Raw genomic sequence first — 56,155 nt, 5'->3', positions numbered from 1 at the left:
GTCGCCCTTGGTCTCCACCCGGTCGAGCGAGCCGAGCATTCCGACGGGGCCGCCCTTGACCGCGATCGACCTGATCCGGTCGATGGAGTACTTCACGGCCTCCGCGTCGAGCGTGTCCCCGTTGGAGAACTTCAGTCCCTTGCGGAGCTCGCACCGGTAGGCGGTGCTGGTGTTGTCGGAGAACCTGCAGTTGTCCGCGGCGTCGGGCTCGGGGCTCGTGCTGCCGGTGGGGAAGCTCACCAGGGTCTGGAACACATTGCGCATCAGCTCCCAGGAGCCGTCCCAGGCCGCCGCGGGGTCGAGTGTGGACGGTGAGCTGGTGGTCCCGACCGCCAGCTTCTGTTCCACGTCCGAACCACCGCCGGGAAGCAGACCGCAGCCGGCCAGCAAAGACAGGGAAGCAAGGGCTGCAGCAGCCTGCAGACTGGCCCGGTAGAACACGTGCACGCTCCTCGATCAGCCATGGGTCGGCAGACCATACCGCAGCGCCCCGCCAGGTCAATCCGCTGGCCCGGCGGGGCACTTGAGGCAATCAGGGCCAAACCGGCCCAGGCCGTTCTCAGCTCACGCCGGCATTCAGGAAAATACCGCCGTCGACCACGAGGGTCTGTCCGGTGATCCAGTCCGACTGGCTCGACGTGAGGAAGGCCGCGGCCCCCCCGATGTCCGCCGGGACACCGAGCCGGCCCAGCGGGTAGGCCGCGGCCGCCTCCGCCTCACGGCCCTCGTACAGCGCCTGCGCGAACCTGGTCTTCACGACCGCCGGAGCGATCGAGTTGACCCGGACGACCGGCGCGAACTCGTGCGCGAGCTGCAGGGTCAGATTGACCATGGCCGCCTTGCTCATGCCGTACGCGCCGATGAACGGCGAGGCGGAGACACCCGCGACGGAGGCGATGTTCACGATCGCCCCGCCGTTCTCCTTCTGCCAGGCCTTCCAGGTCTGCTGGGCGAAGCCGAGGGCCGAGATCACGTTCGTCTCGAAGACCTTGCGGGCCACATTGAGGTCGAGCTCGGCGATCGGCCCGAAGACCGGGTTCGTACCGGCGTTGTTGACCAGGAAGTCGACCCGGCCGAACGCCTCCATCGTGCGCTCGACGGCCGCTGCCTGGTGCGCCTCGTCGTGCGCCTTGCCCGCGACGGCGATGACCCGGTCGGAACCGAGCGCCTCGACGGCCTCCTTCAGCGCGTCCTCGCCGCGCCCGGTGATGCACACCCGGTCGCCGCGGGCGACGAGCGCCTCGGCGATGCCGTAGCCGATGCCCCGGCTCGCACCGGTGATCAGCGCGACCTTGCCACTGTCCTGCACAGTCATGATGTCCGTAACCCTTCGGGTCAGTTGAGCGGTCCGCCGGCGACGTACATGACCTGACCCGAGACGAAGCCCGCGTCATCGCCCGAGAAGAAGGCGATGGCGTTGGCGATGTCCTCCGGGAAGCCGACGCGCTGGACCGGGATCTGGGTGGCGGCGGCGGCCTGGAACTCCTCGAAGCCCATGCCGACGCGCTCCGCGGTCTGCGCGGTCATCTCGGTGACGATGAAGCCCGGCGCGACGGCGTTGGCGGTGATGCCGAACTTGCCGAGCTCCTTGGCGAGCGTCTTGGTGAATCCCTGCAGGCCCGCCTTGACGGCGGCGTAGTTGGCCTGGCCGCGGTTGCCGAGGGCCGAGGAGGAGGACAGCGAGACGATCCGGCCGAACTTGGCGTCCACCATGTGTTTCTGAACGGCCTTGGCCATCAGGAACGCGCCCTTGAGGTGCACGTTCATCACGATGTCCCAGTCGGACTCGCTCATCTTGAAGAGCAGGTTGTCGCGGAGCACGCCCGCGTTGTTGACGAGGATCGTCGGGGCGCCGAGCTCCGCGGCGACCCGCGCGACGGCGGCTTCCACCTGAGCGCTGTCCGACACGTCACAGCCGACGGCGAGGGCCTTGCCCCCGGCGGCGGTGATCTTCTCGACGGTGTCCTTGCAGGCCGCCTCGTCCAGGTCGAGTACGGCGACGGCGCGGCCCTCGGCCGCCAGGCGTACCGCGGTGGCGGCACCGATGCCCCGTGCGGCTCCCGTCACGATGGCTACGCGCTGCTCGGTGGTGGACATGCTTGGCTCTCCTCGCCCTTGGATCGCGGCTCAGCGGACGTCGGGAACGAATCCGCGGGACAGGCCCGCGAGAACGTTCCCGATAACTGAGCAACCGCTTAGTACCTTCAGCAGACGAGACGCTAGAAGCCCTGGCACCCGGTGTCAACGGCCCACGGACGCAGCGGCGCATGTCACACCGGACGGCGCCGCCCCCGCGGCGGGCGGGGGCGGCGCCGCAGGGGCTGCGATCAGCGCACCAGCAGGTCGAGGAGCCGTTCGACCTCGGCGGCGGGGTCGGTGGTGAGGCCGCTGTGCACCGGGCTCGGCTGGATGACGGTCGAGCGCGGCGCGATGAGCCAGCGGAAGCGCCGCCCGGCGTCGTCGCCGGCCGCCTGGCCCGCGTCCGTACCGCCCCGGCAGACGCCCTCGACGGCGTGCAGCGCCGCTCGCACCCCGGTCACGTCGGCGCCGGGATCCAGGGCCATGAGCTTGCCCTCGTCGAGTGCGGTGCGGGCGGCGACGAATCCCTTGGCGCGGCAGTAGACCACGACCCCGGCGTTGAAGAACTCGCCGCGCTGGACGCGTGGCACCACGCGCAGGAGGGCGTACTCGAAGACATCGCGCTTGCTCACGGCCGGCCGCCCTTGTCGCTGTTCTCGTCGTCGTGCCGCGGGGCGAGGCGTTCGCTGAGCCAGCCCGGAGCCTGTGAGGGCTTGGACGCGGTCGGCGCGTCCAGGATGATCCGCTCGTGGATGGTGGCGGCACGCGGCAGCAGCGCCTCCACATAGGCGCGGCGCAGCCGATCCGTCGACTCGAAGCCCGGCTCGTCCACCAGCCACTCGTCGGGGACGTCGGCCGCGACCTCGGTGAGGAGCTCCTCCGTGACCAGCGGGGCGAGCTCGGCGGCCGCTGCCGCGATGTCGGGACCGAACGGCGCCAGCGCGTGGTCGGACGCGTTGTACGGCTTGGCGGCGGACGCCTGGGCGCCCGGCCAGTTGTGATGCCAGATCATGGTGGCGCCGTGGTCGATGAGCCACAGGTCGCCGTGCCAGATCAGCATGTTCGGATTCCGCCAGGAGCGGTCGACGTTGTTGATCAGCGCGTCGAACCAGACGACACGTCCGGCCTCGCCCGGGTCCACCTGGTAGGCGAGCGAGTCGAATCCGAGGGAGCCGGGAAGAAAGTCCATCCCGAGGTTCAGCCCGCCGCTCGCCTTGAGCAGTTCCTGCACCTCCTGGTCGGGTTCGGCGAGGCCGATCACCGGGTCCAGCTGGATCTGCACGAGATCGGGAACGCGCAGCCCGAGCCGCCGCCCGAGCTGCCCGCAGATCACCTCGGCGACCAGCGTCTTGCGGCCCTGTCCCGCTCCGGTGAATTTCATGACGTACGTACCCAGGTCGTCGGCCTCGACGATTCCGGGGAGCGAGCCGCCCTCACGCAGGGGCGTGACGTAGCGGGTCGCGGTGACTTCAGAAAGCATTCGGCCAGGCTATACGGGGAGGCAGCCTTTGATCGGTCCGCTGCTTCACACCGTGCGCCGTAAGGACGACGTGTCTGGACGTCACGGGAGGGACCGGGTTTCCGGTGGGGGTGGGCCCCGAGGGGTCTGTCCCGGACGTTGTGGTCACCCGGGGTTCGGCGGTCAGTTGGGGGTGGGTCGCTAGCAGCCAGGCTGTCGTGTACTCGGTGCCCGCAGTGGTGCCGAGGACGAGGAAGACGACCGCGCCGAAGATCAGGGCGAGGCTCACCCACACGCCGCTCCAGGCGGCTGCCTCCTTAAAACGGATGACATGCGCGGTGCGATGGGAAGAAGGTCCACCGCCAACGACACGACCACCGTCGCGGCGAACGCCACCCACAGCCAGAGCGGGACCTCAAGCACGCCGAACACCTCACTATGACCCGCACGGAATACACCCGCCCTTCCGAGTGTCGGGCATCGCACCCGCGGGAGCATGCCGAGCAGGTGGGGCCGGGCTGAGACATGATGTGGGCAGAGCCGGTAGCTCATCGGGAGACGCGTGGTGGCACGACCACTCGATGCCAGAGGCCACTCGGTGACCCCAGTCAGACCGCGTCCCGCATGGTGAGGCGGAGGAACTGCAGATGACCGCCCGCGAAGACCGCCTCATCATCGATGTTCACGACCCCGCCCCCCTGCGGGCGCACCCGAGCCGGCAGCCACCGTCCGCTCCCTCGCCGGGTCGGGGGCCGGCGGGTCAGGCTGTTCCCACTTGATCCAGCAGTTCCTGGATGCGCAGGCCCCTGGCCGCGTCGATGCCGGTGCCTGTTCCGGTCCGGACCGCGGTGGCGAACTCTCGCCGGAGCACTGGCCAGCACTCCTCGTGGTCGATGCCCGCCGTGTCGTAGACGAGTTCCTCGCCGGGGCCGAAGAGCTCGATACGGGTCCGGGCGCGGGGCAGACCGACGCTGCCCGAGAGCGAGGCCTGGCTGACCGCGCCGTTCTCGTGTTCGCAGGTCAGCTCGATCCAGCGGCGCGGGTCGCCGGTGCCGCGTACCGAGACGATCGGTGCGACGGCGCTGTCCAGCAGGTCCAGCAGATGGGGTCCGAGGTCGAGCAGCGCACCGTGCTCCAGTCGCCAGCCCGTCGCGAACTCGCCGCCGAGGAAGGCGCCGTGCAGATAGCAGGACCGGGCACCGATGACCTGACGGGTCGCCGCCTCGGCAAGGAAGGCCCGGGTGGCCGGGTGGTAGCGCTTGGTGAGGACGAGCTGGGAGATGACGCCGTGTTCGGCGACGGCCTCCGCGACGGCGCGCGCCGCTGCGAGGTCCGCGCCCAGGGGTTTCTCCAGCAGCAGCGCCCGCCCGGCGGCGGCCGCCCGTACGGCGAGGCCTGCCTGGACGGCGGGCGGCACGGCGAAGGCGACCGCCTCGCAGTGGTCGAGGAGTTCCTCGAACGAACCGGCGGTGCGGGCTCCGTGCGTCTGCGCGAGTTCGGCGGCCGACTCCGTGCGTCGGGCCCAGACCGCGGTCAGGGCGGTCTCGGGCCCGGCCGCCAGCATCCGGGCGTGCATGGCGCGGGCCCACGGACCGGCGCCGACCAGCCCGACACGGACCGGCGGGTGGGGCCAGTCGTTCTGGGCCGGGTCAGGGGCGTGGGGCATGGCGCTTCTCCGTGGGTGGTGCGGGGGCGGTGGGCAGGGGCCGGCAGGCCTACGGGTCAGCCGGTCCCGGTGTCTCGGGTGAGTGCGGCGAGCCGGATGTCGGCCCGGTCGGGCGCGTAGAGGTGGTCGACGACCATGGCGGCTGCCCCGAGCAGGGCGGCCCGGTCGCCGAGGGTGGAGGTGGTCACCTGGAGGTTGGCGGTGGTGCGTGGCAGGGCCCGCTGGTAGAGAAGCTCGCGTACGCCGGTGAGGAAGGGTGTTCCCGCCAGGTCGCCGCCGAGCATGAGGACGCCCGGGTTGAGGAGGGTCACGACCGTGACGAGCACCTCGCCGATGCGCTGTCCCGCCTCGCGGGCGAGCCGGACCGCGTCGGGGTTCCCCGCCGCGAGGTGTTCGCGCACGTCGGATCCGGACGCGGTGGGGACACCGGCGGCGGTCAGTTGTTCGGCGATGGCCCGTCCGCTGGCGACGGACGCCAGACAGCCGTAGGAACCGCACATGCACAGGGCGTCGGGGCGGTCGTGGAGCCGGATGTGGCCGATGTCGCCCGCCCCTCCGTCGATGCCCCGGTAGACCTCGCCGCCCACGACCACTCCGGCGCCGATTCCGGTGGATGCCTTGATCAGCACGAAGGCGGCGCAGTCGGGGTGGTTCTCGCGCTGCTCGGCGAGGGCCATCAGGTTGGCGTCGTTGTCGACGAACACGGGGAGCGAGTCACCGCCCGCCCACGCCCCGACGTGCTCGGCGAAGGCGTCCCGCAGCCGCTCGCGTACCGGGAAACCGTCCCAGCCGGGCATGATCGGCGGCTGTACGATCCGGGCGGACTCCCAGTCGACGGGTCCGGGCACGGACAGGCCGATCCCGCAGACTCGGTCCGGTGTGGTGCCGGCCCGGTCCAGGAGCGGGCCGAACCAGCGGGCGAGCCGGTCCAGGACCGGCTCGGGGCCATCAGCGATGACCAGTTCACCGGTGTGCTCGGCGAGGACCGTACCGGACAGGTCCAGGACGGCGGCGCGGCCGTGCCGGGTTTCGAGGTCGGCGACGAGTACCACGGCATGGGTGGGGTCGAACTCCAGCCGTGCGGAGGGGCGTCCGCCGGTGGACGTGCCGGTGGCACCACGCAGCCAGCCGGCTCCGAAGAGCTGGTCGAGGCGGTGGCCGACGGTCGACCTCGACAGCCCTGTGGCCTGCTGCAGCTCGCCCCGTGTGGTGGCTTCGCCACTGCGGATGAGCTGCAGCAGATGTCCCGCACTCGCCTGATTTCCTGCCATCCCCGCCGTCCTCGTCCTGTTTCGCCCCGTGTCGGGGCCCGCCGTACCGCCCACGCGGTCGGCCCCGTACCGTCCCTGACCTGTTCTCAGCCCTTGTCGGCGCCGCTGGTCAGTCCTTCGGTCAGGAGCCGCTCGGCGGCGAAGAACAGCAGTACCACGGGGATGGTGAGGACCACCGACCCGGCCATGAGTACGGTCTTGGACACCTCGATGCCGTTGGCCAGTTGCTGGAGTCCCAGGGAGACGGTCCACTTGTCCGGATCGGCCGCCAGGAAGAGCAGTGCGAAAAGGAATTCGTTCCAGGCGATCATGAAGACGTAGAGCCCGGTCGCCATGAGCGTCGGCAGGGCGAGCGGAAGGATGATCCTGCGTACGGTCTGGAGGCGGGAGGCGCCGTCGATCGCGGCGGCTTCCTCGATGCTGAAGGGGATGGTCACGAAGTAGTTCTTCAGCATGTAGATCGAGACCGGCACGGTCTGGGCGATGTAGACGACGGCCAGTCCGACCAGGCTGCCGGAGAGGCCCATCTTCGCGAACATCACGAAGAGCGGCACCGCGAGCAAGGTGGCCGGGAAGAGGTAGACGGCGAGGAAGAGCGCGCTGACGTGCCTGTTGCCGAAGAACTTCAGCCGGCTGACGGCGTACGCGCCGGGAACGGCGGCGGCCAGGGTCAGCAGGACCGTGGCCACGGCGACGAGCGCCGAGTTGAGCAGCATGCCGAGGAAGCCCTGGCCGCCCTCGGAGGTCGGCTTGAGGACGCTCTCGTACGTGGCGAGGGTGAAGTCCTTCGCGGAGACCCAGAGGTTGCCGGGGTCCAGGAGGAGGGCGTCGATGGGTTTCACCGACAGCATGAGCATGTAGTAGAAGGGCACGATCGTGATCGCCGCGAGGAAGGCGATCACGATCCAGCGGAGGACTCCGAAGAACCGGTCCTCGAACTGGGCGCGGCTCAAGGTCCGGCGGGGAGGTGCGGCCGGAGCGGTCGGGGCGGGCTCGGCCGTCCGCTCACGGGTCATCGACGGGGTGGGTGTCATGCCGACTCCTCCTGGACCTTCTTGCCGAAGAACTTGAAGTAGATGCCCAGCAGGGCCATGAGGACGACGGCGAGTACCAGGGCCTGCGCCGATGCCGCTCCGACGTCGAAGCGTGAGGTGAGGAAGTCGTAGACGCGGACGGCGACGACGTCCGTGCCCGATCCGCCTCCGGTGAGGAGATAGATGTCGTCGAACTTGTTGAACGTCATGATGAAGCGCAGGACGGACAGCAGGGCGATGACGGGCATCATCTGCGGCAGCAGGATGTGCCGGAAACGCTGCGAGATGGTGGCTCCGTCGACCTCGGCGGCCTCTTCGAGGCTGCCCGGGACGGCCTGGAGACGGGCCAGCATGAAGAGGAACGCGAACGGGAAGTAGCGCCAGGTCTCGAAGGCGACGACGGTCAGCAACGCCAGGGGGATGTCGAAGTGGAGCCCGAACAGTCCGACTTCGTAGGACCGGGTGGACAGGAAGGCGATCGGGTCGTCCCAGCCGAAGAGCTTCTGGCCCCATTCGTTGACGATTCCGTACTGCGGGCTGAGCGCGACCTCCCAGACGAACGAGACTGCCACGACGGGCGCGACGTACGGAAGGAGCATCGCGGCCCGCAGGACGCCCCGGCCCCGGAAGGGCCTGCGCAGGGCGAGGGCGGCAATCAGTCCGAGGATCACGGAGCCCGCGGTGGCTCCGATCGTGTAGAGCAGCGTGGTGCCGAGGCTACTCCAGAATCCGGGCGAGCCGAAGACCTGCTCGAAGTTGTCCAGGGTCCAGCGGCCGAAGAGGCCGTTCTCCTGGATGTCGACGAGCTTGGCGTTCTGGAAGGCGAGCAGGACGGTCCACAGGATCGGCAGGATCACCACGACCAGGACGACCAGGAAGGTGGGGGTCACGAAGGCGAGGCCCGCGCGGTTCTCCCGCCTGCTGGCGGTCTGTGGCCGGCTGCGGCGCTTCGTCGCACCGCTCTGGTTTGTGCTCATGGGATCGGTTACCTCGGGGAGGGATCGGCCGGTGCGGCTACTGGAGGGACTTCTGGAGGGCGGCCACTTCGTCGTTGGCCTCCTTGGCGGCCTCGTCCGGGGAGAGCTGTCCGCTCGTCATCGCCCCGATGGCCTTGGCGACGGGCAGTTCGCCGTTGGTGGCGCCGACGAGGGCGCCCTGCCCCTGGGTCAGGCCCCATCGCTTCATGTCGCTCACGCCCCTGACGAGCTGGTCCAGGAGCGCGGACGGGTAGGCCTTCTGCAGGGACTCGCGATGGTCGACGCCCATGACGCCGGCGCGCCAGGCCCGCTGGAAGGAGCCGGGGGCCTGCGGGGTACCGGTGCGGACCGGGATCTTGCCCTCGGGGGCCATGCCGAACCAGTCCTTGTATCCCTTGCCCATCATGTACTCGATGAACTTCTGGGAGGCCCCGGTCTCGGCGGTGCGGGTGACGGCCCAGGAGGTGATCTCTCCGAACTGGGCGGGTTCCTTGCCGTCGGGGCCCTGCAGGGAGGTGACGACGCCCGTGTTGCGGGCGAGGAACTTCGGGTCCTTCTTGCACTCCGGGCAGCTCGGCAGCGCGTCGGAACGCAGCCCGGCCAGCTCGTCGAGGAGGAAGGAGGACCAGACCATCATCGAGGACCTGCCCGAGAAGTAGGTCGCCCGGGTGGTGTCCACGCTCTGGGTGCCCGGGGCCCCGTGCTTCCGTGCCAGGTCGTCGTACGCGGCGAAGGCCGCGCGGCAGGCCGGTGAGTCGAGGGCCGGCTCGCCCGCGTCGTCGACGAGCTGGCAGTTGTTGGCCAGGGCGAGGTCCTCGAAGCTCTGCTGGGTGAAGACGTCCGAGGGGTCCGTGGCGAGCGAGATGCCGTCGCGGCCGTCCTTGTCCAGCGCGGCCGCGGCCTTCTGGGCGCTCCGGTAGCTGTCCGGCGCCGGCAGCCCGGCCTTCGCGAACAGGTCCTTGCGGTAGACGAGGAGCTGGAGCCAGGCGTCGGAGGGGACGGCGAGCCGGGTCCCCCGGTCCTGGGTGAGGGACAGTGCGTTGGCGTTGAACGTGCCGGGGTGCAGGTCCTTCACGATCTTGTCGGCGACCTTCGTGTTGAGCAGGCCGTTGCCGTACATCTGCCAGACCTGTCCCATGGGGACGGCGCCGATGACGTCCGGAAGCTTGCCGGCCGCCGCGGCGGACATGATCAGCTGCGGCAGCTGTGTCTCGTCCACGCCGACCAGGTCGACCTTGACGCCGGTCTCCCGCTCGAAGCGGCCGATGACCTTCTCGGTCGCCGCCACGCGTGGCGGCAGGTTCTCCTGCGACCACACCGTGATCCGGTTGTCGGGCTTCTGCTCGGCACCGGAGCTGCCGCAGCCCGCGAGCAGGCCTGCGGCCAAGGTCGCGGCGAGCCCGAACAGGGTCGCCCTCGACCGGTGGGTCCTCATTGCCATGCCTCTTCCTCACGCCACTTACGGACTTTCGATACGCATCTCAGCATCACTTTTGCTTGTTGACAAGACATAAGTCTGAGATATCTTCGACCTAAGTAACCGAGCAACGCTCTCCTCCCACCACATTCGGAGCTTCCCGTGGAACGCGTCGTCCAGTTCGTCGGCCCTCGTCAGGTCGAAGTCGCCGAGCACGAGAGCGCACCGCTGCCGGCCGGCCACCTTCGGGTCCGCACCCGCTACTCAGGCATCTCGGCGGGCACCGAACTCACCGCCTACCGCGGTACGAACCCGTACCTGACCCGCACCTGGGACGCCGAGGCCCGGATGTTCCGGGACGGCGCCCCCGGCATCGAATATCCGGTGGCGGGCTGGGGCTACTCCGAGGTCGGCGAGGTCACCGAGGTCTCCCCCGAGCTCGTCGGCACACCCGGGATGCCGGCCACCGGCGACCTCGTCTGGGGCATCTGGGGCCACCGCAGCGAGGGCATCGTGCCGGCCGAGCGCATGGTGGGCCACACCCTGCCCACCGGTCTGGAACCGCTGGCCGGGGCCTTCGCCCGAGTCGGCGCCATCGCGTACAACGCCGTCCTGGCGGCGGACATCCACCTCGGCGAGGACGTCGCCGTATTCGGGCAGGGCGTGATCGGCCTGCTCACCACGCGCCTGGCCCAGCTCAACGGCGCGCGGGTCACCGCTGTCGACGCGCTCGACGGACGCCTGGCCACCGCCCGCCAGTACGGCGCGCGCCACACGCTCAACGCCCGCACCGACACCGTCGCGGAGCGCATCCGCGAAGCCACGGGCGGCGCCGGTGCGGATGTCGCCATCGAGATCAGCGGCGTGTACCCCGCACTCCACGAGGCCCTGCGCTCGGTCACCGTGGGCGGCCGCGTCGTCGCATCCGGCTTCTACCAGGGTGACGGGGCAGGCCTGCGGCTGGGCGACGAGTTCCACCACAACCGCGTCCAGCTGATCTGCTCGCAGATCGGCGGTGTCCCCCCGCAGCTCGCCGGACGCTGGACCGTCGAACGCCTCCAGCAGACCTTCCTTTCCCTGGTCGCCGAGGGCCAGGTCGATGTCGAGTCCCTGGTCAGCCATGTCGTACCGGTGGCGGAGGCCGGTGACGCATACGTGCTGCTGGACGAGCGGCCCGCCGACGCACTCCAGGTCGTCCTGGAGTTCTGAAGCTCCCGGGGCCGCCGCCCCCCGTATCCCGATCCCGCCGTCACAGCCGTCGCAAGCCCGACGGCACCACCGCGAGCGCTGCCCGTCAGCGCCGAAAGGCCCACCCATGCTGAAGACCGCCTGCCAGGAACAGCTGCTCCCCGGCGACACCCTCCAGAAGAAATGGGCGTTCGCCCAGGACGCCGGTTACGACGCCATCGAACTGCGCTCCGCAGGCGACTTCCGGTTCCGTGACCGGCTGCCCGAGCTGAAGCAGGCCCGCGCCGACGGTGTCGTCATGCCGACCGTGTGCGTCGACATGCTGCACTTCTTCGCGGCGTTCGACGAGGGGCTGCGCCGGGACGCGCTGGAACAGATGAAGTCGCAGCTGAGCGTGGCGGCGGAGATCGGCGCGCTCGGGGTGCAGACCCCCGCCTCGTACGGGATGTTCTCCCGGCGGCTGCCGCCCTTCGAGCCGCCGCGCACCGAGGAGCAGGACCGCGAGGTGCTGCTCGCCGGACTCACCGAGCTGGGCGAGCACGCCCGGCAGGAGGGCGTCACCCTCTACCTCGAACCGCTCAACCGGTACGAGGACCACATGGTGAACCGGCTGGACCAGGCCGTCGACCTGATCCGCGCGGTGGGTCTGGACTCCGTCCGCATCGGCATCGACAGCTACCACATGAACATCGAGGAGACCGACCCTTCCGCCTCGATCCTCGCCGCGGCTCCGTACATCGGCCATGCCCAGGTCAGCGACTCCAACCGGTTCCAGCCGGGCGCCGGTCACCTGGACTGGCCGGCCTGGCTCGGCGCGCTGCACAGCATCGGCTACGACGGCTACCTCGCCGCCGAGTGCCGGCTGACCGGCGACCCCGTCGCGGCCGTCCGCTCCATCCCCGCGTTCCTGCGGAGGTCCGGCGCATGACCTCGCTGCTCGAAACCCCCGTGCCCGCCGCCGCCGACGCCCTGACCCTTCGGCGCGGCGCGGCACGGGTCCTGCTGGCGAACTGGACAGGTGGTTCGTCGGTCCCCTCCCGCGGTCTGTATCCGCACCAGTGGAGCTGGGATTCGGCGTTCATCGCCATCGGCCTGCGCCATCTCTCGGTGCGGCGCGCCCAGCGTGAGCTGGAGACCCTGCTCGGCGCCCAGTGGTCGGACGGGCGCGTCCCGCACATCGTGTTCAGTCCGGCGGTCCCCCTCGACGCGTACTTCCCCAGCCCCGACTTCTGGCGCTCCTCCCACGCCGGTGCGGCGGCCGGTGCCCCGGCGGGCACCGAGACCTCCGGGATCGTGCAGCCACCGGTGCACGCGCTCGCCGCCTGGCTGGTGCACTGCGCCGACCCCGAGGTATCACGCCGCCGTGGCTTCCTGCCCCGGGTGTACGACCGCCTCACCGCCTGGCACGACTACCTCACCGGCCCGCGCGATCTGGGCGGCGGCGGCCTTGCCTCGATGGTGCACCCGTGGGAACCGGGGATGGACAACAGTCCCTGCTGGGACGGCCCACTGGACCGCGTCGACCCGGCCGCACCCGGCTCCTACCAGCGCGCCGACCTCGATCACGGGCAGCCGGCCGAGCGCCCCACCGACCTGGACTACGGACGCTATGTCCGCCTCGCGGCCGACTACCGCGACGGCGGGTACGCGGACGCGGGCGCCGACCACGCCTTCGCCGTCGAGGACCCCTGCGTCAACGCCCTGCTCATCGTCTCCGAGCACGCACTCGCCCGGATCGCCGCCGAGACCGGCGCTGACCCCGCACCGCACGAGGAGCGGGCAGCCCGCCTGACCGGGGCGCTGGTGGAGCGGCTGTGGTCGCCCGCCGAGGGAATGTTCCTCAGCCGCGACCTGGTCGGCGGCCACCTCATCGCCGAACGCAGTGTCGCCGGGATCATCCCGCTCATCGTTCCCGGGCTCCCCGAGGAGATCGTCGAAGGACTGATCGCGACGGCCGCCGGTGACGCCTTCCGGCTCGGCAGAATCCCGATGGCACCCTCGTACGACGTCACCGGCCACGCCTTCGACCCTTCCCGCTACTGGCGCGGACCGGCCTGGTTCAACACCAACTGGCTCCTCGAACGCGGCCTGCGGCAGTACGGGCACACGGTCACGGCAGACCGGCTGCGCACCTCGATGCTGGCTGCCGCACAGGCCAGCGACTTCGCCGAGTACGTGGACCCGTTCACCGAACAGGCCCGGGGCACCCGCGACTTCGGATGGACGGCCGCCCTCACCCTCGACCTGCTGACCGCCGAGGCGTCCGACCGGACCCACACCCGCCCCGACAGCTTTTCGAACGAGGAGCAGTCATGAACGGCACAGCGGGCACCACCACGCTGGTCCGTGACGGCGCCTTCGCCGTCGTCGGTGCGGACGGCGGCATCACCGGCCGCCACGGCTCCTCACCCGACGGACTGTTCCTGCGCGACGCGCGCCATCTGAGCCTGTGGTCCCTGACCGTCGACGGCGCGGCACCGGGCGTGCTCGTCCCCTCCGCCGGTGAGGACTCCGCACGCTGCGTTCTGACCCCACCGGGCACGCGCGACGAGCCTCCCGCGTACACCGTCTTCCGCGAGCAGGCGCTCGGTCCCGGGGCATTCACGGAACGACTCCTGCTGGTCAGCAACCGTACGGAGGCCACCACCGCACGCGTCGGCCTGAGCGTGGACTGCGACTTCGCCGACCAGTTCGAGCTGCGCTCCGACGGGCGGCGGTACGACAAGGACGGTTCCCGCCGCACCGCCGTACTCCGCGGCGACGGAGTCGACTTCGCCTACGCGCGCGGTGACTGGCTCTCCCGTACGAAGGTGTCGGCGATGCCGCCCCCGTCCGCGGCCGGTCCGGTCGAGGGGCGGGAGACGGTCCACCGGCTGGAATGGCAGCTGGAACTGCCGGCGCACGGCACGGCGGAACTCCTGCTCACGGTCACGGCGCACCCGCACGGAGCACCGGCCGCCCCGCCACCCGCCGCCATACCCGCGCAGGCCGCCGCGGACCGTGCGGCCCGCATCGCAGCCTTCGTCGGCGGCGAACCCCTGCCCATGCCGGCAGACGCACCCGCGGGACTGGCGGCCGCGTGCGCCCGGGGCCTCAGCGACCTCGCGGCGCTGCGGGTACCCGCCGTCGGTCCGGACGGAGAGGACCTGACGGTCCCCGGCGCCGGAGTGCCCTGGTTCCTCACACTCTTCGGCCGTGACTCCCTGCTCACTTCCCTCTTCGCGCTCCCCTACCGGCCCGAGCTCGCCGCGGGCACGCTCGGCGCCCTCGCGGCGACGCAGGGAACGACGTACGACACCTACCGCGGTGAGCAGCCGGGCCGCGTCGTCCACGAGGTCCGGCACGGCGAACTGGCGCACTTCCGCCAGGTTCCGTACGGCCGTTACTACGGTTCGGTGGACGCGACCCCCCTGTTCCTGGTGCTCCTGGACAGCTACACCCTGGCCACCGGCGACGACACCCTCGCCTCCCGGCTCGAACCGCAGGCCCGTGCGGCCGTGACGTGGATGTTCCGGGACGGCGGCCTGGACGACGGCGGGTACCTGGTCTACACGCCCGACGCCGAAGGACTGGTCAACCAGAACTGGAAGGACTCCGCCGGGGCGATCTGCTTCCTCGACGGCACCCAGGCCGAAGGGCCGATCGCGGTGGCCGAGGCGCAGGGTTACGCGTACGACGCGCTGGTACGGACCGCGCGGCTGGCCCGTACGGTCTGGGGCGATGCCGGCTGGGCCGAGGAACTGGCCACGGCGGCGGCCGGGCTGCGGGACCGCTTCCTGCGGGACTTCTGGATGCCGGGCCCCGGCTTCCCGGCGCTCGCGCTGGACGGCCGGGGGCGTCAGGTCGACTCCCTGGCCTCCGACGCGGGACACCTGTTGTGGTCGGGGATCCTCGACCGGGCGCATGCCCGACTGGTGGGGCAACGCCTGCTGGAACCCGACTTCTTCTCCGGCTGGGCCATCCGCACCCTGGCCTCCGGGCAGCCCGGCTATCACCCCCTCTCGTACCACCGCGGCAGCTGCTGGCCGCACGACAACGCCGTGATCGTGCTGGGACTCGCCCGCTGCGGGCTGACGGACGAGGCCGGCACGGTCGCGCGCGGCCTGCTGGACGCTGCGGCGCACCACGGGGACCGACTGCCGGAGGTCATGGCGGGCTACGGCCGCGCCGACCACCCGCGCCCGGTGCCCTATCCCCACTCCTGCTCCCCGCAGGCCTGGGCGGCAGCGACACCGCTGGCCATCCTCACGGCGCTGCGGCAGGGCCCACCGGGCGACTGAGGGTCCCCTGCGGTGACGTCAGCGTTTCGCCAGGCTGTACGGCACCGCCGCCTGGAGGTCCATGACCGGTGGCGGAGGGCGCGCCGCCCGGATCCACACCCGGGCGGCGGCGCCCCTCACGCCGTTGCGGCCGCCTGGCGGACGGCGGGTGCGACAGGGGCCCCGCCCTCGCGGCTGGAGGACTGTGCGGCCTCGACCACCGCGACCGCCGCGTGGATGTCGGCCGCCGTCACCAACGGGGTGCGGCCGTAACGGATGTCGTCGCAGAACTCGGTGAACAGCAGGCGCAGTGCCGTCGTCGCCGCGGGTCCGGCGACCTGGTGGGCGGAGCTGTCGCCGCCCGCCGTGCGCACGGTGACCGCCGGAGCGTCCTCGTCGGCGAGTACGTGGCCGTGCGAGCCGAGCACGCGCAGGCTGGAGGAGACCGGGGCCGGGCCGACGCCGGCGGGTGTGCGGGCGACGGTCACCGTCGCCACGACTCCGTTGCCCAGGCGGAGCGAGAGGACCGCGGCGTCCTCGACGCCGTACACGCCGTGCGGGCCGTCGAAGAGCGGCGGATGGGGGGCGGCGCTGCTGAAGGCGACGACCTCCTCCACCTCCAGGCCGGTGAGGTAGCGGATGGCCAGGGCCGGGTACCAGCCGAAGTTCATCAGTTCACCGCCGCCGGACAGGGCGGGGTCGCAGACGAGTTCGGGGCGTTCGACGGTGGCGCCGTCGAGGCCGCCTGCCGCGAGCCACTCGGCGTCGACGGCCAGGGGAAGGCCGATCGCGCCGGAGTCGACCGTGCGCCGGGCACGGGCGATCTGCGGGGAGTGGAGGCGGTGCACGGCGGTGAGCAGCCCGCGCGAGCGGTCGGCGGCCTCCCACAGCCGCTGCGCGTCCCGGGTGGTGGTCGCGGCCGGCTTGTCGACGATGACGTGACGGCCCGCTTCGAGTGCGGTCACGGCGAGGTCGGCGTGGCGCGTGGGCTCGCTGCACACGAGGGCGATGTCGCAGGAGGCGAGGCCGTGTTCGAGGTCGAGCAGCGGGATGCCGGTCGCGGCGGCCAGGGCGGCGCCGTCGTCACGGAAGGGGCTGTCGGCGGCGTCGGCGCAGCCGATGACCTCGATGCCGGGCAGGGAGCGGAGCAGGGGCACGTAGTCACGGGCGTGCCGGACCCCGGAGGCGATGAGGATCCTCATGTCAGCAGACCTCCTTGACGTCGACGGGGCGGGATTCGTCCGCGCTGAGCTGCGCGGCCAGGGCGGCGGCGAGGGCTGCGCGCACCTGGTGCGGTGCGGTCAGCGGGACCGCGACGCCGTCCAGCACATCGCGCAGGTGCCGGGTCTGCGCGGTCATCGCGCCCTCGATCGAGGCGGGGGTGACGGGGGACGCGGACCGCGTCCGGGGCTCGTCCTCACTGCTGTGGTGCAGGGTGCCGGTGGTGCCGGCGAGCATGAGGCGGCGCACGAACGTGCCGCGTTCGACGAGGGCGTAGCACAGCTCGATGGTGGCGAGGGCGCCGCGGGCGAAGCGGACGAGGATCTGGAAGCTGTCGGGGGTGGGCATCCCGGGCGCCCAGGTGCGGCAGGGCCGGGCGAAGACCCGGACCGGTTCGTCGTCCATGAGCCAGGTCAGCAGGTCGAGGGCGTGCACGCCGTTGTGGGCCACGTGGCCACCGGAGCGGGAGGCGTCCAGTTGCCAGCCCCGCCAGCCGCCCGGCCAGACGTGGCCGGTGTACCAGGTGAGGTGAGCCAGCCGGGGCGTGCCGATCGAGCCCGAGGCGACGGACCGGGCGATCTCCAGGTGGACGGGCTGGAACCGGGCGGTCTGGGCCACGAGCAGCGGCCGGCCCGCGGTCTTCGCCGCGGCGAGGATCCGGTCGGTGTCGGGGACGCTCAGCGCCGCGGGCTTCTCCAGCAGCACCGCCCGGCCGGCCCGGAGGGCGTCGACGGTGAGATCGGCGTGGGACTCCGGGGAGGTGCACACGGCGGTGACGTCGATGGCGCCGGACCAGGCGGTCGCCGGGTCGGTGGACCAGGTGGCCCCCTCGGCGAGCGCGGCCAGCGCGGCGGCCCGTTCGGGATGGCGGTCGACGACGTGGGCGAGGCGCAGTCCCGGGACGCCCGCGATCGCGGTGACGTGATCGCGGGCGATGGCCCCCGCGCCGATGACGGCCACACGGTGGTCGTCGGCGCGCTTTCCGGGGTCGCGTGCCTGCTGCGCTCCGGGCACCGGTACGGGGTTCATCCGCGACTCCTCACTCAGGAACTCCTAGACATCAGACATCTTATGTCTGATGTCTAGGAGGGAGTCCCCGGGGGTCCGCTTCATGCGCCGGGCGGCGCCCCCCAGGGTGCCTCCCGCTCCAACTGGGCCGCGAGCGCGAGCAGCACGCCCTCACCGCCGAGGGGAGCGGCGAACTGGACCCCCAGCGGCAGGCCCTCGTCGTCGTGGCCGAAGGGGACGGACATGGCCGGCATCCCGGTCACGTTGTAGACGCTGGTGAAGGCGGAGTAGACGGACGCGTGCCGGTAGATCGACTCCGGGGCGGTGGTGTCGAGGGTGCCGAGCAGCGGGGTGGGCTGCGCCAGGGTCGGGCTGAGCAGGACGTCGAACCGGTCGAACGCCGCACCGACCTCCCAGCCGATCTCCTGCACGCGGCGCAGCGCCCGGCTGACGTCGGCGGCGGGCAGGGCGCGGTAGGTGTCGTACACGACCCGGGTGAAGGGCTCGATGTCGTCGTCGGCCAGCGGCCTGGAGAGCTCGGCGAGCCGGGCGTCGATCTGGGCGACCAGGTCGGCCCCCATCAGGGCCCCGGACGTGCGGCCCACGTCGGCGGGGCGGTAGCGGGCAGTGGTCTCGACGACGTCGTGGCCGAGGCGTTCGCACAGCAGGGCAGCGGCACGTACCGCCCCTGCGCAGTCCCGGTGGACGTCGGGGCCTTCCGGGAGTGCGGTGATCAGGCCGATCCGCAGTCGCCCGGGGTCGCGGCGGGCCAGTTCGGCGAAGGGCGCGGCCGGAGCCGGTACCGCGTACGCGTCCCCGGGCATGGGGCCGGACACCACGTCGAGGAGCAGGGCGCTGTCCCGGACGGTCGTGGTGACGGCGTGGTGACCGGAGACCAGGCCCGACAGGGTGGTGGGGCGGGGCGCGGGCGAGACGCGTCCCCGGCTCGGCTTGAGACCGAACAGGCCGCAGGCGGCGGCAGGGATGCGGATCGAGCCGCCGCCGTCGCTGGCATGGGCGACCGGCACCATTCCGGCCGCCACGGCGGCCGCCGAGCCCCCGCTGGAGCCACCCGTTGAGCGGGCGGTGTTCCAGGGGTTGCGAGTGGGGCCGAAGAGGACCGGTTCCGTCGAGGCGTTGAAGCCCAGTTCGGCGGTGTTGGTGGTGCCGAGGACGACGGCTCCGGCGCGCCGGTAGCGGGTCACCAGTTCACTGTCGCGCCGGGCGGTGGCGTCGGCGAAGAGACGGCTGCCGCCCGTCGCCGGCAGACCGTTGACCTCGGTGCCGAGGTCCTTGACCAGTACCGGGACGCCGTGCAGCGGGCCCTGCGGCAGACCGGCCGCCACCTCGGCGAGCGCGGCCTCGAACCGGGTGTGGACCACCGCGTTGAGGCGTGGGTTCTGCTTCTCGATGCGGGCAATCGCCTGCTCGGTGACGGTACGGGCGTCGGTGTCGCCGTTCCTGACCGCGGCGGCCGTGGCGACGGCGTCCGGGCCCCTCACGCCACGTACCCGGCGGGCTTGCCCCAGGTCTCGCGGCGGGTGGTGCCCCGGTCGACGAGCACGCAGCGGGTGCCGGTGAAGTTGGTCGGCATGCACTTGTTGCAGTGGATGCACAGGGACGGGGTGGTGGCGTCCTCCCGGATCCGGTTCACGAGGTCGGGCTCGCGCAGCAGGGACCTGGCCATGGCCACGTACTCGAATCCCTCGCGCATCGCGAGGTCCATGGCCGGCTTGTCCGTGATACCGCCGAGCAGGATCATCGGGAGCTTCACCGCGGCACGGATCTGGCGGGCGTCCTCCAGGAGGTAGGCGTCCCGGTAGGGGTAGCTGTGCAGGAGGCGCTTGCCGACCAGCTTCACTCCGAGCTTGATCGGCTGCGGCATGATCGCGGCGAAGTCCTTGAGCGGGGCGTCGCCCTTGAACAGGTACATCGGGTTGAGCAGGGAGCTGCCCGCGGTCATCTCCAGGGCATCGACGGTGCCGTCCTGTTCGAGCCACTGCGCCACGGGGATGGCCTCGTCGAGCCAGAAGCCGCCCGGGACCCCGTCGTCCATGTTCATCTTGGCGATGACGGCGATCCTGCCGCCGACCGCGTCGTGGACGGCCCGCATGATCTCCCGGGCGAACCGGGCGCGGTTCTCCAGGCTGCCGCCGTACCGGTCGGTGCGGTGGTTGATCTTGGGGCTGAGGAAGGAACTGGCCAGGTAGTTGTGGCCCAGGTGGACCTCGACGGCGTCGAACCCCGCGTCGATGGCGCGGCGGGCGGCCTCGGCGTGCGCCTCGGTGATGCGCCGGAGGTCGTCTGCGGACGCCTCCTGCGCCCAGCTGATCGTGGTGGCGTGGAATTGCCTCGACGGGGAGAGGGCGGGGGCGCCGTTGCCCTTGGGGTTGGCGACGGGCCCGCCGTGGCCGATCTGCGCGGAGATCGCGGCACCCTCGGCGTGCACGGCGTCGGTGAGGACGCGCAGTCCCGGCATCGCCTCGTCGGTCCAGTGGATCTGGTGCCGGTCGGTCCGGCCCTCCTTCGCGACGGCGCAGTAGGCGACGGTCGTCATGCCGACGCCGCCCCGCGCGTAGGCGACGTGGAAGTCCACGAGGTCCTGGGTCACCAGGGACTTGTGGCTGAGTCCCTCGTAGGTCGCCGCCTTGATGACGCGGTTACGGAGCTTGAGCGGGCCCAGCTGGGCGGGGGACAGGACGTCGGGTGTCTCGGTGGGGGTCACGCGTGGTTCCTCTCGGTTATACGTGGTGACAGGCGACCCGGTGGCCGGACCGGATGTCCCTGAGCGGGGGTTCCGCCTCGGAGCACAGGTCGGTGGCCAGCGGGCAGCGGGTGCGGAAGCGGCAGCCCGACGGCGGGTCCAGGGGCGACGGGAGTTCGGCGGCCGGACCGTCGGGAGCGGCCGGTTCCCCGACGGCGCCCGGGCCGCGCTGGGCCTCGGGGAGCGAGGCGAGCAGCAGCCGTGTGTACGGGTGGACGGCCTCGTCCTGCATGCCGTCGGACGGCAGTACCTCGCAGGTCTTCCCGAGGTACATCACCATCACGCGGTCGCTGATGTTCTTCACCACGGACACGTCGTGGGCGATGAAGACCATGCTCAGTCCGCGCCGCCGCGTCGCCGTCTCCAGCAGGTTGAGGATCTGCGCCTGTACGGACACGTCGAGGCTGGAGACGGGTTCGTCGCAGATCAGCACCTCGGGGTCCAGGAGCAGGGCCCGGGCGATGCTGACCCGCTGGCACTGGCCGCCGGAGAGTTCGTGGGGCCTGCGGTCGCGCACGGTCGCCGGGTCGAGGCCGACGTCGCGCAGGGCCGCGTCGATCCGGGTGTCCTTGTCGCGGGGGTCGTCGCCGCTCCCCCAGATCGACAGTCCCTCCCACACCAGGTCCTTGACCTTGCGGCGCGGGTTCAGCGCGGAGACCGGGTCCTGCATGATGATCTGCATCCGGGCGCGGGCCCGGCGCAGTTCCGCGGGGGCGAGACCGGTGAGGGTCACCTCGCCGAGGTGTACGGTCCCCGAGTCCGGGGGTGGCAGCTGGATCAGGGAGCGGCCGACGGTGGACTTCCCGCAGCCGGACTCGCCGAGGATGCCCAGGGTTTCGCCCGACGCGACCTCCAGACCGACACCGGAGACGGCGTGCACCTTGCGGCCCCGGCCGGCCGGGTACTCCACGACGAGGTTCTCCGCAGTGAGCGCGGGCGGGCTCTGGCCCTTCGCGGTGCCGGCGGTGCGGGTGGTCGTCATACGGAGGCCTCCTCGACGGCGCCCAGGGGGTGGTGACAGGCGACGAGGCCGCCCGCGTCGCGGTCACCGTCGTATCCGGTGAGCGGCGGCGGCTCGGTGGTGCAGCGGTCGGTGGCCATGCCGCAGCGCGGGGCGAACCGGCAGCCCGGGGGCGGGTGCAGCAAGTTGGGCGGGCGGCCCTCGATGGTGGGCAGCAGGGTGTGCGGGGGCAGGTCGAGACGGGGGACGGAAGCGATCAGGGCGCTGCTGTACGGGTGCCGGGGGCGCTCGAACACGGCCTCGGTGGCCGCGTACTCGACGAGTCGGCCGGCGTACATGACCGCGACCCGGTCCGTCCGGCCGGCGACGGTGGCCAGGTCGTGGCTGATCAGGATGGTCGCCATCCTCAGGTCGCGGGCGAGCGACTGGAGGAGGTCCAGGATCTGCTTCTGCACGGTGACGTCGAGCGCGGTGGTCGGTTCGTCGGCGATGAGCAGGCGCGGGCCGCAGGCCAGGGCCATGGCGATGACGACGCGCTGGCGCATGCCGCCGGAGAGCTCGTGCGGGTACTGGCGGGCGCGCCGGGCCGGTTCGGGGATGCCCACCTGACGGAGCAGCTCGACGGCGCGGTCCCGGGCCTCGGCGCGGCTGAGGCCGAGGTGGGCGCGGACGCTCTCGGACAGGTGTGTGCCGACCTTCTTCACCGGATTCAGTGAGGTCATGGGGTCCTGGAAGACCATGGCGACCTCGGTGCCCCACAGCGCTCTGCGGCCCGACGGGCTCAGCGCGTGGACGTCCTGGCCGCCGAGCAGGACCGATCCGGAGACGGTGGTGCCGGGGCCGTCGGTGATCAGGCCCATGAGGGTGCGGCCGAGCACCGACTTGCCCGAGCCGGACTCGCCGACGATGCCGAGGGTCTCGCCCTCGGAAAGCGACAGGCTGACCCCGTCGACGGCCTGCACGGGGCCGCGCGGTGTGTGGAAGGCGGTGCGTACGCCGGTGGCGGTCAGCAGCTCGGACGCGTCGGGGCCGGCGGGTGCCGTGCCGTCGGGTATCGGTGCGGTGGTCACAGTTTCACGCTCCGGGAGTCCCAGCGCCCGCGAGCCTTCTCGCCGACGATGTTGAAGGCGAAGACGGTGAGGAAGAGGAACGCACCCGGTACGAGCACGATGTGCGGGTGCTCCTCGAAGACCCGCCCCTCCCCCTCCGCGATCATGTTTCCCCAGGTGGGTTCGGGCGGCTGGATGCCGAGCCCGAGGAAGCTGAGCGAGGCCTCGGCGACAATGAGGACCGAGATCATCACCACCGCCAGGGACAGCAGCGGCAGCAGGACGTTGGGCAGCAGTTCACGCAGCATGATCCGGGAGCGGGTGGCGCCCATGGCGCGGGCCGCGACGACGAACTCCCGGTTGGCGTAGGCCATGGTGGTGGCGCGGGCGAGCCGCACCATGCCGGGGATGGTGAGCAGGGCCAGCGAGAGGGCGACATTGCGCAGATGCGGCTCCAGCACGGTGGCCAGGGCGATGAGCAGGATCAGCGGGGGCACGGCGAGCAGCGAGTTGGTGGCGATGCCCACCGCCCGGTCGACGCTCTTCCGGAAGTAGCCGGCCACCATGCCGATCGCACCGCCGAGGACGGTGCCGACGGCGACCGCCGACAGCGAGATGACCAGCGAGGACCGTGCCCCGTACAGGGACCGGGCGAGCAGGTCGAGGCCGAAGCCGTTCGTGCCCAGCGGGTTGGCCCCGGTGAACGTCGGGGTGGCGAAGGCCGGTTCGAGGACGGTGCTCGCGACGTCGCGGTCCTCGCCGAGCGGCAGCCACGGGGCGAACAGGATCGCGAGGCCGAGCACGATGAGCCAGCCCGCGCCGAACCAGAACACCAGGTCGAAGCCGGGCCCGGACCAGATCTTGCCGAGCCGGGACGCTCCGGCGAACGCCATGCCGAGGCCCAGCAGGGCGAGGGCCGCCTTGACGGGCGTCACGAGCTGGGGTGTGGTCGCGCCGAACCCGAGCAGGACGAGGCCGACGACGGTGAGGGTCAGGGCGGTGAGCAGGGGCGGTGGGAAGGCGGCCCGCGTGCGCGGGGCGATGTCAGATATGGACACGTCGCGTCCTCGGGTCGAGGTAGCCGTAGGAGAGGTCGATGCCGGCGTTGATCACCACGTAGATGACGGCGATGGTGAGCACGGCGCCCTGGACCATCGGGTAGTCGCCCTGGCCCGCGGCGTTGACGACGAGGGTTCCCATGCCGGGCAGCGCGAAGAGGTACTCGACGACGACGGTGCTGCCGATGAGCCGGCCGAGGCTGAGGCCGAGCAGGGTGACCAGGGAGAAGGAGGAGGGGCGCAGGGCGTCGGTGAACAGGATGCGCAGCGGGTTCATGCCCTTGGCGCGGGCGGCGAGGATGTAGTCCTCCCGCAGGGTCACGATGAGGTCGCCGCGCAACACCCGGGTGAACATGGCGAGTTCGGCCAGCGCCACGGTCAGCGCCGGCAGGAAGGCGTGGTGCAGATTGCCCAGCAGGTCACCGTCGCCGAGCCGGATCCATTCGGAACGCGGGAACCAGTCCGCCGAGTTGACCAGGAGCATGATCAGCAGCAGCCCGGCGAGGAAGCTGGGCACGGAGAGCACCCCGAAGGTGCCGGCGCCGATGATCCGGTCGGCGGCCGAATTCTCGCGGTACGCCGACCACATGGCCAGCGGCACCGCGATCAGCAGGGCGATGAGCAGCCCGAGGGCGGCGATCTCGAAGCTGACGGGCAGTGCGGACATGACGCGGTCGGTGACCTCGCTCTGCGGCGGTACGACGGACTGGCCCAGGTCACCGGTCAGGACACCGCCCAGCCAGTCGAGGTAGCGCGTGACCAGCGACTGGTCGAGGCCCAGTTCCGTGCGGAGCTCGGCGTACTCGGCGGGCGACCGGCCGCCGCCGAGGATGTCGACGGCGGGGTCGCCGGGCAGCAGAACCACCAGGGAGAAGACCCCCATGCTCGCGATGAGGAGCACGCCCACCAGTTCCAGGACTTTGAGGGCCGGTCGGCGCAGCGCAGCGAAACTCATGGGTTCCTCCAGATCTGCCCGGTGGCGGCACACGGGACTACGGGATGCGCACCACGGTGCGGTGAGGCTACGGGCGGGCCGGCCGGCCGGCCCAGGGCGGAGTCCCGGTGAGCGGGAACGGTCCGGCCGGCGTGAGCGGCCCGGTCCGCGGTGGCTTCTCCGTAACCGTCCGGGCAGGCCGGGCCGCCGGCGGTCACTTGCTGATCCACGCCTCGCCGAAGAGCGTCATGGACTCGTCGGTGGGGACGAGACCGTGCACGTTCTTGCCCCAGGCGGTGAGTGCGGCGCTGGCACCGAGGTTGATCATGGGGACGTCCTCGTTGAACAGGGTCTGGATCCGGTCGAGGACCTTCTGGATCTCGGCGTCGCCGTCCGCACGGTGGAGCTGGGCCAGCAGGGCGTCCATCTTCGGGTTGGCGTAGCCGCCGGGATTGCCGTAGCTCGTGGAGTTCAGGACGCTCTGCAGCCGGTGGTAGGGGTCGTTCTCGGAGATGCTGGCGGCGCTGCGGCTGATGTCGAAGTCGTGCTCCACGTAGGTCTTGGCCACCCGGTCGGCGATGGAGGAGACCAGGTCGAGCCGCACGGTGAATCCGACGCGTTCCAGCATGGCCTTGATGACCACGCCCTTGGCCCTGGCGACGGGGTCACTGCCGTCCATGTAGGTGATCTTGCCGTCGTAGCCGTCCTTCTTGGCCTCGTCGAGCAGTTTCTTCGCCTGGTCGAGGTCGACGCCCAGGGGTTTCACCTCGGAGTGCAGGCGCGATTCCGGCGGGAAGATCTCCTTGCCGGGCAGGCCCTTGCCGTCGTAGGCGCGTTCGGTGTCGAGCTCGGGGTCGAGGGCCAGGGCCATCGCCCGGCGGACGCGCAGGTCGGCACCGGGCCGGCCCTTGCGGGTGTTGACCGTGATCACGTTGCCGAGACCGGTGAGGGTCAGCTCCCCGAAGTGGCCCGCCTTGACGGCGTCGTCGACGACGTCGGGGCCGCGCATGTGCGCCACGTCCACGGTGCCGTCGTCGAGCGCCTCCAGCTTCGCGCGGTCGGACTGCGGCCAGGTGAAGCGGAGGGCGTCGAGGTGGGGCTTGCCCTTGAAGTACTTCGTGTTGGCGTTGAGGACCATCTCCTCCTGGGGGGCGTACGTGCCCAGGACGAAGGGTCCGGCCCCGATGGGCTTGAACGTCTTCCCCGCGTACGCGGCGGGGGCCACGATCATGCCGGGCGCCTGGGCGAGCATCGCGGGGAACGTCGCCCAGGAGCTGCGGAGGGTGAAGACGACCGTGGAGTCGTCGGTCGCCTCGGTCCTGACCAGGTTCGGGGCGAGCATCGAGGTGTCGGCGCCCTTGTTCTTCTGGTACCAGGCGAGGGAGGCGGTCACGGCCGCGGCGTCGAGCGGGGTGCCGTCGGAGAACTTCACCCCGTCGCGGAGCTTCAGCGTCCACGTCTTCTTGTCGTCGCTGCTCCGCAGGGACTTGGCGAGCTGGGGTTCGTACTTCTTGGCGGCGGTGTCGTACCGCATCAGCACGTCGTACACGGCCGCGAGCGCGGAGCCGCCGGAGGATCCGGTGGCATAGGTGACGGCGGGGCTGAGGCTGCGCGCCTCGCCGTAGTCGGCGATGCGCAGGGTGCCGCCGTCGACGGGGGTGCCGGCGTCCGGCTGGTCGCCGATGAGCCCGAAGGTGTAGCGGCCGCGTTCGGTCTTCTGCGTCTTGGCGCCGTCGGATTCCCCGGCGTCGGACGAGACGCACGCGGAGGTGAGCATCGCCGCGACGGCCAGGGTGGCGGCGAGGTGGACTCGCGGCCGTGGTGCTCGCTTCATTTCTTCCTCCATGTGCCCGGGCCGGTCGGACCGGTGCCGGAAGGTGGGAAAAACGGGTGCCTGAAGGCAGGTGGCACCGGGGCGGGAAGGCCCGGGGCCGGAGCAGGTGGGGGGACGCTACGGCCGTCGAAATCCGGCCGACGTGACCCATCCCACTCACCGGGAACCCTGTGATGCCCCCGTTGACCGCTCGTCGCCGTCGTTGTCGGCCGGTCGTCGGCGTGAAACGGTGTCCCAGTGACCGGAATCAGCCATGAGGAGAGGGCCCGGCACTGCTGACATTGGCCTCGACCGCGATCCCAGTGGAGTTCGAGACGTACCAGGAGTCACCTGATGTCCAGCGATACGGATCACCGCTCGGCCGCTCCCGCCGGAGCGGCCGAGATCATCGGCCGGCTCACCTGCCCGGGCGGCCGTTTCGAGCTGTCCGACGCCGAAGTGCTGGGGACCCGTCTGCCGGTGTTCACCCACCGGCAGCGGGCTCTGCACGAGGTGTTGCACGCGTCCGTCGCCCATGCCGGCCGTGAGTACATCGTCACCGCGGACCGGCGGATCACCTTCGCCGAGCACGCCGCCCAGGTCGCGTCGCTGGCCAAGGTGCTGCGGGAGGAGTACGGCATCGCCAGGGGCGACCGAGTGGCGATCGCCGCCGCCAACTCCCCCGAGTGGATCCTGACGTTCTGGGCCACCGTGTCGGTCGGCGCGGTGGCGGTCGGGTTCAACGCCTGGTGGTCGGCGCGGGAGATGGCACACGGCATCGAGAACGCGGAACCGGCGCTGGTGGTGGCCGACGCCAGACAGTCGGCGAAGCTGGCCGGCTGCGCGGTGCCGGTGCTGTCCGTGGAGAACGACATCAGCCGCTTCGTCGCGTCGTACCCCGACGCGCCGCTGCCCTCCGCCGACGTCGCGGAGGACGACCCCGCCGTCATCCTCTACACCTCGGGCACCTCTGGCCGGCCCAAGGGGGCCGTGCACACCCACCGCAACCTGCTGGCCGTCGTCGAGTACCACCGTCTGAACGACGCCCTGTTCGAGGAGTTCGGCGATCCCGTGGCGTCGCAGGACCGCGTCTATCTGCTCACGCTGCCGCTGTTCCACATCGCGAGCCTGCACAATCTGGCCGTGCCGCGGCTCGCCACCGGCAGCCGGATCGCCCTGCACCAGGGCTCGTTCAAGGTGGACGCCGTCCTGGGCATGGTCGAGCGGGAACGGGTCACCAACTGGGGCGCGGTGCCGACCATGGCCCACCGGATGCTCGAACACGGCGGGGCCGACCGGTACGACACGTCCTCGCTGACGTCGTTCTCGCTGGCCTCCGCGCCGTCGTCGACCGCGTTCAAGGAGCGGCTGCGCCAGGGCCTGCCGTTCGCGAAGGACTCGCTGGTGGACAGCTACGGCCTGACGGAGACCTGCACCGGCGTCGCCGCGGCGAGCGCGCAGGAGCTGGCGGCGGCACCCGGGACGCTCGGCCGGCCGGTCACCGGTGTGCGGCTGGAGATCCGCGACCCCGCCGGCGAGGTGCTGGGCGAGGGCCAGGAGGGCGAGGTCTGGGTCCGCAGCCAGTTCAACATGCTGGGCTACTGGCGCGACCCGGAGGCCACCGCCGGCGCCATCGGTCCGGACCGCTGGCTGCGCACCGGGGACCTGGGGGAACTGCGCGAGGGCCGGCTGTTCCTCAGCAGCCGCCGTTCGGACCTGATCATCCGCGGTGGCGAGAACGTCTACCCGGCGGAGATCGAGACGGTTCTCGTCGAGCACCCCGACGTCCGTGAGTGCCTGGTGATGGGGGTGCCGCATCCGGACCTCGGTCAGGAGGTCGCCGCGGTCGTGGTGCTCGTGGCGGGCTCGACGGTCACCGAGGAGTCGCTGCGGGAGTACGCGGCGGACGCGCTGGCCTATTTCAAGGTCCCCAAGCAGTGGCGGCTGACGCACGAGGAACTGCCGCGCAACGCCACCGGCAAGGTGATCCGGAACCAGGTGCGCGTCTGACGCCCTCAGCGGGAGGCGACAGTGCCCCGGCCGCGTGACGCGGCCGGGGCACTCTGCGCGCTGCTCAGGAATCGGGCATCAGAACTCGGGCAGGGGCCGGGCGGGGACCGGTCAGAAGTCGGCGGGCCCGCGCAGGGTCGCCTCGGCTCCTCCGTCGACGTACACCACCTGCCCGGTGATGTGGCTGTTTCCCTCGGAGGCCAAGGAGAGCACGGCCCGCGCGACGTCCTCCGGCTGCAGGTAGCCGTTGAGCGGCATGGGCACCGCCGCGTCCATGACCTTCTTCATCTCCGGGTCGTCGAAGAGCCCCGCGCTCATCGGGGTCAGGACGACACCGGGGGCGACGACGTTCACGGGGATCCCCGCGTCCGCCCAGCCCTCGGCGACGGCGGTGCGCCGCGCCCACTGCGCGAGCGCCGCCTTGGACGAGGGATACAACTGCCGTGCGCGGCCGTCGGCCACGGCCCGCTCCGCGTGCTCCAGGGCCTTGGTCTCGTCGCCGGCGAGGCAGGCGGCGACGACCTCCGGGTCGTGGGGCTGGGTGCCGGAGATCGAGCCGATGGCCACGACCCGGGGCCGCTCGGCCGCGGCGAGGGCCGGTCGCAGCGCTGTCAGGAACTCGGTGGTGCCGAAGTAGTTGACGGTGACCATCGCGGTCCCCGGCACGGAGGTGCCGGCGCACGTGACGACCGCGTCCACCACACCGCCGGCCGCCTCGACGACGGCCTCCGCGGCTGCGGCGCGGCCTCCGGGCGTGGACAGGTCGGCGTCGATCTCGCCGCCCCGGAGGTCCACGCCGATCACGCGGTCCCCCTGGTCCCGGAACAAGGTGGTGAGAGCGGCACCGATCCCGGAACCGGATCCGGTGACGACGACGTTGCGCGGCATGAGTACTCCTCGGGTGGGTCGGTGCTGCTGGCACATGAGGGCCGGTCGCCCCGGCACCCGCGGAAACCGGCCTCCCGCGCACCGTAGGAGCTCCGGCCCGCCATGAGCGCCCGGCGTCCCGCTGACCGGACGCCTGGCGCGGTGTCAGGGGCGCCGTTCGGCGAGGACCGGGCCCAGGAGGAGCCGGCAGGCCAGCCGGATGCCGTCCTGCGCCGCCTCGGCCGAGGAACGCTCGTACAGGACGGTGGTGAGCAGTCCGTACCAGGCCTGCTCCAGGATGCGGACCACGCGCCGGTCCTGCTCACCGGGATCGGCCACCCCGGCGGTGCGCAGGACCAGGTCCACGAGGATCTCGTCCGTGCGGCGGACCGGGCTGCCCTCGCCGACGTGGGAGACGTTGTTGGACTGGAGCATCGCCAGCGCCAGCAGCGGCTGTTCGAAGAGCTGCCGGCTCGCCCCGGTGAGCAGTTCGCTCACCGCTTCCACCGGGCCGGTGCCCGGCCGTGGTGGCGGAGTCCCGGCGTCGAGGCGGCCCACCTGGTCGTGGAGGACGGCGGCGAACAGATGGGTCTTGGACGGGAAGTAGCGGTACAGGGTGGCGATCGCGACGCCGGAGCGCCGGGCCACGTCGTGCATCTGCACGCCTTCGAGTCCGTGCACGGCTCCGAGGTGCGCCGCGGCCCGCAGGATGCGGGCGTAGCGCTGACGCTGCTTGGCCGAGGTGGGATGCGCGGGGGTTCTCTCGCAGTTCGTTCGGGGCACGGTACTGACGTCCTTCCGCCGGCCGCCGATGTTCCCGTGTGCCGCACCGGCCGGGTGGGCGTCGTTCCGTTGAGTGGGACCCGGCCGCAGCCGGTGGCCAGGTGGACTTTCCGCCCACCGGGACGGGGCCTGCGCGGGCCGGGGCGTGGGACTTGGATGGACGCTCCCGCTCCATCCCGTTCCGCCCCGAGAGAGGTGCCCCCATGCGGCTCGGCATCAACAGTCCCGTCGTCACGGCCGTCCCCGGCGTCCATTCCCCCTGGGAGCGCGCTGCCGGCATCGAGGACCTGGGGACGGTCGCCGAGGCGGCGGACCGGCTCGGCTTCGACCATCTGACCTGTTCGGAGCATGTGGCGGTGCCCGTGGACATCGCCGGAAAGCGCGGCGGCACGTACTGGGATCCGCTGTCCGTCTTCGGGTATCTCGCGGCCCGGACCGACCGGATCCGGTTCGCCACACAGGTCCTGGTGCTCGGGTACCACCATCCGCTGGAGATCGCGAAGCGCTACGGCACGCTGGACCGCGTCTGCGGTGGGCGGGTCGTCCTGGGGCTCGGTGTGGGCAGTCTGGAGGAGGAGTTCCAGCTGCTCGGGGCCGCCTTCGAGGGCCGGGGAGCGATCGCCGACGACGCCCTCGCGGCGCTGCGGGCATCCCTGTCCCGGCGCGAACCCGCTTACCACGGCGAGCACTTCGCCTACGAGGGGCTCGTGGTGGAACCGCACGCGGTGCAGGATCGCGTGCCGTTGTGGATCGGTGGCCGCACCCCGCGTTCGCTGCGCCGGGCGGTGGCGTACGGGGACGGCTGGGTGCCGTTCGGGCTGCCGCTCGACCGGCTGGGCGAGATGGTCGGGGCGGCCTCGCTGCCCGACGGCTTCGAGGTGGTGCTGAGCGCGGGCCGCCCGCTCGATCCGTCGGGCGATCCGGACGGCGCGTCCGAGGCGTTGCGGAAGGTGTCCGCGGCCGGGGCCACCCTGGTCAGCGTGTCGCTGAGCGCCACGGGGACGGGCCACTACGTCGAGCAGCTGGAGGCTCTCGCCGCCCTTGCGGGTCTCACGACGGGCACGGAGGCGCGGGTATGAGCGAGGACCGGATCGCCGCGCTCGAGGCACGGCTCGGGGCGCTGGAGGACGAGCGTGACATCGCCCGCACGATGGCCTCGTACGGGCCGCTGGTGGACGGGGGCGACGCGGACGGCGTCGCGGCGCTGTGGGCGCCGGACGGGGTGTACGACATCGACGAGATCTTCCTCGCGGGCCGGGAGCGGATCGTTGAGATGGTCCGCTCCCCCGCGCACCAGGGCTGGATCCGGCAGGGCTGCGCCCATGTCGTGGGCCCGCCCCACATCACGGTGGACGGCGACGAGGCCGTCGCGGTGTGCCATTCGCTGATGGTGGTGCACGAGTCGGGCCGGTACGTGGTGCGCCGGGCGACGGCCAACCACTGGCGGCTGCGCCGCACGCCGCAGGGGTGGCAGGTCGTGACCCGGACCAATCGCATCCTGGACGGCCGCACGGAGTCCCCCGCGCTGCTGGTCGCCGGGGCGCGGGGCGAGCCGGCCACCGCCTGAACTCCCGTGCCCGCACGGGGTGGTGGCCGGTCGGCCGCCACCCCGTGCCGCGCCATGTCAGGAGGCGCCGTACACCGGTTGCGGGGTCTCGGCCGCGGCCAGCAGGCCGGTCACCGCCTCTCCGGCCTCGGCCGGGGTCCAGCGGGCGCCCTTGTCGGCGGTGGGGCCTGGCCGCCAGCCCTCCATCACGGTGATCCGGCCGGCCTCGGTCTCGAAGACGCGGCCGCTCACCCCGGCGGACGCGGCGGAGCCCAGCCAGACGACGAGCGGTGAGACGTTCTCCGGGGCCATCGCGTCGAAGGCCCCCTCGCCGGGGGCGGCCATCGTCTCGGCGAACGTCGCCTCGGTCATCCGGGTCCGGGCGGCCGGGGCGATCGCGTTGACCTGGACCCCGTAGCGGCCCATCTCGGCGGCGGCGACCAGGGTCAGTCCCACGATGCCCGCCTTGGCGGCCGCGTAGTTGCCCTGGCCGACGCTGCCCAGCAGCCCGGCCCCGGAACTGGTGTTGACGACCCGGGCGGCCGGCGCACGGCCTGCCTTGGTCTCGGCGCGCCAGTGCGCCGCCGCGTGCTTGAGCGGCAGGAAGTGCCCCTTGAGGTGGACGCGCATCACGGCGTCCCAGTCGTCCTCGTCCAGGTTGACCAGCATCCGGTCGCGGAGGAACCCGGCGTTGTTGACGAGCGTGTCGAGGCGGCCGAAGGAGTCGAGCGCGGTGGCGACGAGGGAGGCGGCGCCCTCGGAGGTGGCGATGTCACCGTCGTGGGCGACCGCCTCGCCTCCGGCGGCGCGGATCTCCTTCACGACCTGCTGGGCGGGGCCGGTGCCCGAACCGGAGCCGTCGAGGCCCACCCCCAGGTCGTTGACGACGACTTTCGCCCCCTCGGCGGCGAGAGCCAGGGCATGGGCACGGCCGAGTCCACGGCCGGCGCCGGTGACGACGGCGACGCGTCCGGCACACAGGGCGGTCGGTGAGGTCATGACGAGTGTCCTTTCGATGGGCGCCGGGCAACGAGCGACGTCCGGTGCGGGGGAACGGGGTGCCGGTACCACTGAGTGGCATGACACCCTCCCGCGGCGTTCGTATCGCTGCTACCTTTTGGGCCTAACAAACGTTTGGTGGAAAGGTAGCTGATCTGCTCATGGGTGTCTCCACCTCCGTCCCACGCGAGGGCGTCGCCCTCGTCACCGTGGACTTCCCTCCGGTCAACGCCCTGCCCGTACAGGGCTGGTACGACCTGGCCGCGGCGGTCCGGGCCGCCGGGGCAGACCCGGGCATCCGCTGCGTCGTACTCGCCGCCGAGGGACGCGGTTTCAACGCGGGCGTGGACATCAAGGAGATGCAGCGCGCGACCGGACCCGAGGCGCTGATCGGCGCCAACCGGGGCTGCTTCGAGGCGTTCGCGGCCGTCTACGAGTGCGAGGTCCCGGTGGTCGCCGCCGTGCAGGGCTTCTGCCTGGGCGGCGGCATCGGCCTGGTGGGCAACGCGGACGTGATCGTGGCCGCCGAGGACGCGACCTTCGGTCTGCCCGAGCTGGACCGCGGAGCGCTCGGCGCCGCCACACACCTGGCCCGGCTGGTCCCGCAGCACCTGATGCGGACCCTCTACTACACCTCGCGCACCGTGACCGCGGAGGAACTGCACCGGCACGGCTCGGTGTTCAGTGTCGTGCCGCGCGAGCGGCTCGCCGGGGCCGCCCTCGAACTGGCCGGGGAGATCGCCGCCAAGGACGGCTATCTGATCCGGCTGGCCAAGGCCGCCATCAACGGCATCGACCCCGTCGACGTACGCCGCAGTTACCGCTTCGAGCAGGGCTTCACCTTCGAGGCCAACCTCAGTGGCGTCGCCGACCGTGTGCGCGACACCTTCGGCACGGACAAGGAGCAGCAGACGTGACACAGGACAAGACGATGACGGCCGACGATGTCGTCGGCCGGCTGGAGAGCGGGATGACGATCGGCATCGGCGGCTGGGGGTCGCGCCGCAAGCCGATGGCTCTGGTGCGGGCGCTGCTGCGCTCGGACGTCACCGACCTGACCGTGGTGTCGTACGGCGGACCGGACGTGGGTCTGCTCGCGGCGGCGGGGAAGATCCGCAAACTGGTCGCGGCCTTCGGGACGCTCGACTCGATACCGCTGGAGCCGCACTTCACCGCGGCCCGGCAGCGCGGCGCCTTCGAGATGGTCGAGATGGACGAGGCGATGATGATGTGGAGCCTGACGGCGGGCGCGCAGCGGCTGCCGTTCATGCCGGTGCGCGCCGGGATGGGCTCGGACCTGATGGAGGTCAACCCCGCCCTGCGTACGGTCACCTCACCGTACGAGGACGGCGAGAAGCTGGTCGCGGCCCCGGCGCTCCGGCTGGACGCGGCCCTGGTCCACCTCAACCGCTCCGACGTGCAGGGCAACGGGCAGTACCTGGGCCCCGACCCGTACTTCGACGACCTGTTCTGCGAGGCGGCCGACCAGGGTTTCGTCTCCTGCGAGCAGATCGTGGAGACGGCGGACCTGCTGAAGGAGCACGGGCCGCAGACGCTGCTGATCAAGCGGATGTTCGTGGACGGGGTCGTCGAGACGCCGAACGGCGCGCACTTCACTTCCTGTGTGCCCGACCACGACCGGGACGAGGCCTTCCAGCGCGCCTACGTCAAGGCCGCCCGCGACCCCGAGGCCTGGCCCGCCTTCGTCGAACGGTTCCTGTCCGGGGACGAAGCCGCCTACCAGGCCGCCGTCACCGCGTTCCACCAGGAGGAAGCATGAGCGGCACCGAGACCACCGGCATCCAGGCGCCGAGCCGCGCCGAGTACTGCGTGGTGGCCTGCGCGGAGGCCTGGCGGGACGCGGGCGAGGTCCTCGCCAGCCCCATGGGCACCGTCCCGGCCATCGGTGCACGTCTGGCGCGGCTGACCTTCTCCCCCGAACTGCTGCTCACGGACGGGGAGGCACTGCTCATCGCCGACACGCCCGCGGTGGGGGCGAAGGCCGGGAACGTCGAAGGCTGGCTGCCATTCCGCCAGCACCTGACACTGACCGCCACGGGCCGCCGGCACGTGATGATGGGCGCCAGTCAGATCGACCGGCACGGCAACCAGAACATCTCCTGCATCGGCGACTGGGCCAGGCCCGCGCGCCAGCTGCTCGGGGTGCGCGGTGCTCCCGTCAACACCCTCAACAACCCGACGAGTTACTGGGTGCCCAAGCACTCGGCGCGGGTGTTCGTGGAGCACGTCGACATGGTCAGCGGAGTCGGCTACGACCGCGCGGCCGCGGCCGGACCCTCCGCGACACGCTTCCACCGCATCCCCGAAGTCGTCAGCAATCTGGGCGTCTTCGACTTCGAGACCCCCGACCGGACGATGCGGCTGCGTTCCCTGCACCCCGGCGTGAGCCTCGAACAGGTCACCGGGGCCACCGGGTTCGCCCTCACGGTCCCCGACGAGGTCCCGTTCACACGGGAGCCCACGGCGGCCGAACTCCGGCTGATCCGTGAGGTCATCGACCCCGAGGGGCTGCGCGAGCGCGAGGTCCCGGCGTGAGCGGGCCCGTGCCGTTTCCCACCGCGCTCACCGAGCTGACCGGGGCGCGGTACCCGATCGTGCAGACCGGGATGGGATGGGTGGCCGGTCCCCGGCTGGTGTCGGCCTCGGCGAACGCGGGGGCGCTCGGCATCCTGGCCTCCGCGACGATGACCGTCGAGCAGCTCCGCGCGGCGGTCCGCGAGGTCAAGTCCCGTACGGACGCGCCGTTCGGCGTCAATCTGCGGGCGGATGCGGGCGACGCGGGCGAGCGGGTCCGGATCATCATCGACGAGGGGGTCCGGGTGGCGTCCTTCGCGCTCGCCCCGTCCAAGGACCTGATCGCCCGGCTCAAGGACGCCGGCGTCGTCGTCATCCCGTCCATCGGTGCCCGCCGGCACGCGGAGAAGGTCGCCGCGTGGGGGGCCGACGCGGTGATGGTGCAGGGCGGTGAGGGCGGCGGCCACACGGGCGAGGTGGCCACCACCGTGCTGCTCCCCCAGGTGGTGGACGCCGTCGGCATCCCCGTGATCGCGGCAGGCGGCTTCCACGACGGCCGCGGCCTGGTCGCCGCGCTGGCCTACGGCGCGGCCGGGATCGGCATGGGCACCCGCTTCCTGCTCACCTCCGACAGCACCGTCCCGGACGCGGTGAAGGCGAAGTACCTGGCCGCCACCGTGAAGGACGTCACGGTCACCACACAGGTGGACGGCCTGCCGCACCGGATGCTCCGTACCGCCATGGTCGACTCCCTGGAGCGTTCCGGCCGCGCCACCTCACTGCTGCGGGCACTGTGGCACGCCTCGGCCTTCCGCAAGGAGTCCGGTGCGAGCTGGCCCCAGCTGGTCCGCGACGGGATGGCGATGAAACACGGCAAGGAACTGACCTGGAGCCAGGTGCTGCTGGCCGCCAACACCCCGATGCTGCTGAAGGCCTCACTGGTCGAGGGGCGTACGGACATCGGGGTGATGGCCTCGGGACAGGTGGCGGGCCTGATCGAGGACCTGCCGTCCTGTTCGGAGCTGGTCGAGCGGATCATGGACGAGGCACGGGCGACGCTGAAGGCGCTGCCCGGGCCGGGGTGACGCGCCTGCCGTCCTAGGGACTCTCCGCGAAGCGCAGGAGCAGATCGCTGGTCGCCTCCGGCGCTTCGAGCAGCGGTATGTGCCCGATGCCGGGCAGCAGCTCGACCCTGCTGCCCGGCACCGCCTCGTACCGGTGCGCCGACGACGGCTCCCAGCGCGGGTCCGCATCGCCGAAGACCACCAGCAGCGGAACCTTCAGGGAGGCGAGCCGCTCGGGCATGTTCCGCTCGTCGACGTAGGCGATGTTGCACCGGGACACCGCCCGGAACGTGCGGTACGTGGTGCCCCGTACACCGGCGACGAGGTCGTCCGGGATGTCCGCCTGCCGCACGGTCGTCGCCCTGATACCGCTGCGGATCGCCGCGTCCGAACGGAGCGCCCAGAGGAGCGGGCCGAAGGGCGGGCCCAGCAGGAGGCGGAGGATGGCCGGCTGCGGAAGGAGCGCGTCGAGACCCGGCCCGGTACTGATCAGCGCGAGGGAGCTCACCAGGTCCGGACGCGCTTCCGCGAGCGCGGTGGCGACGTAGCCGCCACTGGAGTGCCCTGCCACGGCGACCTGGCCAAGGCCGAGATCGTCGAGCAGCGCCGCCACCTGGCCCGCCTGCACGGGCACGTCGTACGACGCCGCGGGCGGGGACTGGCCGCAGCCGGGGAGATCGATCCGGATGACATGGTGGCGGGCTGCGAGCGTCCGGACCATCGGGCTCCAGGTACCTCCCGAGGCCCCCGATCCATGGATGAGCAACAGCGGCGGCCCCTCCCCCGGGCCGTCGTGGACCACGTGCATGCCGTGCGAAGGAACGGCGTCGAATTCACTCATGCCGGGATGATGCCGGGGCTGTCCGCGATGGGTCTTGTACAAATGTCGTCGTTCGGGGGACGGTCGGCACGGCCCGGCCGCACTGTCAGGCCCAGTGGCCGAACGGCGGCCGGGCGGGGGCGGGGCCGAGGGTGGTGGTACCCGGTTCGGCGCGGTGTCCGAGACCGGTCCGGTAGGCGTTCAGCGCCGCTTCCGTCCGGCCCTCGCTGCGCAGCAGGTCTCCCAGCAGCCGGCAGATGTCGGCGAGGTCCCCGGCGGCTCCCGTCTGTTCGAGCAGGGAGAGCGCGGTCGCGTAGTGCAGTTCGGCCGCCTCGGCGTCACCTGCCTCCTCGGCGATCAGCCCGAGCAGGCGGTGGGCGCCGCCGGCGTGCAGCGCGCCGCGGCCGGGCTTGAGTCCGGCCAGCAGGCTTTCCAGAAGTTCCGCGGCCTGCGCCGACTTCCCGCCCCTTCGCAGGACGTCGGCGAGTTCGACCTCCACCTGCGAGACGTACAGCGCGGCCCGCTTGGACACCAGCATCGAGTGCGCGATGCGCAGTTCCGTCTCCGCCTGTGCGAGGTCGTCGTGCTGGGCACAGACGTAGCCCCGCATCCAGTGGCAGTGAGCGAGTTCGGTACGGATCTGGAGCTGCTCGTAGAGCTCGGTGGCCCGTGCCAGCGACGCCTGTGCGGCGTCGACCCTGCCCTCGGCCAGCAGCGTGCGCGCCACCGTGCGGTGCATGGTGGCGACCAGGGCGGGGTCGGACACCTGGGGTACCAGGGCGAGGGCGAGTTCGGCCGCCTGCGCGGCACGGGCGTGGGCGCCCATGTCCATGTACGGGGCGATCGAGGCGGTGTAGAGCTGGAGCAACGCGCCGGGGTCGTGCAGCCCGGACGTGTTCAGTCCGTCGATGGCGCTTTCCAGCAGGTAGCACGCGTAGCGCAGCTCACCGGCCAGATAGTGGGCGACCGCCCTGCCGCGGACCGCCCGCGCCCGGGCGGGCAGCGGATCGTCGGCCAGTGCGTGCTCGGCCGCCTCGAACCGGGCCCGGGCCTCGGTCAGTTCGCCCGTCTCCAACGCGCACTCCCCGAGGCCCACGAGCGCCGCCGCGCTTTCCTGGGTGAGCCCGTACTCCTCGGCGCGGCCGAGGATCTGCTCGTAGGCGGTCCGCGCGTCGGCGGCGTCCTCTACGGCCAGTGTCCGCTGGGCATCGGCCAGCCCCATCCGCAGAGCCGTGGCGATATGGGTGGGCCGGCCCGTGGCGAGTTCCTCGTGGGCGACGCCGAGCCGCTCGGCCAGGTGACGGAGGCCCGCTTCGGAGGGCCGCACCTTGCCGGCTTCCAGGGTGGAGACGTACGCGGCGGTGTACGCGGGTTCGGCGAGCTGTCGCTGGGTCAGTCCGCGCTCCTTGCGGAGCCGTTTCACGCGGCGGCCGATCGCGGCCGGTGCGTCCGGCGCCTCTCCCTGTGCCGGGCCGGGCCGCCCGGGCGCCTCGCCGCCGTCCGCCGTCGCCGTGCTGGTGTGCGCCATGACCGTCCTTCTTCCTGTGCCCATGCCCGGATTCTCCCGTTGGCGAAGAGCCCAGTTATCCAAAAGCAACATCATTCCCGCCCTCGCACCCGTTGTGCGCCTCCCTGCCGAAGCCTAAGTTAAACCGCAACTCAAACCGACTGAAACAACGACTTAATTCAGCCCGGGTGTTGGAGGACGTCGGCCGCCGACGATCCGGACACCGGAGTGAGGATCGGCATGCGCACGAACAGATCTACCGCCATATCCGTGGGCGTCGCGTTCACGGCGATCATCGGCGCCGCCCTCGCCACCCCCGCGGCCGCCCTGGACCCGGAGCCCGCCCATAAGCCCCGTGTCTCCGTCGAGTACTTCCCTGAGCCCGGTGGCGAGGGCCGCCGGACCGAGGTCCCGGTCAACACGGATACGGTGAGCGGTCGTCCGGCCGCCCGGAGCGTGGCCCCCGCCGCGGAGACGACCGACGGGGAGGTGGGGAAGCTGTCGGTGACCGGCTCCTCGGCCGACCGGCTCGACGTGGTGATCGTAGGCGACGGCTACACCGCCGACCAGCAGGAGGCCTTCCATGCCGCGGCGGCCACGAAGTGGGCGGCCATCACGGACATCGAGCCCTACTCCAGCTATCAGGGCCTGATGAACGTGTGGACCGTCGACGCGGTGTCGGCCGAGTCCGGCATCACCGGCGACCCCACCGCCGACGTCGCCAAGGACACCGCGCTCGGCAGCTACTTCTGGTGCTCGGAGACCGAGCGGCTGATCTGCGCCGACATCGACAAGGTCGCCTCCTACGCCGCGAAGGCCCCCGAGGCCGACCTGGTCATCGTCATCTCCAACTCCACCAAGTACGGCGGCGCCGGCTACTCCGGCCTGGAGGCGGAGGGCTACCCGTTCGACGGCGTCTCCACGCTCTCCTCCGACAACGTGCAGTCGAGCATGATCGCCGCCCACGAGATCGCCCACTCGGTGGGACTCCTGGCGGACGAGTACACGTACGACGGTTACGGCACGTGGACGGGCGGCGAACTCCCCGACATCAACTCCAGCACCTTCACCGCGGAGCAGATGGCCGCCAACCGGACCAAGTGGTACCGCTGGCTCGGCGAGACCGACCCCACGGGCGGCACCGTCGGCACGTACGAGGGCAGCAGCTACTACCCCTTCGGGATCTACCGCCCGACCGCCAACTCCCTCATGCGGGCCCTGAACATCAGTGAGTTCAACCTTCCCGGACGCGAGGCCATGATCGCCGGCTTCTACCGCGAGGCCAACGCCCTGAGCAGCGTGGTCGCCACGGACTCCGCGATCCCGCGGACCACCCGGATCAAGGTCTCCCGGGCGGAGCTCAAAGGTCTCGCCGCGCCGGAGCTGCGCTGGTACGTGGACGGCCGCCCCGTGAAGCGGGCGCAGGGCCTCTCCGCCGTCGTCCCCGCCGCGCTGGGTGTCCCCGCGGACGGCAGGACGCACACGGTCACGGTCATGTCCGTGGACCGGACCGCGTCGGTCCGCGACCCCGAGGTCCGCGCCGAGGCCACCGAGAAGCTGACCTGGACGGTCAAGGCGTCCGGGCGCAAGGGCCATCAGCAGCACTGACGAACGGCCGTACGGCGGCAACGGGAACGACCACCGCGCCGGGCCGGGACTTGGTGGTTCCGGCCCGGCGCGGTGGTCGTTCCCGTTGCCCGCTCAGGGGCACCCACCGGCCGGAGCGGTCCCGCGTGCGGGCAGGAGCCTCATGACGCGGTCCACCATCGCGAGCCTCGCGTCGACCGTGGCATCGCCGGGAACCTGGATCTTCGCGCCCGCGTAGGAGAGCGCGCCTTCCGCGGCGCGGAGGCAACGGCGCACCTCGTCCGCGTCCATGAGGGACGTGGGCTCGTCCTCGGTGAGGGGCAGATGGGCGTCCGCCCACGGCCCGCCGTACGCGTTCGCGGCCGGTCCGGCACCGGAGAACATGACGCCCTCCAGCAGTCCTTCGGCGGCGAGACGGGTGATCTGGGCGAGCGGCCGGCCGGGGTCCTGTGCCTCGATCGCCGAACGGCCCCAGTTGACGGCGATCCCGATCCGGCCCGCGCGCGCGAGGGCGATCTCGGCCTCCAGCGGCAGGAACCGCTTCTCCCCCAGGACGCCGGGCGCGTAGGCGTCGCAGTGCTCCAGGACGAGCCGGGTGGACCAGGCGCCCGCCGCGGGTTCGCTCGCCGTGATCTCGTCGAGGGAACGGGCGAACATCTCCGCCACCGCGGTCGTCGAGGGCGCGGTGTGGATGTGGAGGACGGACACCGACTGCTCGCCGGTGAGCTGGTTCAGCTCCTCGGCGGCGGTGCGGGCCTCCTGGAGGAAGCCGAGCGCCGCCTGCCGGCCGTCGGGGTCCGCGGAGGCGAGCCCGAAGGTGCCCGAGGCGCCCACGCGCGCCATCGTGCCGGGAATCAGCGTGATCACGGAACGGGTGAAGCGGCCGCGCATCTGTGCGGCCAGCCAGGGAACGTCCTCACCCAGTCCGTCGCGGTACGGGATCTCCAACCCGTCGGCGATCTCCCGGCCGGCGAGCCCTTCGTAGAAGCGTTCCTGGTCGGCCGGCAGGGAGGGCAGGGCCGCATACGCGCCCACAAGAGCGGCGGGCAGTGCTGTGTTCATGGTGTCGGGTCTCCCGTACCGTGCGGTTGGGCCCGGCAGGGCAGGCGGGACACCCGCCCCTCGGTTCACGGTCCGGGGAGACTCTACCTAAGATCAGACGTCTGATGTCTAGGGTTCCGGTCCGGTCCCGGTGTCCCGCCCCGCAACGGGCCACCGGGGGACATGTGCGGACCCGGCCGCTCAGAGCCGTTCGATGACGGTCACGTTGGCCTGGCCGCCGCCCTCGCACATGGTCTGCAGGCCGTAGCGGCCGCCGGTGCGCTCCAGTTCGTGCAGCAGGGTCGTCATCAGCTTGGCACCGGTGGCACCCAGCGGGTGGCCGAGCGCGATGGCGCCGCCGTTGACGTTGACCCGGTCGGGGTCGGCGCCGGTCTCCTTCAGCCAGGCGAGGACGACCGGTGCGAACGCCTCGTTGATCTCCACGAGGTCCATGTCGCCGATGGACATCCCGGCCTTCTTGAGCGCGTACGCCGTCGCCGGAATGGGCGCCGACAGCATCCGGATCGGGTCCTCGCCGCGTACGGAGAGGTGGTGGATGCGGGCGCGCGGGGTGAGGCCGTGCTCGGCGACGGCCCGCTCGGAGGCGATGAGCAGGGCCGAGGCGCCGTCGGAGACCTGCGAGGAGACACCGGCCGTCAGCCGGCCGCCCTCGACGACGGGCTTGAGGCCGGCCATCTTCTCCAAAGAGGTGTCCCGGCGCGGCCCCTCGTCCACCGTCACGTCGCCGTACGCCACGGTCTCCCGGGCGAACCGGCCCTCGTCGATGGCGCGGGCGGCCCGCTGGTGCGAACGGAGCGCGAAGCGCTCCATGTCCTCGCGGGAGATGCCCCACTTCTCCGCGATGAGTTCGGCGCCGTGGAACTGGTTGACGGGCGCGTCCCCGTAGCGGGCGCGCCAGCCCTCGGAGCCGGCGTACGGGCCGTCGGTCAGACCCAGGGGCTCGGCGGCCTGGCGGCTGGCGTAGGCGATGGGGATCATCGACATGTTCTGGGTGCCGCCCGCGACGACCAGGTCCTGGGTGCCGGACATGACTCCCTGGGCGGCGAAGTGGACGGCCTGCTGGGAGGAGCCGCACTGCCGGTCGACGGTGGTGCCGGGCACCTCCTCGGGGAGACCCGCCGCGAGCCAGGCGGTGCGGGCGATGTCCCCGGCCTGGGGGCCGACGGTGTCCAGGCAGCCGAAGACGACGTCCTCCACCGCGGCCGGGTCGATCCCGCTGCGCTCGACCAGTGCCTTGATGACATGGGCGCCGAGGTCGGCGGGGTGGACGGCGGAGAGACCGCCCTTGCGCCGGCCGACCGGGGTGCGTACCGCTTCGACGATGTAGGCCTCGGCCATGACTGCTCCTTCGTAAGAGAGGTGAGGGTAAATCAGGACGTGGTGGTGATGCCCGCGAGGACCATCGACAGGTACTGGCGGGCGATCTCCTCCGGGCTGTGGGTGCCGCCGGGGCGGTACCAGGAGGCGGCCACCCAGACGGTGTCGCGGACGAAGCGGTAGACCAGCCGGACGTCCAGGTCGCCGCGGAAGGCGTCTTCGGCCACTCCGCGCTCCAGCGTGCGCAGCCAGGCGTTCTCGAACTTCAGCTGGGAGTCGGCGAGATAGGCGAAGCGGGGCTGGGCGGACAGGTGTCTGGACTCCCGCTGGTAGATGGCCACCGCCGGGCCGTGCCGGTCGATCTGCCGGAAGGACTGGGTGACGAGCGCCCCGATGGCCTCGCGCGGCCCCAGTCCGGCGGCGAGGACCGTGTCGTAGCCGGTCCACAGTTCGTCCAGGAAGGCCGAGAGGATCTCGTCGAGCATCGACTCCTTGGAGTCGAAGTGGTAGTAGAGGCTGCCCGCGAGCATCCCCGCCTCGTCCGCGATACGACGGACGGTGGTGGCGTTGTAGCCGTGGGCGGCGAACACCTCGGCGGCGGTCGCCAGGAGTTCGGCGCGCCGTTCGGCGTTCGCGGTCCCGGTGATCGCCTTCACGCCCTCTGGCTGCTGACGGAGACGGTCTCCCCCGTCATGTACGACGAGTAGCCGCTCGCCAGGAAGACGATGACGTTGGCGATCTCCCAGGGCTCCGCGTACCGGCCGAAGGCCTCGCGTTCGGTGAGTTCGGCGAGGAGCTCCGGAGTGGTGACCTTCACCAGGTGCGGGTGCATGGCGAGGCTCGGGGCGACGGCGTTGACGCGTACGCCGAAGTCGGCCGACTCCAGGGCGGCGCAGCGCGTGAGGGCCATGACGCCGGCCTTCGCGGCGGCGTAATGGGCCTGGCCGCGCTGGGCGCGCCAGCCGATCACGGAGGCGTTGTTGACGACGATGCCGCCGGCACCGCTCTCCTTGAAGTGACGCAGGGCGGTGCGGGTGCAGCGGAAGGTGCCGTTCAGGGTGACGTCCAGTACCTTCGCCCACTGCTCGTCGGTCATGTCGACGAGGTCGGCGGTCCCGCCGAGTCCGGCGTTGTTAACCACGATGTCGAGACCGCCGTGGCGTTCGGCGGCGAGCGCGAACAGGGCGTCGACCTGCTGCTGGTCGGTGACGTCGCAGGGCAGCGCGGCGACGTTGTCCGCGCCGAACTCCTCGGCGAGGGCGGCGGCGCTCTCCTTCAGACGGCGTTCGTGGGCGTCGCCGATGACGATCCGGGCGCCCTCCTCAAGGAACTTGCGGGCGGTCGCTCCGCCGATGCCGGCGCCCGCGGCTGCGGTGATCACCGCGGTGCGTCCGTCCAGAAGGGAGTGGCCCGGTACATAGGGCGGCTGCGGGGTCACGGGCGGATCTCCTTGGGCAGGCCGAGGACGCGCTCGGCGATGATGTTGCGCTGGATCTCGTTCGACCCGGCGTAGATGGTGTCGGAGCGGGAGAAGAGGAACAGCCGCTGCCAGTCGTCGAGTTCGTAGGGGGCCTCGGGTGCGGTCATGCCGCCGGCGCCGAGGACGCTCATGGCGAGTTCACCGAGTTCCCGGTGCCAGGTAGCCCAGAAGATCTTCCCGATGGACGCCTCGGGGCCGGGGGCGCCCGCCGCCACGCCGTCGAGCATGCGCAGGGCGTTGAACCGGATGGCCTCCAGGCCCGTCCAGGCGCGGGCGAGCCGGTCGCGGATGAGTGGGTCGTCCGCGGCGCCGTTGCGCCGGGCCAGGCCGATGAGGCTCTCCAGTTCGCGCCGGAAGTCGACCTGCTGGCCGAGGGTGGAGACGCCGCGTTCGAAGCCGAGGGTGGCCATGGCGATCCGCCAGCCGTCGCCGGGTTCGCCGACGAGGTGCGCGGCGCGGGTGCGGGCGCCGTCGAAGAAGACCTCGTTGAACTCGGAGGTGCCGGTCAGCTGCTGGATCGGCCGGATCTCCACTCCCGGCTGGTCGAGCGGGACCAGCAGGTAGGACAGCCCCGCGTGGCGGGTGGAGCCCGGTTCGGTACGGGCGACGACGAAGCACCACTGGGCGTCGTGGGCGAGTGACGTCCAGGTCTTCTGCCCGCTGACCACCCAGTCCTCGCCGTCCCGCTCGGCCCTGGTCCGTACGTTCGCCAGGTCGGACCCGGCGTCCGGCTCGCTGTAGCCCTGGCACCACAGCTCCTCGACGGCGACGATCGGCGGCAGGAAGCGGGCCCGCTGCCCGGGCGTGCCGAACGCCACCAGGGTCGGGCCGAGCAGCTGCTCCCCGATGTGGTTGACCCGCGCGGGAGCGTCGGCCAGGGCGTACTCCTCGTGGAAGGCGACCTGCTGCTCGATGGTCGCGCCCCGGCCTCCGTGCTCCTCGGGCCAGCCCACACACGTCCAGCCCTCGGCGGCCATGTGCCGTTCCCAGGCGAGCCGTTCGGCGAATGCCTCGTGCTCACGGCCGGGTCCGCCGCGGCCGCGAAGGCCCGCGAAGGCGCCGGTGAGGTTGGCGGCCAGCCAGCCGCGGATCTCGGTGCGGAACTCCTCGACGCTGCTCATGGGGGTACGTTAATCTACCAAACACTTGTTAGGGAAGGAGGGGCCGATGTCCGCTGCCCACGACGAACCGGTGCGCTACGAGAAGCGGGGCCCTGTCGCGACGGTCACCATGAACCGGCCCGACTACCGCAACGCGCAGAACTCCGCGATGACCTACGCCCTGGACCGGGCGTTCTACCGCGCGGCCGACGACAGCGAGGTGAAGACCGTCGTCCTGGCCGGGGCGGGCAAGCACTTCTCCGCCGGCCATGACATCGGGACCCCGGATCGGGACGCGCATCTGCCGTTCGAGCGCCGGGCGGGACTCTGGTGGGACCACTCGGACAAGGAGGGCGCGGAGAGCCGCTTCGCCCGCGAGTCCGAGGTGTATCTGGGGATGTGCCGCCGCTGGCGGGAGCTGCCCAAGCCGGTCATCGCGTCCGTGCAGGGAGCGTGCGTGGCGGGCGGCCTGATGCTCGCCTGGGTGTGTGACCTGATCGTGGCCTCGGAGGACGCGTTCTTCGCCGATCCCGTGGTCCGGATGGGCATCCCGGGCGTCGAGTACTTCGCCCACCCGTGGGTGATGCCGCCACGGATCGCCAAGGAGTTCCTCTTCACCGGTGACCGGATGAGCGCGTGGCGCGCGTACGAGGTCGGCATGGTGAACCGGGTCGTCTCCCGGGACGAACTGGCCGGACGCACGGAGGAGTTGGCACTGCGCATCGCGGAGATGCCGCGCATGGGCCTGGCGCTGACCAAGCGCGCGGTCAACCAGGCCGAGGACCTCCAGGGCATGCACACCGGAATGGACTCGGTGTTCGGCCTGCACCACCTGGCGCACGCGCACAACGCCGAGACCGCACCGGACGCGCTCGGCGGCATGGACATCCGGGCGATGAAGAAGGCGGGCGCCTGATGGACCTCGATTTCGACGCGGCCGACGAGGCGTTCCGTACCGAGGTGCGCGACTGGCTGGCCGCCCACGTCCCGGCCGCTCCCCTGCCGTCCCTGGAGACCGCCGAGGGCTTCGCCGCACACCGGGAGTGGGAGGCGACCCTGGCCGCGGACCGCTGGTCGGTGGTCTCCTGGCCCGAGGAGTTCGGCGGGCGTGGCAGTTCCCTGCTGCACTGGATGATCTTCGAGGAGGAGTACTACGCCGCAGGCGCTCCGGGCCGGGTCAGCCAGAACGGCATCAACCTGCTGGCACCGACCCTCTTCGAGAACGGCACCGCCGGGCAGCGGGCCAGGATCCTGCCCGCGATGGCACGCGGTGAGGTCATCTGGGCCCAGGCCTGGTCCGAGCCGGAGTCCGGTTCGGACCTGGCCTCGCTGAAGTCGACGGCCGTGCGGACCGAGGGCGGCTGGCTGATCAGCGGCCAGAAGACGTGGTCCTCGCGGGCGGCCTTCGCCGACCGGGCCTTCGGGCTGTTCCGCAGCGACCCGGACGCGGACCGGCCGCACCGCGGGCTCACGTATCTCATGTTCCCGCTGGACGCCGACGGCGTGACCGTACGGCCCATCGGGCGGCTCGACGGGAAGCCCGCCTTCGCCGAACTCTTCCTGGACGAGGTGTTCGTACCCGACGAGGACGTCATCGGCGAGCCCGGCCAGGGCTGGCGGGTCGCGATGAGCACCACCGGCAACGAGCGCGGTCTCACCCTGCGCAGCCCGGGCCGCTTCACGGCCGCCGCGGAGCGCCTGACCGCCCTGTGGCGGGAGCACGGCGACCCGGCGGACACGGCGCTGCGCGACCGGGTCGCCGACGCGGTGATCGGGGCCCGCGCCTACCGCCTGTTCTCCTACGCGGGCGTCTCCCAGGTCCTGCACGGCGACGGCGGACCCGCCGGGGCCGTCTCCAGCCTCAACAAGATCTACTGGTCCGAGCTGGACATCGCCCTGCACGAGACGGCACTCGACCTGCTCGGTCCGTACGGCGAACTCGCCGACCACGCAACGGAATCGATGGACCACGGCAGCTGGTCCGAGGGCTACACCTTCTCGCTGGCGGGCCCCGTCTACGCGGGCACCAACGAGATCCAGCGCGACATCATCGCCGAGCGGCTGCTCGGCCTGCCGAAGGGGCGCCGCTGATGCGTTTCCTCCTGGACGCCGAGCAACGGGACTTCGCCCGCTCCCTCGACGCTCTGCTCACCTCCTGCGACACCCCGTCCGTCGTACGGTCCTGGGCGGCCGGCGACCACGGCCCGGGGCGTGCCCTCTGGGCCCGGCTGGCCGAGGCGGGAGTGTTCGCGCTCGCGGTTCCGGAGCGGCACGAGGGGTTCGGGCCCCTGCCGCTCGAACTCACCCTCGCCTTCGAGGCACTGGGGCGCCACGCCGTCCCCGGACCCCTGGTCGAGACGGTGGCCGCGGCGGCCCTGCTCGACCGGCTCGCCGACGACGGCGTCGCCGGCGGCCGGCTGCCCCTGATCGCCTCCGGGAAGTCGGCCGTCTCCCTCTGTCTGACCGGCCTCGGCCCGTACGCCCTGGACGCCGACATGGCCGACGCGGTGTTCCTCGTGGACGGCGACACCTTGCGCCTCACCACAGGGGCAGGGGCCGTTCAGCCCTCGGTGGACCCCGCGCGGCGGCTGTCACGGCCGTCCGGCGGGACGGTCCTCGCCCAGGGTCCCGCGGTGGCCGCCGCCGCCGGGTACGCCGCCGATGTGGCCGCGCTCTCCACGGCTGCCCAGGCCCTCGGAGCCGGACGGACCCTGCTGGCCCGCACGGTCGAATACGTCACCCAGCGCAGCCAGTTCGGGGTGGCGATCGGCTCCTTCCAGGCGGTCAAGCACCGGCTGGCCGACACCCTGCTGGCGCTGGAGTTCGCCGGGCCGCTGGTGCACGGCGCCGCGCTCGCCCTCGCCGCGGGCGACGAGGGGGCGGGCGGGGACATCGCCGCGGCCAAGGTCACGGCGGGCGAGGCCGCGTACGCGGCGGCGCGCACGGCTCTGCAACTGCACGGCGCCGTGGGCTACACCGACGAACTCGACCTGTCCCTGTGGATCCGCAAGGCCCGCCCCCTGCGCGACGCGTGGGGCACCCCGGCCGCCTGCCGGGCCCGCGTCGTGGGAGCGGACCGATGAGACCGACACAGGAGCAGGAAGAGCTGCGCACCGCCGTCCGGGCGCTTCTGACACAACATCAGGGTCAGTCCGCCTGGACGCCGTTGGCCACGCAGATCGGTGCGGCCGGTCTGACGGTGCCCGAGGAGTACGGCGGGGCAGGCGGCGGCGTCCGCGATGTCCATGTGCTGATGGAGGAGCTGGGCCGGGCCCTGAGCCCGCTGCCCTGCCTGGGCTCCGCAGTGCTCACGGTGGGAGCGCTGCTGGCCTGTGCCGACAAGGAGGCGTGCGGGCGGCTGCTCCCGGGGCTCGCCGAGGGCGCCTCGGTCGGCGCCCTGGCCTGGGCGGAACAGGGTTCCTGGGACCACGAGGCGATACGCGCCGCGGCGGTCCGGCCCTCCGACGGCGCCTGGCTGATCACCGGGACCAAGGAGCACGTGCTGGACTGGCCCGGCGTGGACGTCCTGCTCGTCGCCGCCCGTACCGCCCACGGGGTGTCGCTCTTCGAGGTACCACCCGGCGCCGCCGGGGTCCGCCGGGAGCCCGTCGTCACCATGGACGGGACCCGGGCCCAGGCCCGATGGGTGCTGGACGAGGCCGAGGGACGCCTGCTGGGCGTCGACGGCGACGGCGGGCGGTATCTGGACCACGTGCGGGATCTGGCCTGCACGGCACTGGCCGCGGAGCAGGTGGGCGCGGCCGGGCGCTGTCTGGAGCTCACCGTCGAATACGCCAGGAACCGGGTCCAGTTCGGACGGCCCATCGGTTCCTTCCAGGCGGTCAAACACCGGCTGGCCGACGCCTACGTCCTCGTGGAGTCGGCACGTTCGGCGGCGCTCGGTGCCGCGTTCGCCGCCGACGAGGACCCGGGCGCGCTGCCGCGGGCCGCCGCCGTCGCCAAGTCCGTCTGCTCCGAGGCGTTCTCGGCGGTGGCCGGCGAGATGATCCAGCTGCACGGCGGGATCGGGATCACCTGGGAGCACGACGCGCACCGCTACTTCAAACGGGCCCACGGATCGGGCGAGCTGTTCGGGCCGCCCGCCCGCCACCGGGCGCGGCTCGCCGCCATGCTCGGCCTGACCACCCACTGAGCAGATCCCAGCAGACGGAAGAAGGGGCGCAACACATGGACATCGGCCAGCCGTTGGACTTCACGGGGCACGTGGTGCTGGTGACCGGCGGCACCAAGGGAATCGGTGCCGCCATCGCCGGGGCGTTTCTCGGTGCCGGGGCGGACGTGGTGGTCTGCGGCCGCACCACCCCCGACACCCTGCCCGCGGCCGGGCGCCGGGAGGCGGTCTTCGTCCCGGCCGACGTACGCGATCCGGCCGCGGCGTCCTCGCTGGTGGACACCGCGGTGGAACGCTTCGGCCGGCTCGACGTGGTCGTCAACAACGCGGGCGGTTCCCCGGACGCCGACGCCGCCACCGTCTCGCCACGGTTCGTGGAGAAGATCGTCGCGCTCAACCTGCTGGCGCCGTTCTACGTGTCGCAGGCGGCCCACCGTGTCATGAGGGCCCAGGAAGGTGGCGGTTCGGTCATCAACATCGGCAGCGTCTCCGGCCAGGACCCGCAGCCGGGCACCGCTGCCTACACGGCGGCCAAGGCCGGGCTGCTGGCCCTCACGAAGGCGCTGGCCCTGGAATGGGCTCCGGCGGTCCGGGTCAACCACATCACGACGGGGCTGATCCGCACCGAGAGCGCCGCGTCGGTCTACGGCCCGGACGGCGGCGCTGCGGTGGCGGGCGTCATCCCGATGGCGCGGATGGCGGTGCCGGCGGATGTCGCCCACGCCTGTCTGTTCCTCGCGGGCGGCCTGGCCGGGTACGTCAACGGCGCGGACCTCGCGGTGCACGGCGGCGGGGAGTTCCCCGCCCGCTACCTGGCGGCGAAGACGGCCGGCGGCCCCGGGTGACGTGACGGCCCCGCGCCGCCCGGCCTCGGGTTATCCCCACCCCGGATCCGCCAGCAGCCGCCATGGTCCCGCCCGCACCGTGATCCGTAGCGTCGGAGTCATCGGCTCGAAGGATCGTGAGGGGACGGACATGAGGCTGCGCCGCGGCGGACGACAGGGGACGGACGAGCGGCCGGAGGCCCCCCGGGGTGCACCCGGTCCCGCCGTCGAACTGCGCGGCGTGCGGCGGCAGTACGGCCGCGGCGCCGGTGCCGTGCACGCGCTGGCTGGCGTCGACCTCGCCCTCCCGCGCGGCACGTTCACCGCGGTCATGGGCCCGTCCGGGTCCGGCAAGTCCACGTTCCTGCAGTGCGCCGCGGGACTGGACCGGCCGTCGGCGGGCTCCGTGCGCCTCGGCGGCACGGAGATCACCGGCATGGGCGAGAACGAGCTCACCGAGTTGCGCCGCAGCCGCGTCGGTTTCGTCTTCCAGGCCTTCAACCTGCTGCCCTCGCTCACAGTTGAGCAGAACGTGCTGCTGCCCATGCGCCTGGCCGGTCGGCGCCAGGACCGCCGCCGAGCAGCCGCGATGCTCACCCGGGTCGGGCTCGCCGACAAGGCCAAGCGCCGCCCCGGCGAGCTCTCCGGCGGCCAGCAGCAGCGCGTGGCCATCGCCCGCGCCCTGGTCACCGCCCCGGACGTGGTCTTCGCCGACGAACCGACCGGGGCCCTCGACACCGGCACGGCCGCCGAGGTCCTCGGCCTGCTCCGGCACGCGGTGGACACCCTCGGCGCCACCGTCGTCATGGTCACCCACGACCCGGCCGCGGCCGCCTGGGCCGACCGTGTGCTGTTCCTCGCCGACGGCGCCTTCGCCGGCGCCCTCGACCGCGGCTCGGCGGAGCAGATCGGGGCACGGATGGCCGCGCTCACCTCCCGTCCCGGCCCGATGGCGGGGGTCGCGGCGTGAGCCGTCTCGCCCCCAACGGCCTCGCCCGGGCTGCCGTGCGCTTCAGACCGGCGTCGTTCGCGGGGACCTTCGTCGCGCTGATGATGGCGGCACTGATCGTCTCGGCCTGCGGGATCCTCCTGGAGACGGGCGCCCGTGCTTCGGTGCCCGCACAGCGGTACGCGCGGGCGCAGGTCGTCGCGGCGGCGGACCAGTACGCCCGCCTCGTCACGGGCAGCGGCGACAGCCGCTCCGAGTCGGCGAGCCCACTGCCGGACACCGCACGCGTGGACACCGCGCTGGCCGGGAAGGCGGTCCGCGCGCCCGGCGCACGGGCGGCGGTGCCGGACTTCACGTTCCCGGTGCTCCTGAACGACGACGCGCTGACGGGACACGGCTGGGGATCACACGCCTTCACCGGCGCCGCGCTGACGTCCGGGGCCGCGCCCCGGACCGGCGAGGTCGTGCTCGACGGCGCCGCCGCACGGGCCGCGAAGGCCGGCGTCGGCGACACCGTCACCCTCGAAACCGCCACCGGCCGGGCCGTCTTCCGTGTCTCGGGGCTGGCGAAGGCCGGCTCCGGCGACAGGACCGCGGGCGCCACGGGCTGGTTCACCGACGGCCAGTCCCCCACGCTCGCCGGGCATCCCGGCAAGGCCGACGCCATAGCCGTACTGGCCGGGGAAGGGGCGTCGCCGGCGGACACCGCGGCCCTCGCCGCCGGAGTGAAGAAGGCGCTCGCCGGCTCCGGCGCCGAGGTGCGCACCGGCGCCGGCCGCGGCGCCGTCGAGGACCATGGACTCGCGTACGCCAGGGAGACGCTCACCGGCCTCGGCGGATCCTTCGGCGGGATCGCCGCTCTGGTCGCCGTGTTCACGATGTCCGGCACGATCGCCCTGTCCGTCGCCCAGCGCGCCCGGGAGTTCGCCCTGCTGCGGGCCGTCGGCGCCACGCCGCGGCAGATCCGCCGCGCGGTCGCCTCCGAAGCACTGCTCATCGCGCCACTGGCCGGGATCATCGGCTGCCTGCCCGGCATCGGACTCGCGCACTGGTGGTTCGCGCAGCTGAAGGACCGCGGGGCCGTCCCGGACGCGGTGGACCTGCGCGTCTCCTGGATCCCGCTCGTCGTCGCCGTCGGCATCGGGCTGCTGACCGCGCTCGTCGCGGGCTGGGCCGCCGGGCGCAGGCCGGCGAGGACCAAGCCGGGGCAGGCGCTCACCGAGGCTTCGGTGGAGCGGCTGCGGCCCGGCGTGATCCGTACCGTGCTGGGTCTGGGCGCTCTCGTGGGCGGCTCGTTCCTCACCGTCGTGGCGGCCCGTTCGGCCGGGGACGACTCCGCCAACGCCGCCCTCGGTGTCGTCATGCTGTTCATGCTCGCCGTCGCGCTGCTCGGCCCGTTGGTGGCGCGGCTGTGCGCGGCGCTGTCCGGGCTCGCGCTGGACGCCCACGGCGCCGCCCCGGCCGCGCTGGCCGCCGCCAACTCCCGTACGAGCGCCCGCCGACTGGCCTCCGCCATCACGCCGATCGTGCTGGCCATGGCCTTCGCCTCGACGCTCTCCTTCATGCACACGAGCGAGACCCACGTCGCGGCGCGGCAGTTGCGCGCCGGTGTCACCGCGGACCATGTCGTCACCCACCCCGCCGGGCTGCCCGCCGACGCCATCGGCCGGGCCTCCCGCGCGCCAGGCGTCGACGCGGCCGTGGGTCTGCTCGAAACGCAGGTGCTCGTGCCCGTCGGGTCGGGCGGCGACCGGTGGCTGCAGGGCTCGTCGGTCCAGGGCGTCACCGGTTCCGGCGCGCAGCTCGCACAGGTGCAGGATCTCGATGTGCGCGGCGGCAGCCTGGACCGGGTCGGCAGGGGCCGCGTCGCCGTCGACAGGCTGCTCGCCGCGTCGGCAGGGGCCGGGGTCGGCGACCGGCTGGTGATGTACCTTCCGGACGGCACGAGGACCAGCCCCGAGGTCGTCGCCGTGTACGGCCGTGGGCTCGGCCTCCCCTCGGTGACCATGGACCAGGTGTCCCTGGCCCGCCATGTCACCTCGGGCTTCACCACCACGCTCCTGGTGCGTGGCGGGGACGCGAAGGCCCTCGCTCCGCTGGGCACGGTCACCGGCGCGTCCGGCTACGCGGTCGAGCGGACCACCGACCGTGCGCTCAACGCCTGGGCGAACTACACGATGGCCGGGGTCCTCGGCGGTTTCGCCGCCCTTGCCGCGGCCAACACCCTCGTGATGACCGTGCTCGACCGCCGCCGCGAGCTCGGCATGCTCCGCCTGGTCGGCGCCACCAGGCGCCAGGTGATGGCCATGCTGCGCTGGGAGGGCCTGCTGGTGGCGGTGGCCGGCATCGTCCTCGGCACAGCCATCGCCGCGGCCACGCTCATCCCGATGACGCGCGGCCTGACCGGCGAGGCGCCGCACGTGCCCCCGCTCGTCTACGGGGCCTTCGCCGCGGCCGCGGTGGGCATCACCCTGCTCGCCGTCACCCTCCCGGCGCGGGCGGTGCTCCGCGAACGGCGGGGCTGACGCGGGCCTCCGGTCGCGCGGTCAGACCAGATTGTCCTCGACCGTCAGGCCGAACGCTCCGCGCCCGTACATCGCGAGGGCCCGTTCCACGTCGTTGGCGACGTGGACGCTGCCCGCGTGGGCGTCGCGCCAGGCGCGTTCGACGGGGTTGCCGCGCCGCAGCGCGTTGCCGCCGGCGGTCTTGAAGAGCAGGTCGATCGCGGCGACGGCCCGTTCCGTGCCCCGGACCTGGTCGCGCCGGGTGCGCAGCCTCAGCTCCATCGGTATCTCCCGTCCGGCGGCGGCGAGTTCGAGCAGCTCGCCCATGTTCCGGTCCATCTGGAGCACGGACGCGTCGATGTCGGACGCGGCGCGCGCGATGGCGACCTGGGCGAACGGGTCCTCGGCGAAGTTCCCGCCGCCCAGGCTGAGCCGCACCCGCTCCTTCATGCGCGCCACGTACGAGGCGTATCCGCCCGATACGGCCCCGAGCACCGGCGCGGTGACGGCGCTGGTGAAGATCGCGCCGAACGGCAGCCGGTACAGCGGTCCCGGGTTGACCTGCTGTCCCGGCACCTTCAACTGTGCCTGTTCGTAGTTGCGGAGCACCCGGTGCGCGGGGACGAACGCCGTCTCGACGACGACGTCGTTGCTGGCGGTGCCACGGAGCCCGACCACGTCCCACATGTCCTCGATGCGGTAGTCGGCCCGGGGCACCAGCACCGTGAGGAAGTCCACCGGCCGCCCCTGTGCCCCGACGACGAGGGCGCCGAGCAGCGCCCACGAGGCGTGCTCGCAGCCCGAGGAGAAGCTCCACCGGCCGGCCAGTTCGTAGCCGCCGTCGACGGGGGTGAGCCGGCCCACGGGTGCGTACGACGAGGAGATGCGGGTGTCCGGGTCCTCGCCCCACACGTCCTGCTGCGCCTGCTCGGGGAACAGGCCGAGCTGCCACGGGTGGACGCCCAGGACGGATGCGACCCAGCCCGTGGAGCAGCACACCGCGGAGATCTCCCGCACCACCCGGTAGTAGTCGACCGGATCGCTCTCCAGGCCGCCGAACCGGGACGGCTGGAGCATCCGGAACACCCCGGCCCCGGACAGCTCACGGATCGTGGCGGCCGGGATGCGCCGTGCCTCGTCCGTCGTGACGGCCCGCTTCTCGATGGCCGGCAGCAGGGCGCGTACCGATTCCAGAACCTCGTTGCCCATAGTCCGTCCTCCATACCCTTGTCGCCCGGTGAGGCGTGTCGGTCAGACCGTCCGCAGGACGGTCTTGTCCACCTTTCCGGTGGCATTGCGGGGAAGGGCCCCGAGGATGACGACCTCGCGCGGGACCTTGAAGTTGGCGAGCCGCTCGCGGCAGTGGCCGACGAGCTCGTCCGGCCCCGTCCCGGTGCCCGGCCGGATCGTCACGTACGCGCGTCCGACCTCGCCGAGCCGCGCGTCCGGAACCCCGACCACGGCGGCCTCGGCGACGGCGTCGTGGCCGGTGAGTACCTGCTCGACCTCGGCCGGATAGACGTTGAACCCGCCGACCACGAACATCTCCTTGGACCGTCCGGTGATCACCAGGTTGCCGCGGGGGTCGAGGTGGCCGATGTCGCCGGTGTCCAGCCAGCCGTCGGCGTCGATGACCGCCGCGGTGGCTTCGGGATCGTCGAGATAGCCGTGCATCACGTGGTAGCCGCGTACCAGGATCCGGCCGTCCTGCCCGGCCGGCAGCGGGCGCCGGCCGCCGTCGGCGACACGCACCTCGGTGCCGTCGATGGGACGGCCGGCTGTCAGGGCCACGGTCTCGGCGTCGTCGTCCGCCGAGCAGACGGTGACCGTGCCACAGGTCTCGGTCAGTCCGTACGCGGTGAGCACCTCGGGGAAGAGTTCGGCGCGCATCCGCCGCACGAGGGCGACGGGGACGACGGCCGCACCGGTCACGGCCAGCCGCAGCGACGACAGGTCGAAACGGTCCCTTCCGGGCGCGTCCAGCAGTTCCGTGTAGATCGTGGGCGGGCCGGGCAGTACGGTGATCCGCTCGGCCTCCACGGCGCGCAGCGCCCGGTCCACGTCGAACACCGGCTGCACCACCATCGTGGCGCCGCGGAGCAGGCACGCGAGTACGCCTGCTTTGTAGCCGAAGCAGTGGAACATCGGGTTGATGACGAGGTAGCGGTCGTCCCCCGTGACTCCGGTCCGGCCGCTCCAGGCCCAGTAGGTGGCGAGGTTCTGCCGGTGCGTGGTCAGGGCGCCCTTGGGCCGGCCCGTCGTACCCGAGGTGAAGAGCAGGTCGGAGGGGGCGTCGGGGTGGACGGCGGCGGTACGGGCCGTGGCCTCGGCGTCCGGGACGTCTGCGCCGCGCCCGAGGAACTCCTCCCAGGGCAGGGTGCCGGGCGGGGTGGTGGCATCGAGGGTCACCACGTGTTCCAGCGCGGCCGGCCGGGGTTCCGGGGCGCCCTCGTCCCCGGTGGTCAGCATGGACACGTAGTCCTTGCCGAGGAATCCGTTCTCGACGAACAGCAGGCGTGCCCCGCTGCGTCGCAGGAGCAGACGCGCCTCGGCGCCCTTGTACCGGGTGTTGACGGGGACCAGCACCGCGCCGGCCGATGTGGTGGCGAGTGCGGCGACGATCCAGTGGTGGCTGTTGGGCGCCCAGACGGCGATCCGGTCGCCGGGCCGGATACCGAGCGCGAGGAGCGACTTCACGGCCGCCCTCACCGCTGCGTGCAACTGGCTCCAGGTCAGCCGTACGTCACCGTCCACGACCGCTTCCCTGCCGGGGTGCCGCCGCGCGGCGAGGTCGAGTACGCCGGGAAGGGTGAGAGGGTGCTCGGTTTCGCTCATCTGCTCTCCGGGAGGGGACGGGACGGACGGCCGGCGCGGACAGGTTCTGACCAGCCGTCAAGAGGACGGCGGGAGA

51 protein-coding genes and 1 pseudogene (2 of these 52 running past the window's edge) are annotated in these 56,155 nt (G+C 72.1%); 19 read left to right on the top strand and 33 right to left on the bottom strand.

The features are described 5' to 3' along the window. From OG959_RS34020 to OG959_RS33970, 11 genes and pseudogenes are all read right to left on the bottom strand, one after another. Positions 1 to 441: the start of an ABC transporter substrate-binding protein gene (locus OG959_RS34020; protein WP_326664659.1), read on the bottom strand. 1,140 nt of this gene lie to the left of the window's left edge; 441 of the gene's 1,581 nt are visible here — the first part of the coding sequence; it begins with the start codon at positions 439 to 441; its stop codon lies beyond the left edge, outside the window. Between the two features lie 118 nt (positions 442 to 559). Further along, positions 560 to 1,315: an SDR family oxidoreductase gene (locus OG959_RS34015; protein WP_326664657.1), complete on the bottom strand. Its 756-nt coding sequence runs from the start codon at positions 1,313 to 1,315 to the stop codon at positions 560 to 562. Between the two features lie 20 nt (positions 1,316 to 1,335). Beyond that, positions 1,336 to 2,097 (bottom strand): 3-oxoacyl-ACP reductase FabG, encoded by a 762-nt coding sequence (gene fabG / locus OG959_RS34010; protein ID WP_266776196.1) that lies wholly within the window; start codon positions 2,095 to 2,097, stop codon positions 1,336 to 1,338. A 230-nt stretch (positions 2,098 to 2,327) separates the two neighbouring features. Then, the gene (locus tag OG959_RS34005; protein ID WP_326664653.1) at positions 2,328 to 2,711 is read right to left on the bottom strand and encodes a DUF3037 domain-containing protein; all 384 of its coding nucleotides are present in this window, start codon (positions 2,709 to 2,711) and stop codon (positions 2,328 to 2,330) included. Then, positions 2,708 to 3,559 (bottom strand): HipA family kinase, encoded by an 852-nt coding sequence (locus OG959_RS34000; RefSeq protein ID WP_326664651.1) that lies wholly within the window; start codon positions 3,557 to 3,559, stop codon positions 2,708 to 2,710. The genes OG959_RS34005 and OG959_RS34000 overlap by 4 nt, the downstream gene beginning before the upstream one ends. Before the next feature lie 181 nt (positions 3,560 to 3,740). Further along, a pseudogene (locus OG959_RS33995) lies at positions 3,741 to 3,961 on the bottom strand (TerC family protein); the annotation flags it as partial. A gap of 337 nt (positions 3,962 to 4,298) precedes the next feature. Further along, positions 4,299 to 5,204 carry a Gfo/Idh/MocA family protein gene (locus OG959_RS33990; protein ID WP_326664649.1) on the bottom strand — a complete coding sequence of 302 codons (906 nt, stop codon included), beginning with the start codon at positions 5,202 to 5,204 and terminating at the stop codon, positions 4,299 to 4,301. 56 nt (positions 5,205 to 5,260) lie between these two features. Further along, on the bottom strand, positions 5,261 to 6,475 hold the full coding sequence (locus OG959_RS33985; protein ID WP_326664647.1) for an ROK family transcriptional regulator: 1,215 nt from the start codon (positions 6,473 to 6,475) through the stop codon (positions 5,261 to 5,263). An 86-nt stretch (positions 6,476 to 6,561) separates the two neighbouring features. After that, positions 6,562 to 7,428 carry a carbohydrate ABC transporter permease gene (locus OG959_RS33980; protein WP_326666790.1) on the bottom strand — a complete coding sequence of 289 codons (867 nt, stop codon included), beginning with the start codon at positions 7,426 to 7,428 and terminating at the stop codon, positions 6,562 to 6,564. Positions 7,429 to 7,505: 77 nt separating this feature from the next. Then, positions 7,506 to 8,486 (bottom strand): carbohydrate ABC transporter permease, encoded by a 981-nt coding sequence (locus OG959_RS33975; protein WP_326664645.1) that lies wholly within the window; start codon positions 8,484 to 8,486, stop codon positions 7,506 to 7,508. Positions 8,487 to 8,523: 37 nt separating this feature from the next. Continuing rightward, on the bottom strand, positions 8,524 to 9,927 hold the full coding sequence (locus tag OG959_RS33970; RefSeq protein ID WP_326664643.1) for an ABC transporter substrate-binding protein: 1,404 nt from the start codon (positions 9,925 to 9,927) through the stop codon (positions 8,524 to 8,526). A gap of 138 nt (positions 9,928 to 10,065) precedes the next feature. On the opposite strand from OG959_RS33970, the gene OG959_RS33965 reads away from it, so the two are divergent. The 4 genes from OG959_RS33965 (at position 10,066) to OG959_RS33950 (ending at position 15,371) form a co-directional block, all read left to right on the top strand. Further along, the gene (locus OG959_RS33965; protein ID WP_326664642.1) at positions 10,066 to 11,112 is read left to right on the top strand and encodes a zinc-dependent alcohol dehydrogenase; all 1,047 of its coding nucleotides are present in this window, start codon (positions 10,066 to 10,068) and stop codon (positions 11,110 to 11,112) included. Positions 11,113 to 11,218: 106 nt separating this feature from the next. Beyond that, positions 11,219 to 12,019, top strand: coding sequence for a sugar phosphate isomerase/epimerase family protein (locus OG959_RS33960; RefSeq protein ID WP_326664641.1), 801 nt, complete (start codon positions 11,219 to 11,221; stop codon positions 12,017 to 12,019). Further along, positions 12,016 to 13,407, top strand: coding sequence for an MGH1-like glycoside hydrolase domain-containing protein (locus OG959_RS33955; RefSeq protein ID WP_326664639.1), 1,392 nt, complete (start codon positions 12,016 to 12,018; stop codon positions 13,405 to 13,407). Before OG959_RS33960 ends, OG959_RS33955 begins: the two co-directional genes overlap by 4 nt. After that, positions 13,404 to 15,371 carry an amylo-alpha-1,6-glucosidase gene (locus tag OG959_RS33950; RefSeq protein ID WP_326664637.1) on the top strand — a complete coding sequence of 656 codons (1,968 nt, stop codon included), beginning with the start codon at positions 13,404 to 13,406 and terminating at the stop codon, positions 15,369 to 15,371. The genes OG959_RS33955 and OG959_RS33950 overlap by 4 nt, the downstream gene beginning before the upstream one ends. A 116-nt stretch (positions 15,372 to 15,487) precedes the next feature. Here the strand turns inward: OG959_RS33950 and OG959_RS33945 are convergent, their stop codons facing one another. The 9 genes from OG959_RS33945 to OG959_RS33905 form a co-directional block, all read right to left on the bottom strand. Further along, complete coding sequence (locus OG959_RS33945; RefSeq protein WP_326664636.1) at positions 15,488 to 16,552, bottom strand: Gfo/Idh/MocA family protein; 1,065 nt, start codon at positions 16,550 to 16,552, stop codon at positions 15,488 to 15,490. A 1-nt stretch (position 16,553) separates the two neighbouring features. Beyond that, positions 16,554 to 17,600 carry a Gfo/Idh/MocA family protein gene (locus OG959_RS33940; protein WP_326664634.1) on the bottom strand — a complete coding sequence of 349 codons (1,047 nt, stop codon included), beginning with the start codon at positions 17,598 to 17,600 and terminating at the stop codon, positions 16,554 to 16,556. A gap of 80 nt (positions 17,601 to 17,680) precedes the next feature. Then, entirely contained in the window at positions 17,681 to 19,081 is a 1,401-nt protein-coding gene (locus tag OG959_RS33935) for an amidase (RefSeq protein WP_326664632.1), read from the bottom strand. Then, positions 19,078 to 20,304: an NADH:flavin oxidoreductase gene (locus OG959_RS33930; RefSeq protein ID WP_326664630.1), complete on the bottom strand. Its 1,227-nt coding sequence runs from the start codon at positions 20,302 to 20,304 to the stop codon at positions 19,078 to 19,080. Before OG959_RS33930 ends, OG959_RS33935 begins: the two co-directional genes overlap by 4 nt. Before the next feature lie 16 nt (positions 20,305 to 20,320). Further along, positions 20,321 to 21,325, bottom strand: a complete 1,005-nt coding sequence (locus OG959_RS33925; RefSeq protein WP_326664628.1) for an ABC transporter ATP-binding protein — start codon at positions 21,323 to 21,325, stop codon at positions 20,321 to 20,323. Further along, entirely contained in the window at positions 21,322 to 22,374 is a 1,053-nt protein-coding gene (locus OG959_RS33920; protein WP_326664627.1) for an ABC transporter ATP-binding protein, read from the bottom strand. Before OG959_RS33920 ends, OG959_RS33925 begins: the two co-directional genes overlap by 4 nt. After that, positions 22,371 to 23,411, bottom strand: a complete 1,041-nt coding sequence (locus OG959_RS33915; protein WP_326664625.1) for an ABC transporter permease — start codon at positions 23,409 to 23,411, stop codon at positions 22,371 to 22,373. The genes OG959_RS33920 and OG959_RS33915 overlap by 4 nt, the downstream gene beginning before the upstream one ends. Further along, positions 23,398 to 24,366 carry an ABC transporter permease gene (locus OG959_RS33910; protein WP_326664623.1) on the bottom strand — a complete coding sequence of 323 codons (969 nt, stop codon included), beginning with the start codon at positions 24,364 to 24,366 and terminating at the stop codon, positions 23,398 to 23,400. Before OG959_RS33910 ends, OG959_RS33915 begins: the two co-directional genes overlap by 14 nt. 193 nt (positions 24,367 to 24,559) lie before the next feature. Next, complete coding sequence (locus tag OG959_RS33905; RefSeq protein WP_326664621.1) at positions 24,560 to 26,179, bottom strand: ABC transporter substrate-binding protein; 1,620 nt, start codon at positions 26,177 to 26,179, stop codon at positions 24,560 to 24,562. Between the two features lie 333 nt (positions 26,180 to 26,512). Here OG959_RS33905 and OG959_RS33900 point away from each other — a divergent pair, with 333 nt between their 5' ends. Beyond that, a complete protein-coding gene (locus OG959_RS33900; protein WP_326664619.1) occupies positions 26,513 to 28,168 on the top strand; it encodes a class I adenylate-forming enzyme family protein in 1,656 nt (551 codons plus the stop codon). A 111-nt stretch (positions 28,169 to 28,279) separates the two neighbouring features. On the opposite strand, the gene OG959_RS33895 is transcribed toward OG959_RS33900, so the two are convergent. Together OG959_RS33895 and OG959_RS33890 are read right to left on the bottom strand one after the other, a co-directional pair. Continuing rightward, positions 28,280 to 29,056 carry an SDR family oxidoreductase gene (locus OG959_RS33895; RefSeq protein WP_326664618.1) on the bottom strand — a complete coding sequence of 259 codons (777 nt, stop codon included), beginning with the start codon at positions 29,054 to 29,056 and terminating at the stop codon, positions 28,280 to 28,282. Between the two features lie 144 nt (positions 29,057 to 29,200). Then, on the bottom strand, positions 29,201 to 29,818 hold the full coding sequence (locus tag OG959_RS33890) for a TetR family transcriptional regulator (RefSeq protein ID WP_326664616.1): 618 nt from the start codon (positions 29,816 to 29,818) through the stop codon (positions 29,201 to 29,203). A 203-nt stretch (positions 29,819 to 30,021) separates the two neighbouring features. Between OG959_RS33890 and OG959_RS33885 the strand changes: the two genes are divergently transcribed. Both OG959_RS33885 and OG959_RS33880 read left to right on the top strand, forming a co-directional pair. Then, positions 30,022 to 30,897, top strand: coding sequence for a TIGR03619 family F420-dependent LLM class oxidoreductase (locus tag OG959_RS33885; RefSeq protein WP_326664614.1), 876 nt, complete (start codon positions 30,022 to 30,024; stop codon positions 30,895 to 30,897). Further along, complete coding sequence (locus OG959_RS33880) at positions 30,894 to 31,385, top strand: nuclear transport factor 2 family protein (protein ID WP_326664611.1); 492 nt, start codon at positions 30,894 to 30,896, stop codon at positions 31,383 to 31,385. Before OG959_RS33885 ends, OG959_RS33880 begins: the two co-directional genes overlap by 4 nt. A 57-nt stretch (positions 31,386 to 31,442) precedes the next feature. Here OG959_RS33880 and OG959_RS33875 read toward each other — a convergent pair whose 3' ends face one another. Continuing rightward, a complete protein-coding gene (locus OG959_RS33875) occupies positions 31,443 to 32,363 on the bottom strand; it encodes an SDR family oxidoreductase (RefSeq protein WP_326664609.1) in 921 nt (306 codons plus the stop codon). 161 nt (positions 32,364 to 32,524) lie between these two features. Between OG959_RS33875 and OG959_RS33870 the strand changes: the two genes are divergently transcribed. Genes OG959_RS33870 through OG959_RS33855 form a run of 4 tightly spaced genes read left to right on the top strand, consistent with a single transcriptional unit; the run spans position 32,525 to position 35,983 of the window. Further along, on the top strand, positions 32,525 to 33,280 hold the full coding sequence (locus OG959_RS33870) for an enoyl-CoA hydratase family protein (protein WP_326664608.1): 756 nt from the start codon (positions 32,525 to 32,527) through the stop codon (positions 33,278 to 33,280). 14 nt (positions 33,281 to 33,294) lie between these two features. Continuing rightward, complete coding sequence (locus OG959_RS33865) at positions 33,295 to 34,143, top strand: CoA transferase subunit A (RefSeq protein WP_148015585.1); 849 nt, start codon at positions 33,295 to 33,297, stop codon at positions 34,141 to 34,143. Then, positions 34,140 to 34,919, top strand: a complete 780-nt coding sequence (locus OG959_RS33860) for a CoA-transferase subunit beta (protein ID WP_326664606.1) — start codon at positions 34,140 to 34,142, stop codon at positions 34,917 to 34,919. The genes OG959_RS33865 and OG959_RS33860 overlap by 4 nt, the downstream gene beginning before the upstream one ends. 8 nt (positions 34,920 to 34,927) lie before the next feature. Further along, positions 34,928 to 35,983 carry an NAD(P)H-dependent flavin oxidoreductase gene (locus tag OG959_RS33855; RefSeq protein ID WP_326664604.1) on the top strand — a complete coding sequence of 352 codons (1,056 nt, stop codon included), beginning with the start codon at positions 34,928 to 34,930 and terminating at the stop codon, positions 35,981 to 35,983. A 13-nt stretch (positions 35,984 to 35,996) separates the two neighbouring features. Here OG959_RS33855 and OG959_RS33850 read toward each other — a convergent pair whose 3' ends face one another. Together OG959_RS33850 and OG959_RS33845 are read right to left on the bottom strand one after the other, a co-directional pair. After that, positions 35,997 to 36,803 (bottom strand): alpha/beta fold hydrolase, encoded by an 807-nt coding sequence (locus OG959_RS33850; RefSeq protein ID WP_326664603.1) that lies wholly within the window; start codon positions 36,801 to 36,803, stop codon positions 35,997 to 35,999. 85 nt (positions 36,804 to 36,888) lie between these two features. Continuing rightward, on the bottom strand, positions 36,889 to 38,310 hold the full coding sequence (locus OG959_RS33845) for a helix-turn-helix domain-containing protein (RefSeq protein ID WP_326664602.1): 1,422 nt from the start codon (positions 38,308 to 38,310) through the stop codon (positions 36,889 to 36,891). 219 nt (positions 38,311 to 38,529) lie between these two features. Here OG959_RS33845 and OG959_RS33840 point away from each other — a divergent pair, with 219 nt between their 5' ends. Beyond that, positions 38,530 to 39,897 carry a M64 family metallopeptidase gene (locus OG959_RS33840; RefSeq protein WP_326664601.1) on the top strand — a complete coding sequence of 456 codons (1,368 nt, stop codon included), beginning with the start codon at positions 38,530 to 38,532 and terminating at the stop codon, positions 39,895 to 39,897. Between the two features lie 93 nt (positions 39,898 to 39,990). Here the strand turns inward: OG959_RS33840 and OG959_RS33835 are convergent, their stop codons facing one another. The 5 genes from OG959_RS33835 to OG959_RS33815 form a co-directional block, all read right to left on the bottom strand. After that, entirely contained in the window at positions 39,991 to 40,938 is a 948-nt protein-coding gene (locus OG959_RS33835; RefSeq protein WP_326664600.1) for a DUF4862 family protein, read from the bottom strand. A 180-nt stretch (positions 40,939 to 41,118) separates the two neighbouring features. After that, positions 41,119 to 42,276, bottom strand: a complete 1,158-nt coding sequence (locus OG959_RS33830) for an acetyl-CoA C-acetyltransferase (protein WP_326664598.1) — start codon at positions 42,274 to 42,276, stop codon at positions 41,119 to 41,121. 32 nt (positions 42,277 to 42,308) lie between these two features. Continuing rightward, positions 42,309 to 42,911, bottom strand: coding sequence for a TetR/AcrR family transcriptional regulator (locus tag OG959_RS33825; RefSeq protein WP_326664596.1), 603 nt, complete (start codon positions 42,909 to 42,911; stop codon positions 42,309 to 42,311). After that, positions 42,908 to 43,693, bottom strand: coding sequence for an SDR family oxidoreductase (locus OG959_RS33820; protein ID WP_326664594.1), 786 nt, complete (start codon positions 43,691 to 43,693; stop codon positions 42,908 to 42,910). The genes OG959_RS33825 and OG959_RS33820 overlap by 4 nt, the downstream gene beginning before the upstream one ends. After that, complete coding sequence (locus OG959_RS33815) at positions 43,690 to 44,856, bottom strand: acyl-CoA dehydrogenase family protein (protein WP_326664593.1); 1,167 nt, start codon at positions 44,854 to 44,856, stop codon at positions 43,690 to 43,692. The genes OG959_RS33820 and OG959_RS33815 overlap by 4 nt, the downstream gene beginning before the upstream one ends. Positions 44,857 to 44,902: 46 nt before the next feature. On the opposite strand from OG959_RS33815, the gene OG959_RS33810 reads away from it, so the two are divergent. From OG959_RS33810 to OG959_RS33780, 7 genes are all read left to right on the top strand, one after another. Next, positions 44,903 to 45,751 (top strand): enoyl-CoA hydratase, encoded by an 849-nt coding sequence (locus OG959_RS33810; RefSeq protein ID WP_326664591.1) that lies wholly within the window; start codon positions 44,903 to 44,905, stop codon positions 45,749 to 45,751. Then, on the top strand, positions 45,751 to 46,926 hold the full coding sequence (locus tag OG959_RS33805; protein ID WP_326664589.1) for an acyl-CoA dehydrogenase family protein: 1,176 nt from the start codon (positions 45,751 to 45,753) through the stop codon (positions 46,924 to 46,926). The genes OG959_RS33810 and OG959_RS33805 overlap by 1 nt, the downstream gene beginning before the upstream one ends. Beyond that, positions 46,926 to 47,918, top strand: a complete 993-nt coding sequence (locus OG959_RS33800; RefSeq protein ID WP_326664587.1) for an acyl-CoA dehydrogenase — start codon at positions 46,926 to 46,928, stop codon at positions 47,916 to 47,918. The genes OG959_RS33805 and OG959_RS33800 overlap by 1 nt, the downstream gene beginning before the upstream one ends. Next, the gene (locus OG959_RS33795; RefSeq protein ID WP_326664585.1) at positions 47,915 to 48,988 is read left to right on the top strand and encodes an acyl-CoA dehydrogenase family protein; all 1,074 of its coding nucleotides are present in this window, start codon (positions 47,915 to 47,917) and stop codon (positions 48,986 to 48,988) included. The genes OG959_RS33800 and OG959_RS33795 overlap by 4 nt, the downstream gene beginning before the upstream one ends. Positions 48,989 to 49,023: 35 nt before the next feature. Beyond that, complete coding sequence (locus OG959_RS33790) at positions 49,024 to 49,812, top strand: SDR family oxidoreductase (RefSeq protein ID WP_326664584.1); 789 nt, start codon at positions 49,024 to 49,026, stop codon at positions 49,810 to 49,812. A 130-nt stretch (positions 49,813 to 49,942) separates the two neighbouring features. Continuing rightward, positions 49,943 to 50,761, top strand: coding sequence for an ABC transporter ATP-binding protein (locus OG959_RS33785; protein ID WP_326664582.1), 819 nt, complete (start codon positions 49,943 to 49,945; stop codon positions 50,759 to 50,761). Continuing rightward, a complete protein-coding gene (locus OG959_RS33780) occupies positions 50,758 to 53,265 on the top strand; it encodes an ABC transporter permease (RefSeq protein WP_326664580.1) in 2,508 nt (835 codons plus the stop codon). Before OG959_RS33785 ends, OG959_RS33780 begins: the two co-directional genes overlap by 4 nt. A gap of 21 nt (positions 53,266 to 53,286) precedes the next feature. Here the strand turns inward: OG959_RS33780 and hsaA are convergent, their stop codons facing one another. The 3 genes in view from hsaA to OG959_RS33765 are tightly spaced (at most 57 nt apart) and all read right to left on the bottom strand, a layout consistent with a single transcriptional unit that may run on beyond the window. Continuing rightward, positions 53,287 to 54,453 (bottom strand): 3-hydroxy-9,10-secoandrosta-1,3,5(10)-triene-9,17-dione monooxygenase oxygenase subunit, encoded by a 1,167-nt coding sequence (gene hsaA, locus OG959_RS33775; RefSeq protein ID WP_326664579.1) that lies wholly within the window; start codon positions 54,451 to 54,453, stop codon positions 53,287 to 53,289. Between the two features lie 42 nt (positions 54,454 to 54,495). Further along, positions 54,496 to 56,079, bottom strand: coding sequence for a FadD3 family acyl-CoA ligase (locus OG959_RS33770; protein WP_326664578.1), 1,584 nt, complete (start codon positions 56,077 to 56,079; stop codon positions 54,496 to 54,498). Positions 56,080 to 56,136: 57 nt separating this feature from the next. Beyond that, positions 56,137 to 56,155 carry the end of an SDR family NAD(P)-dependent oxidoreductase gene (locus tag OG959_RS33765; protein WP_326664577.1) on the bottom strand. It continues 776 nt past the right edge of the window, so the window shows 19 of its 795 coding nt (coding positions 777-795); its start codon lies off the right edge, out of view; the stop codon is at positions 56,137 to 56,139.

Origin of the sequence: Streptomyces sp. NBC_00385 (genome assembly GCF_035917155.1) — a bacterium.
Taxonomy (GTDB): domain Bacteria; phylum Actinomycetota; class Actinomycetes; order Streptomycetales; family Streptomycetaceae; genus Streptomyces; species Streptomyces poriferorum.
Note: the sequence above shows the minus strand (reverse complement) of the source record. Positions and strands in the feature narration are given on the sequence as shown.

Bases quoted from the DNA above. Each gene is read 5' to 3' on its own strand.
- hsaA (WP_326664579.1), bottom strand. From the start codon at position 54,453: ATGGGCAACGAGGTTCTGGAATCGGTACGCGCCCTGCTGCCGGCCATC.
- OG959_RS33945 (WP_326664636.1), bottom strand. From the start codon at position 16,552: ATGAGGATCCTCATCGCCTCCGGGGTCCGGCACGCCCGTGACTACGTG.
- OG959_RS33910 (WP_326664623.1), bottom strand. From the start codon at position 24,366: ATGAGTTTCGCTGCGCTGCGCCGACCGGCCCTCAAAGTCCTGGAACTG.
- OG959_RS33940 (WP_326664634.1), bottom strand. From the start codon at position 17,600: ATGAACCCCGTACCGGTGCCCGGAGCGCAGCAGGCACGCGACCCCGGA.
- OG959_RS33790 (WP_326664584.1), top strand. From the start codon at position 49,024: ATGGACATCGGCCAGCCGTTGGACTTCACGGGGCACGTGGTGCTGGTG.
- OG959_RS33885 (WP_326664614.1), top strand. From the start codon at position 30,022: ATGCGGCTCGGCATCAACAGTCCCGTCGTCACGGCCGTCCCCGGCGTC.
- OG959_RS33850 (WP_326664603.1), bottom strand. From the start codon at position 36,803: ATGAGTGAATTCGACGCCGTTCCTTCGCACGGCATGCACGTGGTCCAC.
- OG959_RS33845 (WP_326664602.1), bottom strand. From the start codon at position 38,310: ATGGCGCACACCAGCACGGCGACGGCGGACGGCGGCGAGGCGCCCGGG.
- OG959_RS33785 (WP_326664582.1), top strand. From the start codon at position 49,943: ATGAGGCTGCGCCGCGGCGGACGACAGGGGACGGACGAGCGGCCGGAG.
- OG959_RS33905 (WP_326664621.1), bottom strand. From the start codon at position 26,179: ATGAAGCGAGCACCACGGCCGCGAGTCCACCTCGCCGCCACCCTGGCC.
- OG959_RS33960 (WP_326664641.1), top strand. From the start codon at position 11,219: ATGCTGAAGACCGCCTGCCAGGAACAGCTGCTCCCCGGCGACACCCTC.
- OG959_RS33830 (WP_326664598.1), bottom strand. From the start codon at position 42,276: ATGGCCGAGGCCTACATCGTCGAAGCGGTACGCACCCCGGTCGGCCGG.
- OG959_RS33810 (WP_326664591.1), top strand. From the start codon at position 44,903: ATGTCCGCTGCCCACGACGAACCGGTGCGCTACGAGAAGCGGGGCCCT.
- OG959_RS33900 (WP_326664619.1), top strand. From the start codon at position 26,513: ATGTCCAGCGATACGGATCACCGCTCGGCCGCTCCCGCCGGAGCGGCC.
- fabG (WP_266776196.1), bottom strand. From the start codon at position 2,097: ATGTCCACCACCGAGCAGCGCGTAGCCATCGTGACGGGAGCCGCACGG.
- OG959_RS33875 (WP_326664609.1), bottom strand. From the start codon at position 32,363: ATGACCTCACCGACCGCCCTGTGTGCCGGACGCGTCGCCGTCGTCACC.
- OG959_RS33800 (WP_326664587.1), top strand. From the start codon at position 46,926: ATGCGTTTCCTCCTGGACGCCGAGCAACGGGACTTCGCCCGCTCCCTC.
- OG959_RS33975 (WP_326664645.1), bottom strand. From the start codon at position 8,486: ATGAGCACAAACCAGAGCGGTGCGACGAAGCGCCGCAGCCGGCCACAG.
- OG959_RS33840 (WP_326664601.1), top strand. From the start codon at position 38,530: ATGCGCACGAACAGATCTACCGCCATATCCGTGGGCGTCGCGTTCACG.
- OG959_RS33860 (WP_326664606.1), top strand. From the start codon at position 34,140: ATGAGCGGCACCGAGACCACCGGCATCCAGGCGCCGAGCCGCGCCGAG.
- OG959_RS33865 (WP_148015585.1), top strand. From the start codon at position 33,295: ATGACGGCCGACGATGTCGTCGGCCGGCTGGAGAGCGGGATGACGATC.
- OG959_RS34015 (WP_326664657.1), bottom strand. From the start codon at position 1,315: ATGACTGTGCAGGACAGTGGCAAGGTCGCGCTGATCACCGGTGCGAGC.
- OG959_RS33805 (WP_326664589.1), top strand. From the start codon at position 45,751: ATGGACCTCGATTTCGACGCGGCCGACGAGGCGTTCCGTACCGAGGTG.
- OG959_RS33895 (WP_326664618.1), bottom strand. From the start codon at position 29,056: ATGCCGCGCAACGTCGTCGTCACCGGATCCGGTTCCGGGATCGGTGCC.
- OG959_RS33950 (WP_326664637.1), top strand. From the start codon at position 13,404: ATGAACGGCACAGCGGGCACCACCACGCTGGTCCGTGACGGCGCCTTC.
- OG959_RS33795 (WP_326664585.1), top strand. From the start codon at position 47,915: ATGAGACCGACACAGGAGCAGGAAGAGCTGCGCACCGCCGTCCGGGCG.
- OG959_RS33925 (WP_326664628.1), bottom strand. From the start codon at position 21,325: ATGACGACCACCCGCACCGCCGGCACCGCGAAGGGCCAGAGCCCGCCC.
- OG959_RS34000 (WP_326664651.1), bottom strand. From the start codon at position 3,559: ATGCTTTCTGAAGTCACCGCGACCCGCTACGTCACGCCCCTGCGTGAG.
- OG959_RS33955 (WP_326664639.1), top strand. From the start codon at position 12,016: ATGACCTCGCTGCTCGAAACCCCCGTGCCCGCCGCCGCCGACGCCCTG.
- OG959_RS33990 (WP_326664649.1), bottom strand. From the start codon at position 5,204: ATGCCCCACGCCCCTGACCCGGCCCAGAACGACTGGCCCCACCCGCCG.
- OG959_RS33815 (WP_326664593.1), bottom strand. From the start codon at position 44,856: ATGAGCAGCGTCGAGGAGTTCCGCACCGAGATCCGCGGCTGGCTGGCC.
- OG959_RS33985 (WP_326664647.1), bottom strand. From the start codon at position 6,475: ATGGCAGGAAATCAGGCGAGTGCGGGACATCTGCTGCAGCTCATCCGC.
- OG959_RS33970 (WP_326664643.1), bottom strand. From the start codon at position 9,927: ATGGCAATGAGGACCCACCGGTCGAGGGCGACCCTGTTCGGGCTCGCC.
- OG959_RS33880 (WP_326664611.1), top strand. From the start codon at position 30,894: ATGAGCGAGGACCGGATCGCCGCGCTCGAGGCACGGCTCGGGGCGCTG.
- OG959_RS33770 (WP_326664578.1), bottom strand. From the start codon at position 56,079: ATGAGCGAAACCGAGCACCCTCTCACCCTTCCCGGCGTACTCGACCTC.
- OG959_RS33835 (WP_326664600.1), bottom strand. From the start codon at position 40,938: ATGAACACAGCACTGCCCGCCGCTCTTGTGGGCGCGTATGCGGCCCTG.
- OG959_RS33870 (WP_326664608.1), top strand. From the start codon at position 32,525: ATGGGTGTCTCCACCTCCGTCCCACGCGAGGGCGTCGCCCTCGTCACC.